56 protein-coding genes, 1 tRNA gene and 1 pseudogene (2 of these 58 only partly in view) are annotated in these 57671 nt (G+C 47.5%); 34 read left to right on the top strand and 24 right to left on the bottom strand.

The annotated features are described in order from the left end of the window. From epsF to EJN92_RS02200, 24 genes are all read left to right on the top strand, one after another. Positions 1–187, top strand: partial view of a chain length determinant protein EpsF gene (epsF, locus tag EJN92_RS02315; protein ID WP_126126349.1) — the 3' end only. 1220 nt of this gene lie to the left of the window's left edge; only the last 187 of its 1407 coding nucleotides appear in the window; its start codon lies beyond the left edge, outside the window; it ends in the stop codon at positions 185–187. Positions 188–202: 15 nt separating this feature from the next. Beyond that, on the top strand, positions 203–1105 hold the full coding sequence (epsG, locus tag EJN92_RS02310; RefSeq protein ID WP_126126348.1) for a chain length determinant protein tyrosine kinase EpsG: 903 nt from the start codon (positions 203–205) through the stop codon (positions 1103–1105). Next, the gene (gene xrtB / locus EJN92_RS02305) at positions 1105–2034 is read left to right on the top strand and encodes an exosortase B (RefSeq protein ID WP_227869667.1); all 930 of its coding nucleotides are present in this window, start codon (positions 1105–1107) and stop codon (positions 2032–2034) included. Before epsG ends, xrtB begins: the two co-directional genes overlap by 1 nt. 8 nt (positions 2035–2042) lie before the next feature. Further along, a complete protein-coding gene (gene epsI, locus EJN92_RS02300) occupies positions 2043–2729 on the top strand; it encodes an exosortase-associated protein EpsI, B-type (RefSeq protein WP_126126347.1) in 687 nt (228 codons plus the stop codon). Further along, positions 2726–4240: a lipopolysaccharide biosynthesis protein gene (locus tag EJN92_RS02295; protein WP_126126346.1), complete on the top strand. Its 1515-nt coding sequence runs from the start codon at positions 2726–2728 to the stop codon at positions 4238–4240. Before epsI ends, EJN92_RS02295 begins: the two co-directional genes overlap by 4 nt. After that, positions 4233–5678, top strand: a complete 1446-nt coding sequence (locus EJN92_RS02290; protein ID WP_126126345.1) for an O-antigen ligase family protein — start codon at positions 4233–4235, stop codon at positions 5676–5678. The genes EJN92_RS02295 and EJN92_RS02290 overlap by 8 nt, the downstream gene beginning before the upstream one ends. Continuing rightward, entirely contained in the window at positions 5678–6613 is a 936-nt protein-coding gene (locus EJN92_RS02285) for a glycosyltransferase (RefSeq protein WP_227869804.1), read from the top strand. Before EJN92_RS02290 ends, EJN92_RS02285 begins: the two co-directional genes overlap by 1 nt. Positions 6614–6683: 70 nt before the next feature. Next, positions 6684–7091 carry a serine O-acetyltransferase gene (locus EJN92_RS22055; RefSeq protein WP_126126343.1) on the top strand — a complete coding sequence of 136 codons (408 nt, stop codon included), beginning with the start codon at positions 6684–6686 and terminating at the stop codon, positions 7089–7091. Next, positions 7091–8314, top strand: coding sequence for a glycosyltransferase (locus EJN92_RS02275; RefSeq protein WP_126126342.1), 1224 nt, complete (start codon positions 7091–7093; stop codon positions 8312–8314). The genes EJN92_RS22055 and EJN92_RS02275 overlap by 1 nt, the downstream gene beginning before the upstream one ends. 386 nt (positions 8315–8700) lie before the next feature. After that, entirely contained in the window at positions 8701–9303 is a 603-nt protein-coding gene (locus EJN92_RS02270; protein WP_227869666.1) for a serine acetyltransferase, read from the top strand. Between the two features lie 87 nt (positions 9304–9390). Then, positions 9391–11508: a heparinase II/III domain-containing protein gene (locus EJN92_RS02265; protein WP_170174853.1), complete on the top strand. Its 2118-nt coding sequence runs from the start codon at positions 9391–9393 to the stop codon at positions 11506–11508. A gap of 108 nt (positions 11509–11616) precedes the next feature. After that, positions 11617–12729 (top strand): glycosyltransferase family 4 protein, encoded by a 1113-nt coding sequence (locus tag EJN92_RS02260; RefSeq protein WP_126126340.1) that lies wholly within the window; start codon positions 11617–11619, stop codon positions 12727–12729. A 236-nt stretch (positions 12730–12965) separates the two neighbouring features. After that, positions 12966–14927 carry an alginate lyase family protein gene (locus EJN92_RS02255; protein ID WP_157984299.1) on the top strand — a complete coding sequence of 654 codons (1962 nt, stop codon included), beginning with the start codon at positions 12966–12968 and terminating at the stop codon, positions 14925–14927. A gap of 109 nt (positions 14928–15036) precedes the next feature. After that, complete coding sequence (gene wecB / locus EJN92_RS02250) at positions 15037–16146, top strand: non-hydrolyzing UDP-N-acetylglucosamine 2-epimerase (protein WP_126126338.1); 1110 nt, start codon at positions 15037–15039, stop codon at positions 16144–16146. Continuing rightward, positions 16143–16907 carry a WecB/TagA/CpsF family glycosyltransferase gene (locus tag EJN92_RS02245; protein WP_227869665.1) on the top strand — a complete coding sequence of 255 codons (765 nt, stop codon included), beginning with the start codon at positions 16143–16145 and terminating at the stop codon, positions 16905–16907. The genes wecB and EJN92_RS02245 overlap by 4 nt, the downstream gene beginning before the upstream one ends. Positions 16908–17181: 274 nt before the next feature. After that, positions 17182–18462: a nucleotide sugar dehydrogenase gene (locus tag EJN92_RS02240; protein WP_126126337.1), complete on the top strand. Its 1281-nt coding sequence runs from the start codon at positions 17182–17184 to the stop codon at positions 18460–18462. Between the two features lie 70 nt (positions 18463–18532). Continuing rightward, positions 18533–19534 carry a UDP-glucose 4-epimerase GalE gene (galE, locus tag EJN92_RS02235; RefSeq protein ID WP_126126336.1) on the top strand — a complete coding sequence of 334 codons (1002 nt, stop codon included), beginning with the start codon at positions 18533–18535 and terminating at the stop codon, positions 19532–19534. Positions 19535–20461: 927 nt separating this feature from the next. Beyond that, entirely contained in the window at positions 20462–21247 is a 786-nt protein-coding gene (locus EJN92_RS02230) for a polysaccharide deacetylase family protein (protein ID WP_157984298.1), read from the top strand. A gap of 312 nt (positions 21248–21559) precedes the next feature. After that, the gene (locus EJN92_RS02225; protein WP_126126334.1) at positions 21560–22711 is read left to right on the top strand and encodes a sugar phosphate nucleotidyltransferase; all 1152 of its coding nucleotides are present in this window, start codon (positions 21560–21562) and stop codon (positions 22709–22711) included. A 28-nt stretch (positions 22712–22739) separates the two neighbouring features. Continuing rightward, on the top strand, positions 22740–24170 hold the full coding sequence (locus tag EJN92_RS02220) for a mannose-1-phosphate guanylyltransferase/mannose-6-phosphate isomerase (protein WP_126129718.1): 1431 nt from the start codon (positions 22740–22742) through the stop codon (positions 24168–24170). A gap of 557 nt (positions 24171–24727) precedes the next feature. Beyond that, complete coding sequence (locus EJN92_RS02215; protein WP_157984297.1) at positions 24728–25315, top strand: FxDxF family PEP-CTERM protein; 588 nt, start codon at positions 24728–24730, stop codon at positions 25313–25315. Positions 25316–25612: 297 nt separating this feature from the next. Next, complete coding sequence (locus EJN92_RS02210; protein WP_126126332.1) at positions 25613–26173, top strand: FxDxF family PEP-CTERM protein; 561 nt, start codon at positions 25613–25615, stop codon at positions 26171–26173. A gap of 347 nt (positions 26174–26520) precedes the next feature. Further along, positions 26521–27525 carry a tRNA dihydrouridine(20/20a) synthase DusA gene (dusA, locus tag EJN92_RS02205; protein ID WP_126126331.1) on the top strand — a complete coding sequence of 335 codons (1005 nt, stop codon included), beginning with the start codon at positions 26521–26523 and terminating at the stop codon, positions 27523–27525. 455 nt (positions 27526–27980) lie between these two features. Beyond that, a tRNA-His gene (locus EJN92_RS02200) sits at positions 27981–28056 on the top strand. Between the two features lie 88 nt (positions 28057–28144). Here the strand turns inward: EJN92_RS02200 and EJN92_RS02195 are convergent. The 11 genes from EJN92_RS02195 to EJN92_RS02150 form a co-directional block, all read right to left on the bottom strand. Next, complete coding sequence (locus EJN92_RS02195; RefSeq protein ID WP_126126330.1) at positions 28145–29302, bottom strand: site-specific integrase; 1158 nt, start codon at positions 29300–29302, stop codon at positions 28145–28147. A gap of 40 nt (positions 29303–29342) precedes the next feature. Continuing rightward, the gene (locus EJN92_RS02190; protein ID WP_126126329.1) at positions 29343–29585 is read right to left on the bottom strand and encodes a DUF4224 domain-containing protein; all 243 of its coding nucleotides are present in this window, start codon (positions 29583–29585) and stop codon (positions 29343–29345) included. A 139-nt stretch (positions 29586–29724) separates the two neighbouring features. Continuing rightward, complete coding sequence (locus EJN92_RS02185) at positions 29725–30630, bottom strand: site-specific integrase (protein WP_126126328.1); 906 nt, start codon at positions 30628–30630, stop codon at positions 29725–29727. Beyond that, positions 30630–30920 carry a hypothetical protein gene (locus tag EJN92_RS02180; RefSeq protein WP_126126327.1) on the bottom strand — a complete coding sequence of 97 codons (291 nt, stop codon included), beginning with the start codon at positions 30918–30920 and terminating at the stop codon, positions 30630–30632. Before EJN92_RS02180 ends, EJN92_RS02185 begins: the two co-directional genes overlap by 1 nt. A gap of 686 nt (positions 30921–31606) precedes the next feature. Beyond that, positions 31607–31936, bottom strand: coding sequence for a hypothetical protein (locus EJN92_RS21530; protein ID WP_126126326.1), 330 nt, complete (start codon positions 31934–31936; stop codon positions 31607–31609). Between the two features lie 114 nt (positions 31937–32050). Continuing rightward, positions 32051–32254, bottom strand: a complete 204-nt coding sequence (locus tag EJN92_RS02170) for a YqaE/Pmp3 family membrane protein (RefSeq protein ID WP_126126325.1) — start codon at positions 32252–32254, stop codon at positions 32051–32053. A gap of 187 nt (positions 32255–32441) precedes the next feature. Further along, entirely contained in the window at positions 32442–32948 is a 507-nt protein-coding gene (locus tag EJN92_RS02165; protein WP_126126324.1) for a hypothetical protein, read from the bottom strand. Between the two features lie 219 nt (positions 32949–33167). Continuing rightward, positions 33168–33473: an EexN family lipoprotein gene (locus EJN92_RS02160; RefSeq protein WP_126126323.1), complete on the bottom strand. Its 306-nt coding sequence runs from the start codon at positions 33471–33473 to the stop codon at positions 33168–33170. 51 nt (positions 33474–33524) lie between these two features. Beyond that, complete coding sequence (locus tag EJN92_RS21395) at positions 33525–33881, bottom strand: helix-turn-helix domain-containing protein (protein WP_157984296.1); 357 nt, start codon at positions 33879–33881, stop codon at positions 33525–33527. A gap of 22 nt (positions 33882–33903) precedes the next feature. Continuing rightward, positions 33904–35583: a hypothetical protein gene (locus EJN92_RS21390; RefSeq protein WP_157984295.1), complete on the bottom strand. Its 1680-nt coding sequence runs from the start codon at positions 35581–35583 to the stop codon at positions 33904–33906. A 606-nt stretch (positions 35584–36189) separates the two neighbouring features. Continuing rightward, positions 36190–36531 carry a hypothetical protein gene (locus EJN92_RS02150; protein WP_126126321.1) on the bottom strand — a complete coding sequence of 114 codons (342 nt, stop codon included), beginning with the start codon at positions 36529–36531 and terminating at the stop codon, positions 36190–36192. A 240-nt stretch (positions 36532–36771) separates the two neighbouring features. Here EJN92_RS02150 and EJN92_RS02145 point away from each other — a divergent pair, with 240 nt between their 5' ends. Together EJN92_RS02145 and EJN92_RS02140 are read left to right on the top strand one after the other, a co-directional pair. Continuing rightward, positions 36772–36990 (top strand): hypothetical protein, encoded by a 219-nt coding sequence (locus EJN92_RS02145; RefSeq protein ID WP_126126320.1) that lies wholly within the window; start codon positions 36772–36774, stop codon positions 36988–36990. A 42-nt stretch (positions 36991–37032) separates the two neighbouring features. Beyond that, positions 37033–37275: a hypothetical protein gene (locus EJN92_RS02140; RefSeq protein WP_126126319.1), complete on the top strand. Its 243-nt coding sequence runs from the start codon at positions 37033–37035 to the stop codon at positions 37273–37275. 351 nt (positions 37276–37626) lie between these two features. Here EJN92_RS02140 and EJN92_RS02135 read toward each other — a convergent pair whose 3' ends face one another. The 8 genes from EJN92_RS02135 to EJN92_RS21385 form a co-directional block, all read right to left on the bottom strand. After that, the gene (locus EJN92_RS02135; RefSeq protein WP_126126318.1) at positions 37627–38439 is read right to left on the bottom strand and encodes a LytR/AlgR family response regulator transcription factor; all 813 of its coding nucleotides are present in this window, start codon (positions 38437–38439) and stop codon (positions 37627–37629) included. Next, positions 38436–39497, bottom strand: coding sequence for a sensor histidine kinase (locus EJN92_RS02130; protein WP_126126317.1), 1062 nt, complete (start codon positions 39495–39497; stop codon positions 38436–38438). The genes EJN92_RS02135 and EJN92_RS02130 overlap by 4 nt, the downstream gene beginning before the upstream one ends. Positions 39498–39544: 47 nt before the next feature. Continuing rightward, entirely contained in the window at positions 39545–40627 is a 1083-nt protein-coding gene (locus EJN92_RS02125) for a flavin-containing monooxygenase (protein WP_126126316.1), read from the bottom strand. A gap of 25 nt (positions 40628–40652) precedes the next feature. Continuing rightward, positions 40653–42122 carry a putative bifunctional diguanylate cyclase/phosphodiesterase gene (locus EJN92_RS02120; RefSeq protein ID WP_126126315.1) on the bottom strand — a complete coding sequence of 490 codons (1470 nt, stop codon included), beginning with the start codon at positions 42120–42122 and terminating at the stop codon, positions 40653–40655. 79 nt (positions 42123–42201) lie between these two features. Further along, positions 42202–42630 (bottom strand): hypothetical protein, encoded by a 429-nt coding sequence (locus EJN92_RS02115; RefSeq protein ID WP_194074955.1) that lies wholly within the window; start codon positions 42628–42630, stop codon positions 42202–42204. A gap of 82 nt (positions 42631–42712) precedes the next feature. Further along, positions 42713–43966, bottom strand: a complete 1254-nt coding sequence (locus EJN92_RS02110) for a cytochrome-c peroxidase (protein WP_227869663.1) — start codon at positions 43964–43966, stop codon at positions 42713–42715. Next, positions 43963–44496, bottom strand: a complete 534-nt coding sequence (locus tag EJN92_RS02105; protein ID WP_227869662.1) for a FixH family protein — start codon at positions 44494–44496, stop codon at positions 43963–43965. Before EJN92_RS02105 ends, EJN92_RS02110 begins: the two co-directional genes overlap by 4 nt. Positions 44497–44569: 73 nt before the next feature. Then, entirely contained in the window at positions 44570–44734 is a 165-nt protein-coding gene (locus EJN92_RS21385) for a hypothetical protein (protein ID WP_157984294.1), read from the bottom strand. Between the two features lie 414 nt (positions 44735–45148). Here EJN92_RS21385 and EJN92_RS02100 point away from each other — a divergent pair, with 414 nt between their 5' ends. Further along, positions 45149–46348 (top strand): MFS transporter, encoded by a 1200-nt coding sequence (locus EJN92_RS02100; protein ID WP_126126314.1) that lies wholly within the window; start codon positions 45149–45151, stop codon positions 46346–46348. Positions 46349–46819: 471 nt separating this feature from the next. Here EJN92_RS02100 and EJN92_RS02095 read toward each other — a convergent pair whose 3' ends face one another. From EJN92_RS02095 to EJN92_RS02080, 4 genes are all read right to left on the bottom strand, one after another. Next, on the bottom strand, positions 46820–47722 hold the full coding sequence (locus tag EJN92_RS02095; RefSeq protein ID WP_126126313.1) for an alpha/beta fold hydrolase: 903 nt from the start codon (positions 47720–47722) through the stop codon (positions 46820–46822). A 147-nt stretch (positions 47723–47869) separates the two neighbouring features. Beyond that, a complete protein-coding gene (locus EJN92_RS02090) occupies positions 47870–48301 on the bottom strand; it encodes a MarR family winged helix-turn-helix transcriptional regulator (protein ID WP_126126312.1) in 432 nt (143 codons plus the stop codon). After that, positions 48298–48690 (bottom strand): GIY-YIG nuclease family protein, encoded by a 393-nt coding sequence (locus EJN92_RS02085; RefSeq protein ID WP_227869661.1) that lies wholly within the window; start codon positions 48688–48690, stop codon positions 48298–48300. The genes EJN92_RS02090 and EJN92_RS02085 overlap by 4 nt, the downstream gene beginning before the upstream one ends. Further along, positions 48687–49325: a DUF2239 family protein gene (locus EJN92_RS02080; protein WP_126126311.1), complete on the bottom strand. Its 639-nt coding sequence runs from the start codon at positions 49323–49325 to the stop codon at positions 48687–48689. The genes EJN92_RS02085 and EJN92_RS02080 overlap by 4 nt, the downstream gene beginning before the upstream one ends. A gap of 453 nt (positions 49326–49778) precedes the next feature. Between EJN92_RS02080 and EJN92_RS02075 the strand changes: the two genes are divergently transcribed. Then, complete coding sequence (locus EJN92_RS02075) at positions 49779–50204, top strand: CPBP family intramembrane glutamic endopeptidase (protein WP_126126310.1); 426 nt, start codon at positions 49779–49781, stop codon at positions 50202–50204. Positions 50205–50421: 217 nt separating this feature from the next. On the opposite strand, the pseudogene EJN92_RS02065 reads toward EJN92_RS02075, so the two are convergent. After that, positions 50422–50559: pseudogene (locus tag EJN92_RS02065) on the bottom strand (IS6 family transposase); the annotation flags it as partial. A 136-nt stretch (positions 50560–50695) separates the two neighbouring features. Between EJN92_RS02065 and EJN92_RS02060 the strand changes: the two are divergent. From EJN92_RS02060 to EJN92_RS02035, 6 genes are all read left to right on the top strand, one after another. Then, positions 50696–51757, top strand: coding sequence for an alpha/beta hydrolase family protein (locus tag EJN92_RS02060; protein ID WP_126126308.1), 1062 nt, complete (start codon positions 50696–50698; stop codon positions 51755–51757). A gap of 866 nt (positions 51758–52623) precedes the next feature. After that, a complete protein-coding gene (locus EJN92_RS21735) occupies positions 52624–52974 on the top strand; it encodes a DUF2306 domain-containing protein (RefSeq protein WP_126126307.1) in 351 nt (116 codons plus the stop codon). 76 nt (positions 52975–53050) lie between these two features. Continuing rightward, a complete protein-coding gene (locus EJN92_RS02050) occupies positions 53051–53488 on the top strand; it encodes a hypothetical protein (protein WP_126126306.1) in 438 nt (145 codons plus the stop codon). Positions 53489–53901: 413 nt separating this feature from the next. Then, the gene (locus tag EJN92_RS02045) at positions 53902–54117 is read left to right on the top strand and encodes a hypothetical protein (protein ID WP_126126305.1); all 216 of its coding nucleotides are present in this window, start codon (positions 53902–53904) and stop codon (positions 54115–54117) included. Positions 54118–54624: 507 nt separating this feature from the next. Further along, the gene (locus tag EJN92_RS02040) at positions 54625–56196 is read left to right on the top strand and encodes a methyl-accepting chemotaxis protein (RefSeq protein ID WP_126126304.1); all 1572 of its coding nucleotides are present in this window, start codon (positions 54625–54627) and stop codon (positions 56194–56196) included. Between the two features lie 424 nt (positions 56197–56620). Further along, positions 56621–57671: the 5' end (the start) of a LuxR C-terminal-related transcriptional regulator gene (locus EJN92_RS02035; RefSeq protein ID WP_126126303.1), read on the top strand. The gene runs 1562 nt beyond the window's last position; the window shows 1051 of its 2613 coding nt (coding positions 1–1051); the start codon lies at positions 56621–56623; the stop codon falls past the right edge of the window.

Raw genomic sequence — 57671 nt, 5'->3', positions numbered from 1 at the left:
GGGCACGATGCTCGGTCTAGGTTTTGCGATGTTGGCAGAGCTGATGAACCGCCGCGTCCGTTCTGCCGATGATCTGGTTGAAGCCTTAAAAGTTCCAGTACTGGGCGTGGTGCAATGGACGGCACCAAAGCCTCGGAGTCGTGGTTTATTTAACCGGGCTTTAAAAAACAATTTAAGTACTAATTGAGTCATGGACCAGCAAATGAACCCGCAAAATCAAGTCAATCCAATTAGCCCGGCGGCAGTAGTACGCCCGCTTAATCCTGCTAACGCCGTGCGTGAATCAAGCATGGGCCGTATCTTGCTCGATATGGGTAAGATCAAGCCCGAAGATGCCGAGCGCATCTTGCGTCAGCAAAAAGAAAAAAACATGCGCTTTGGTGAGGCAGCACTTAGCCTTGGCTTAATTACCGAAGTTGATATTCAACAGGTATTAGCGCGCCAATTTGATTACCCGTATTTGCCAGCAGGGCAAGGTAATTTTGCGCCGGAACTGGTCGCCGCTTACCAGCCATTTAGCCCGCAGGTTGAAACCTTGCGCGCCATCCGTAGCCAGTTAATGTTGCGTTGGTTTGCCAATGGCCATAAATCACTGGCGATCGCCAGCGTTAATCCGGGTGAGGGTGCTAGTCTGTTTGCCGCTAACCTGGCGGTAGTGTTCTCGCAATTGGGCGAGCATACCTTGCTGATCGACGCCAACCTGCGACAACCGCGCCAACATCAGATTTTTAATCTGAGTGGCAAGCAAGGCTTGTCTGATGTGCTGGTTGGCCGTGCTGATCTGAACGCGATTTCTAAGGTTAATTCCTTTGTCGATCTGTCTGTCTTGCCAGCAGGTACGCTGCCACCCAACCCACAAGAATTGGTGAGTCGTAGCTCTTTTAATGCACTGAGTGTCAACGTCGAAAGCCAATTTGATGTCGTTATCTATGATGTCTGCGCCTTCTCTTCTGGTGCTGATGCGCTGGCAATTGCAGCACGCGCCGGTGGTGTATTGCTGGTGGCGCGTAAGAACACCACCAGTCTGGCAGACATTAGCGCGGTCGCTGAGCAGTTGGCACGTATTGGCGCTGAAGTCGTTGGCTCGGTGCTGGTCGAATACTAATGGATCAAGTTATGGCAGCGAGCGCCACCAAAACCAGTAACCTAGCCAATAGCATCGTGTGGAAACAGCAGATCTTCGCCTGGTGGCCTATCTTAATTGGTATGCTGCTGCTCTATGTGCCTAGCTTCTATGATCTAGGCAGAGGTTTGTGGAGCACCGAAGGCTATGCGCATGGTCCGATCATTCTGCTCTTATCGCTTTGGCTGATTATTAAGCAATGGCCGCTGATGTTGCAAGCCGCCGCGGATAAACGTGGCGCGGCGCTAGGCTGGCCGATCGCTGTGATTGCGCTGCTGCTGTATATTATCGGGCGCTCGCAAAGCATACAGATGTTTGAGATTGCCTCTTTTATCGGCTTATTGCTTGCTCTGATACTGATCGTCTATGGTAGCCGCGCGCTAAAAGTACAGTGGTTTCCTTTCTTTTTCATGTTGTTCATGATCCCTCTACCGGGGGCGCTGGTGAGTGCTCTCACTATGCCCATGAAAATGGCCGTGTCGTATGTCACTGAGAATATTTTGTTCTGGGCTGCTTACCCGATTGCCCGCACTGGCGTGATTCTGCAAATCGGCCAATACCAATTGCTGGTGGCCGATGCCTGTGCAGGTTTGCAAACTTTGCTTACCTTAGAGGCGCTGGGTCTGTTTTACCTCAACATCGTCAAACATACCTCGGCTTTTCGGAATGTCGCCTTAGCGATATTGATTATCCCTATCTCCTTCACTGCCAACGTGATCCGCGTCATCAGCTTGACCTTGATTACGTATTATTTTGGTGATGCTGCAGGGCAGGGCTTCTTGCATGGTTTTGCGGGTATGGTTTTGTTCATTACTGCCTTGTTGCTGATTATCTCGGTTGATTCGGGCTTGCAACTGATCGCTAAGGCACGCAGCACTAAGACCCCAGCAAATAAAGGTGTAGCAGCATGAAGCCAAGCATGAAGCCAACAATGATCGCCAGCCTGATCTTAGGCAGCCTGATGGCCATGTCTGCCGCTGCCACCAAACTCATAACACCGACCAACTATTTGTGGCAAAGCCTGCCAGCTTTAGAATTGGCGCAAATAATTCCAAGTCAGTTTGGCGAGTGGACGGAAGAGAAAAATCTCAGTTCTGCAGTCATTAATCCACAGACCGAAGCGAGCTTACAAAAAATTTATACGCAAACGCTGTCGCGTACCTATGTCAACCAGGCGGGCGAGCGCATCATGCTCTCTATCGCCTATGGTAAAGATCAAAGCGACGCGGTGCAGGTGCATTACCCAGAGGTCTGTTATCCGGCGCAAGGGTTTCAAGTGACATCAAATCGCTTAGGCGTGTTGGCAACCGCTAGCGGTAGCATTCCGGTAAAACGTCTAGAGACCAATTTATCCAATCAGCGCTATGAGCCAGTTACTTATTGGACGACAGTGGGTGATGCGGTCATCACCGATAAAACCAGTAAAAAAATTGCTGAAATGCGTTATGGGATGAAGGGGTTGATACCTGATGGTTTACTGTTCCGCGTTTCTTCGATCGATACAGATAGTACGCATGCATTTAAAACCCAAGAAAGCTTTGTCAGTATGCTTTCTACGGCCTTAGCCTCTGATAGTAAGCACCGCATCATGGGCCTGGCGCAATGAGCTTGGCTGCAAGAACTAAGAATGCGATCAAATGGAGTGCGATCGGGACGATAGCGCGTTATGGCCTTCAGTTAGGCGCACAGATCGTCTTGGCGCGCTTGTTGGGCGCGGATAGCTACGGTCTGTTCGCGATGGGCATGATCGTTATGACGTTCAGTAATTTTTTGGCTGATTTTGGGTTTGCCTGGGGTCTGGTGCAAAATCAAAATCTTCGCGAGGAAGATATTCGTTTCGCCTTTACCTGGCAATTGATCTTTGGTTCTGTCGTTGCCGTTGGTGTTTATCTGCTTGCGCCTACAGTTGCCGCTTATTTCAATGAGCCGCGCCTTGAGCTTATCGTTCGCTGGCTTAGTTTGGCGTGCGTGATTAACGCAGTATCGACGCCATCGACTAATTTACTCAGACGTAATCTGGATTTTAGGACGATTAACATCATACAAGTGAGTAGCTACACAATTGGGTATCTCTTGATTGGCGTCCCTTTAGCCTTTAGCGGTGCCGGTGTCTGGTCCTTGGTTGCTGCCTGGTTGTCGCAGGCTGTATGTGGTTTGGTCTTTACGCTGGTGCGCAGGCCGCATTCTGTCAGGCCTTTGTTTTGGTATGACGGGGCTTCGGCTTTATCCGGTATCGGTTTTACCGTATTTGTGACGAATATCTTAAATTGGTTTCTGAATAATATCGATCGCGTTCTGTTAGGCCGCTTTCTCAATGCGCAAGCAGTCGGTCTGTATAGCGTTGGCTATAACCTCGCGATTACTCCAAATGCTTTTTTTCTTGGCGCTTTGCAGCCTGCTTTTTTGTCTGCCGGTGCTAAGTTACAGACTGAACCCGGGCGTTTGCGCGCGGCTTATTTATCGGTGATCGGCCTTGTGTGGGTCTTGATAACGCCTATGTTCGTCATGTTTGCAATGCTTGCGGATGATTTAGTCGCACTCTTGTATGGACCAAAATGGGTATTTTCAGGCCAGGTACTGTTCACCCTCGCGCTGGCCATGCCTGCCTATATTACCTGGGGCATGTCGACCCCAATTTTGTGGAATACCAACCGCAAGCATTTTGAAAGTTTGCTGCAACTACCTATTTTATTGCTTGCAGGGGCAGCGTTTTATGCGCTTGCCAGTCAGGGTGTCGCAATGGTCGCGCTGATTGCCGCTGCCAGCTTATGGGCCAGGGCTATCGTAATTATGTCTGCGGCATGTTTTCAATTAAAATTTGGAATATCAGATCTATTGCCGTTCGCGCTACGTGGCTTGCTCATGAGCCTGGTCGCAGTTGTTGGCACTTACGCAGGGCTTGCTCTCTCTCATGCAGTAGGCGCTAACCACTTACTAACACTGACACTAACAGGACTTTTTGGTAGCGGTTTATTGATCGCTGTCGTTGTGGCTTGCCCAGATATTTTGGGACGAGCTGTGCTCGATATGCTGATGCGTTTTAGCCCAGCGCAATTTCGACCAATTATCAGTAAACTCACTCCAAAATTCAGGCAAGGGGCAATGAAGGATGCTTGAATTTATATCTGTTTTTGTCTATGGCTTAGTTGCTTTTTTACTGCCAATTGCGATGGTCGTCACTCTGGCAGCCGCGCTACATTGGGGGCAGCGCCGTGAAAATGGCTTGATGCCCTATTTATTTTATCCTGTGTTACTGATTGTTGCCGTCACCATTCTGCTATCCGGCAGAAATCTATATTTGATGTCTGATTTGGCATTGGTCGTCACAGTTAAACATCCAATTGCATCTTGGATCTCTAGGCTTACGTCCGTCATCATGTTAGTTGTCGCAGGTGAACGCATACTAAGACGTTTTTTTATATTGGTGCCGTCGGAGAATGCATTAAAACCCTTAGTCTTTGCATTTTGCTTTTACTGTTTTACGAACGTCTTCACGAGTGCGCTGTTGGCCGAGCACACTTCCTTTTCTCATGACTATTTTTATATGGCGATAGCGGGTGGGGCGGTGTTATTTGCAAGTAAGCGTGATGGCGATGTCGCTATTATTAGCGCTCGCAACGCCTTATTCTGTTTATTAGTATTAAGCGCGCTATGCATCCTGGTAAAGCCAGAACTCGTACTTAGTCGTGATTACCAGGGATATATACCGGGCTTACGCTATCGTTATGCAGGCCTAAGTAATCATGCCAACGCATTTGGCCCATTGGTGGTGGTGTTTTTGATGTGCCTGTGGATACAGCCGTTTAAACGCGCCTGGTTGACTAACTTTAGTTGGATGCTTGGTGCATTTAGTTTGTTGCTAGCCCAGTCCAAAACGAGTTGGATTGCTTTCATACTTTGTTTTATTTGCTTAGCTTATTTTGGGCACCGTGAATTTCTGAAGCAACGTTTGTTCGACTTTAGACGTCCAAATTTCTTGATAGGTATTTTGCTTTTGCTTATGGTCGTGGCGATGGCTCTGTTCATACTCATTATGTTTGGTAGTGTTGGAGATAAATTAAACTCTTACCTAGTTAGTCGCGCTGGAAATGATCTTGTGAGTATGACGGGGCGTAATCAAATCTGGGATGTCGCTATTCAAGAGTGGAAAAAATACCCAATTTTTGGATATGGCTTAACGATATGGAATGACGATTTTCGTGCTCAAATTGGCTTGCCCGCGGCCTTTCACGCACATAATCAATTTTTTCAAACGTTGGCTAGTGCCGGTCTAGTTGGGGTGGGCGGTTTGATTACCTATGCAGTGATGTTATTTCGCTATACCTTGAAAACAGCAGAGTCTAGCAAGGGCCTGTCCGTTGCGTTGTTTGTCATGATCTTTATCCGTTCGATTAGTGAGGTGCCTTTGGCTATGAATAGTTTTGGTCCTGAGCAAATGGTACATTTATTGATGCTAATGGTGATTGTTGCAAATATTAAGCGAGAGAGCCCGATCTTGAAGATGAATACTGCTCCCCTGCACACTTCGCTAACACCAGTCAGGAGTTTTAATTGATGCTGTGTTCAGTCATTATCCCACTCTACAACAAGGCAGCGTTTATTGAGAGCACACTGCTATCTGTGCTTAATCAGACCTACCAAAACTTCGAGATCATCGTTGTTGATGATGGATCAAAAGATGATGGTGCGGCACGTGTGTCGGCGATTGATGATAGTCGGATTCGGCTAATTAGCCAGAAAAATGCCGGTGTCTCCGCAGCCCGAAATGCAGGAATAGCGCACGCTAAAGGCGAGATCGTTTATTTTTTAGATGGCGACGATTATTATCACGCCAGTTACTTGCAGACTGTGATTTCTATGGCCAGTCGTTATCCAGAAATGACTTATTTTGCGACGGCCTATCGACGTGTAAGCGGCACTGGTGACGAGACTAAAGTCTGGAGTGTTGGTGATGTGAATGACTGCCTGCTCGTGAACGATTTTTTTGATCATTGGCGGCGTTATGGGGCATTCTTATTCACAGGATCCGTGGCGATACGCCGTTCTTCCTTAATTGAGTTGCAGCCCTGTTTCCCGGTTGGGGAGTCTATGGGCGAGGATCACGATCTTTGGTTTAAATTGGCAGAGCGATATAGTTTGGTTTATTGCCCGGCACCCTTGGTTGCCTATCGCATAGACGTTGCTGGCAGTTTATGTGCCAGCAATCAGGTCAGTGGACTGTGGCCTTCATATGCGAGACTAGAACAGCGTGCCCTGGGTAAGCAGTTGCCGAATCGAATAAGAACATCCGCGTTGCGATTGGTTACCGAATCGAGAGTAAGCATGGCTCGTACCAGTTTGATTGCCGGACGACGCAAGGACGCACTCGCTCAATTGTTGGATGCCTGGCGCGGCGTCGGTCTAAAACGGTGGTGGCTTACTTTAGGGATGAGTGTTGTGTGCAGCGCTAACATGGTTAGCCGTTGGGAGAAATGGAGACGAACATGTTAGATAAATTTTTTGTTCGTATCCTTTTTTCCAATGTAGATGAATGTAAATAAATAGTTAATCAAGGTAATAAATGGTCCTTTTTATACAGAAAATTTCACACAAGCTTTGGCGATTAGGTATCCCCGTGTTGCCTCGAGTTTTGTACGCCTTAAATCGCGTCTTATTTGCTGCTGCAATTCCGCCATCGGTACAGATTGGAACAAATGTTTTATTGGGTTACTCAGGCCTTGGTATCGTTATTCATGCGAATGCGGTAATCGGGAATAATGTGAAAATTAGTCAAAATGTCACTATTGGTGGTCGTTCTGGATTTGTTAATGTTCCTGTGCTTGAAGATGGGGTTCAGATTGGCGCCGGAGCCTGTATTCTCGGGCCTATTCGTATTTGTAAAAATGCGCTTGTTGGTGCAAACGCCGTAGTACTTTGCGATGTCCCCGAGGGTAAAACGGTGGTAGGTGTGCCAGCAAGGATAATTTAATGGGCGTCAATAAAATTACTATCTTGATGGTAATGAGAGATACTTTACCTCCGAAACGCCCTGATGTTCTTAGTCTATTTGGTCCAAACATCGTTAAATCGGGCATTAACACTTTGCTTGTCGGACAATTCTCAGACCCTAAAGAAATCTTGCCTTGGTGTGGAGGTGAGACCTATGGGCTTGGTCGATCAAAGGGAATGCTGATGGGATTTTTCATCCCATTTTTTGATTTTTTTTCCATTGTTAAAGCGTTTCGTAAAAACACTATTACCTTTTTACAGGTTAGAGACAAAATCGCATCAGGCATAGTCGGCTGTGTAGTTGCGAAAATTGCGAAAGTGCCCTTCATTTATTGGATGTCATTTCCGATTGTTGAAGGCTATGAATCCAGAACCGAGTCTGTTGGACGGAAAAAAGGGCTAGTAATTTGGGGCGCAAATAAAATTAGAGCTTTATTGTCGAGATTTTTTTTCTACCGCATAGTTCTGCCGTTCGCGGACCATATTTTTGTTCAAAGTGAGGCGATGCGCGATTGGTTAACAAAAAAAGGGGTACCGAACGAACGTATGACTGCCGTGCCTATGGGAGTAGACACCAGTTTATTGCAACGAAAACTTATTGTTCCTAGTACTGATGTTCGACTTGATGGTCGGCGTGTGATTACCTACGTGGGCGTTCTTGCGAAAGCCCGAAATTCGGAATTTTTACTTGATTTGGTTTTGGCTTTGAAAGAAAGCGAGCCAACAATTTTGCTCGTTCTAGCTGGTGACGCCGCTTCGGGTGATGAGCGGCAATGGATACGAGAGGAAATTGCGCAAAGACAACTCGAGTCGCATGTCTTGTTGACTGGTTGGCTTAGTCAAGACAAAGCACTTCAATATGCGGTACGTGCTGAAGTCGGCATATCCCCGATCCCAAGAGGTGAATTGTTTGATGTCTCATCACCGACAAAATTGGTGGAATATTTAGCACTGGGTTTGCCTGGCGTGGCCAACGATATTCCTGATCAAAAATTGGTGATAGAACGGAGTGGAGCGGGGCTTTGCGTTCCCATGGAAATTAATGCTTTTCGCGATGCAGTGCTACGGTTGCTACGCGATCCTGAACTACATAAACAATGTGCAGAGCTAGGTCCAGGATTCGTGCTAGCAGAGCGCTCTTATGAAACCTTGGCGAAAAATGTTTCAGAAACTTACAAGTCCGTATTGGCTCAAAAAAAGTGAAAATAATCAATTTCACTTTGCTCTCTGAAAAGGGCAGAGTTTCTGGTGAATTAATTCTTGCGAACAGCGTGTTGGTATTACAGCTTTATCGCAAAGTGCGGAGATAATTTTTACAAAATTGTCTTTGCATAATCCGTCCACGGTAAATTCGACGGTGCATACATCTAAATTGGAATTTTTTTTCGTGATATTGAGTGATGGCTAGGTTGAATTTATGATCAAAGTACTTAGTGCGAATTTTGATGTGCGAGCGATTAAAACATAGCTAATGTTTGATTTGATTTGATTTGAGGTGAGTGTGGTAGACCTTTACGCGTGCGTCTATTTTTTTGAGTTTGATCACCGTCTAACTTAGTAAAGCATGGATTTATTGTTGATTGAATGGGATGAAAAAGATGCTTGATCGTTATAAATCTTTCTTTTCGTTGAGGTGCGATGCTTTTCGACTGACCGGGAAGTTTTCACTTCGTAGTTTGTTGCGAAACGCCTTATTGAACAGGACGTTTCGACCTGTAGTTACAATGCGCCTTTGTCAAAATGCGTCTCAATCGGCCAGCTTGGTTCGATTGCTTTTGCCGCTCTTTAAGTTATTCCATAAATTTTCTACACATAACGCATGTATGGATTTTCCTTGGCAAACAAAGATTGGCGCTGGTTTATGCATTACGCATGGATGGGGACTTGTTGTAAGCCAAGGTGCAATAATCGGTAAAAATGTCACGTTGTTTCATGGCGTAACTTTGGGGCGTAGCGATAAAATTTCGGTTAATGGTGATCGTGCAAGTGGATACCCAATAATTGAAGATGATGTATGGATAGGGCCGCATGCAATTATTGTCGGACCCATTACGATAGGTCGTGGAAGTCGAATTGCAGGAGGTACTTTCGTCACTAAAAATGTTGAACCATATTCTCTTGTGGGTGGTAACCCCTCTACCATATTAAAAAGTGATTGTGTCCCCGATGTTATGAACGCATCGCCGTGTTAATTAGGTATGAACCTATTGCCCCTACCTTGCGCTTTTTTTTACAAATTCGATAAATTTAATTTCGCTGGGTTCGGGTTGTATCAGCGTATGGTTATCGAATTTGCTGATACCAATCATATTGGTAAAGGATTCGAAGAAAAGAAATTTAAATCTTCAATAGGATCGTACTGGCGTATTTGCTCTGAGTACTTAATGTCTAAAAATCTTTCTCTTCTTTCCTTTGTTCGTGTATTGATTTCTATATTTTTTTTAGGAAGCGGATTCCCTGCGCACGCCACACAAGTAGCGGTTTTTGCGAAATTTGAATGGGCGCAGGCTAAGCTAAAAGCAAAAAAACTACCTCATCCACGTTCATTTCCAGTTGGTGACGAAACGAGTCGAGTGTTTAATACCTTACTTCAAGGCGAGCGGCGTGTAGGCTTTGCCGCATTATCGCAACGTGTAGATTTAAATTTGGCAAGCTCTTCGCTGTCGAGTTTGCCAAAGGCAATTACAGATGCAAGGACACCAGATCAGATTGCGCAACTCCCAGTTGTAATTAAAAATTTTACTTATAAAGAAGTGCGATCAAGTCAAGATGCTGGTTTCGTCGCATTAGTGAGCGGCAATGAGCGATATCGCAAAGATGCCATGGCTAGAATGCTCGCTTTGGCTGCACTGGATCCCGCAGGTGAGACTGGCGTGGTGCGAGAGGATCTTTCAGCGATGTTGGTTGCAAGAACTTTGGCCCTAGGGCTAGATTGGTTTTATACCTATTGGACGCCGTTGGAACGTAAGCAATTACTCCAGGCAATTAGTGTCAGGATGGAGGATTTTTCAGCGAAATTGATTCATGGCCCACGCGCCATTGAAAAATTTCCGCTCGACTCACACAATAATGAGGTGTTGGGTGCTTTGGCCGAAATATCTGTCTTGCTACTGGGTGAAATCGCTCTGGCTGATAAATGGTTTGATGAGTTCACCCCCTTGTACGCAAAGATTTTGACACCTTTTGGTGGGGATGATGGCGGCTATGCTAACGGTACTGCCTACGGTGGTTGGGATGTCGGCGAGTTTTCATTGCGTCATTGGGATACGTTAAAGCGCGTTATCGGTTTGGATTTGACACAGAAAACGTGGGCGAAAAATTTTGGTCGTTTCTTGGTGTATTTTGTGCCACCGGGTACGCCGGTTGGTTTGTTCGGCAATGCCGCTGAGGTGGCAATGCCCGAGACATGGGCGCGCTATGCAAAGGCCTATTCGTATCGGGTAGATGCACCTTTGTATCGGTGGTATGCAAGACAGTGGTTTCAGGAAGATCCGACGCAGCTGGAGTTGCTTACTGCACCAGTGCCTGCGGGTGGTGATGTTTCTTATCCTGTTGGCACTGCAAATTCGGCGGTATTTCAATCGATAGGATGGGCTGCATTGCATAGCGATCTGCAGGATAGAGCGCGCACTTCATTTTATTTTAAGAGCAGCCCCTATGGGAGCGTGAGTCATAGTCATGCGGATCAAAATAGTTTCGTGTTGAATGTGGCTGGACGTCAGCTTTTGATTGACAGTGGTTATTATGATTATTACGGATCTAAGCATCATTACGGTTGGTCCACTCATACCCTCGCGCACAATGCGATTACTTTCGATGGTGGACAGGGACAGGAGAATCTGGAAAAACCTTGGGGTGATGCATCTGCTAAGGGCGATATTCTTCAGTTCTCAACTAGCGAGGATGTAGATATGGTGCTCGGTGATGCCAGCGCTGCGTACCACGGTAAGTTAAAGCAGGCGAGCAGAGGAATAGTTTATCTCCGTCCGAATATGTTTGTTATCTTCGATAAGGTCGTGTCAGCGCTGCCACATTACTGGGAGTGGAACCTTCATGCTCTAAATCGATTCGACGATAGCGATACAAAGAACTTAATCGTACGCAATGCCGATAAGAGTGCTTGCATCAATTTTTACTCAAGCGCGCCCGTGAAATTTAAGCAGACTGATTCTTTTACTGTGCCACCGCTACGTACGAGCAGTGAGCGTAGGCCTGACCAATGGCACGGTCAATACAAAACCAATAACCAGATATCTGATTTTTGGTCCATAACTGTTATCCGTGTCGATTGCAGCGCAGTGTCAGTGCGGGCAGACTTTAATGCTGCTAACGCGAAAATTAAAATCGGCTCGCGTGAATTTGAATTCGATGGGCAGACGCTTGTAAAGCGGAAGTGATATTGGAATGACTGGATTTAATCTGTTTTTTAGGAATGACATGCGTGTTTTTGTAGGATTTGAATATCAAATCGTCCGCGGCACTTTGCCTGGTGAGGGGCGACAGTGATGGTGAAGTCTATTTGGATGATTGCAACCTCTCCCTCTGGTAAAGGGGGGATCGCATCCGTTATCGAGCAATATCAAACAGCGGGTGTTTTTGATGACGATATCGTTCATTTTGAGCCTAGTCATCATGGCCGAAATGCCTTGGGCAGGATTTTGCCATTTTTAAAATGCGCCGCAAAATTATGGACAGCGATGCTTTTTGGTCGTGTGCAATTAATTCACATTCATACATCCTATGGATTGAGTTTTTGGCGCAAATTATTGTTGGTGTCGCCTGCGCTGATGACAGGGATACCTGTGCTTACGCATTTGCATGCAGGGAGTTTTAACGAGTGGTATGCGAAAGGGAGTCTATGGCGCAAATACTGGCTGCGATTCCTGCTGAAAAAATCATATCGTGTCATTGCCTTATCGGAAGAGTGGAAAACATGGGTGCTCGGTGTTGAACCAAGTGCGCGTGTGCTTGTGTTACCTAATTCCTTAGTCCGAGATACAGGTCTTAATCGCACTACGGCGATGAGTAGCAATCCCACCGTTTTATACCTTGGGAAAATTGGTGATCAAAAGGGCAGCTTTGATCTGCTAAAAGCCTTTGTTGCCGTGAAGTCTGCTGCGCCAGATGCACGTTTGGTCGTTGGCGGAAATGGTGAGGTAGATCGTTTTCTGGCAGAAGCAAAGAAGTTGAAAATCAGCGATTCGGTTGAGTTTGTTGGGTGGGCTGATGAGGCAACAAAAACGCGCTTAATGCATGAGTCATGGGTGTTCGTATTACCTTCGTATAAAGAAGGCTTGCCGATGGCGATACTTGAAGCAATGGCATTTTCTAAGGCAATCGTATCTTGTCCAGTTGGTGGAATACCGCAAGCACTGACGAATGGTGAGACTGGGTTGTTGGTTGCTCCTGGTGACATTGGCGCATTGTCGGATAGTTTGATTAGTTGTTTAACGGATTCTGGATTGAATGCGCGATTGGGCGTTGCTGCTCGTGCCACTTTTGATGCCAAATTTTCGCATGACGCTAATTTGCCAGAACTGTTCTCTATTTATAAGGATTCTGGGGTATTGCGAGCTCCTGTATTTAGAAAGAAATCTAAGCATGTGCCTGATTTTTAATGTGCTTAATGATTGTCCAAAATTGGATACTGCGAGGATAAAGTGTATGAGTAATTCAGTTGCAAACAGAAAGATAACTTGCCTATTGAACCGACTTATTGGCATGTGCACTGACTTTCAAGTGTTAGAACAGTTGAGTGTGATTTATAGCGAATTGGGTGCTGTTCCAGTAAAAGGGAACTGCCTTGCGTAATTTATTGCTTAAACTTTCTTGGTTCTGGAATCGTCTTCGGTGTATGTCGATTCCTGAGTTGGCTTACCGTGCTCAACAAGCTGGTGGCGCATGGTGTGACCGCATCGGTTTGACGGGTGCCCGTAAGGTTCCGGTGGCGAATGATTTATCTCGTCTGCATTATGAATTTGATGTTGGAGATAGGCTTGATACGGCTGCGTATTGCCTTGCTGCGGATCAGTTATTGCTCGGTAAGGTCAATGTCTTTGCTCTACATCCGGCCGACATAGGATCTCCACCGGTCTGGAATCGTGATCCATTGACTGGTGTCAATGCGCCTCTGCTGTTTGGTCAGCACATGGCGATTACCGATAAACCGCTGGTGGGCGATATTAAATATTTATGGGAACCGAATCGGCATTTACATCTAGTTACTTTAGCGCAGGCTTATCATCTGAGCGGTGAGCAGCGCTATCTGGATGGCGTCGCCTTACATATTTCGACGTGGTTAGCGCAATGCCCGTATTTGATGGGCGTGAATTGGTCTAGCTCGCTCGAGCCCGCGATACGTCTGATTAACTGGAGTTTGACCTGGAAATTAATCGGTGGCGCTAATTCGCCCTTGTTTAACGGGCCTCAAGGTGAGCAGCTTAAGCAAGCATGGTTAGCTTCGGTGTACCAACACTGTCATTTCGTCAGTAGTCATTTATCGGCGCATTCATCGGCGAACAATCATTTAATCGGTGAGCTTGTGGGCTTGTATCTTGGTGCCAGTACCTGGCCAGCCTGGGCAGAATCTGCCAAATGGCAAGCTAAGGCTAAACAGCAGTTAGTCATGCAGATGCAACTGCAAAATAGCGGTGACGGTGTCAATCTGGAGCAGGCTATCGCCTACCAGCAATTTGTATTGGATTTCTTTTTGCTGTGTGGCTTGGCTGCAAAACAATCCGGCGACGATTTCCCTCCCGCCTATTGGCAGCGTATGGAAAGCATGATGTCGTTTCTGTCATCGATCATGGACCTTGCTGGGCATGTGCCGGCCTTTGGCGATGCGGATGACGGTTTTGCGGTAAGACTGCATACTGATCCCAGTTTTTCTCCTTATCAATCGCTACTGGCGACTGGTGCGGTGCTATTTAATCGCGCTGATTTTGCTGCGAAAGGTCAGCACTTTGACGAGAAGTCTTTGTGGTTGCTTGGGCAGCAAGGAGCACAAGTTTTCGATCAGCTTAGCGCGCAAGTTCTCAATGCCCCTATCCATCTACAGCCTACCCGTTTGGATTTTCCAGCTGGTGGTTATCACATCATGGGGGATGCGTTTGGAACTGAGAATGAAATCCGTCTGGTCGTCGATTGTGCTCCCCTTGGTTTTCTGGGTATCGCTGCGCATGGGCATGCCGATGCCTTGTCATTGGTACTTTCGTTCGGCGGTCAGGAACTGTTGATTGATCCTGGTACGTATGCCTACCATGCCGCGCAGCCGTGGCGGGATTATTTCCGCGGCACCTCGGCGCATAACACTGTGCGTATCGATGAGCTAGACCAATCTGTCTCTGGCGGTCGCTTCATGTGGTTGCTTAAAGCACGCGCGCTTTGTTCGCAGATGAGCCGCTCTGCGCTTGAGTCGGTATTTGTAGGCTCGCATGATGGCTATCAAAGATTAGATGATCCGGTTAGCCATCAAAGAAAAATCCACTTTGATGTGGCGACAAAAAAAATTCTCGTCACAGATGATCTGAGCTGTTCCGGGCAGCATCTGGTCGAGATCTTTTGGCATTTTTCTGCCGATTCCGATGTCAGCATTGTGGATGACGTAGTGTTAGTCCGTCAGTCCGGCAAACAACTGCGCTTGTGTATGCCATCAGGAAAATTGACGCCATCTTTATTTAAAGGCTCAGAGCAGCCGATTTTAGGCTGGAGTTCGCCGTCCTATGACGTGAAATATCCCTCGTGCACGCTGCGTTGGAAAGGCGTCATCAAAGGGTCAATAACATTCGATACAGTGCTGGAATTATCTAGCCTGTAAAAAACGAGTTTAGGTTTGCTGGTATTTATTTTTAACTTGCTGACGGATTTTTGAATCCTTGCAAGTTATTTGAATTAGTAATGCGTTTTGAAAATTGAAAGAAGAAAAAATGAAAACAATTTATTTAGTCGCCGGTGCGCGACCTAACTTTATGAAGATCGCACCTATCGTGCGTGCTTTGCAAGCGCATGGTGGTTTGGGCTTTAAAATTATTCATACGGGTCAACACTATGACCGTGAAATGAACGATGTATTTTTTGAAGAATTGGGCATCCCAGAACCGGATATTTTTATGGCCGCCGGTGGCGGTAGCCATGCAGAGCAAACAGCCAAGATCATGGTTGCGTTTGAGACTTTGTGCCAGGCCGAACGGCCGGATGCGGTCTTGGTGGTGGGTGATGTTAATTCGACTTTAGCTTGTTCTATCGTCGCTAAAAAATTAAACATCCCAGTCGCACACGTAGAGGCCGGTTTGCGTAGCGGTGACATGAGCATGCCAGAAGAGATTAACCGTCTGGTAACCGACAGTATCTCTGACTGGTTTTTTGTCACTGAGCCGAGTGCGGTGACACATTTGCAGCGTGAAGGTAAGGCGGAATCGGCGATCCATTATGTCGGCCATGTGATGGTCGACAATGCTTTATATCAAGGTGAGAAATTGACCAATGCTGATACCTCAGAATACGAGACCAGCGCGTTTAAGGCGGCGCACACGCAAAACGGCGCGCGCTATGGCGTGGTGACTTTGCACCGCCCAAGCAATGTCGATGATGCAGCCATGATGACGCGTATCGCAGGAGCCTTGAAGCAGATCGCTACCGAATTGCCGTTGATATTCCCGGTACATCCGCGTACCAGAGGCAACCTAGATAAGTTCGGCATCGACCTTGGTCCCAACATCACTTTAGTTGGGCCACAGGCGTATATGGCTTTTCTTAATCTGTGGAAAGACGCTGCGGTTGTGCTGACCGATAGCGGTGGCTTGCAGGAAGAGACCACAGCACTCGGCGTGCCATGCATCACGATACGCGAGAATACCGAGCGCCCGGTCACTGTGGATGAGGGTTCGAATGTCTTGGTTGGTACCGACCCGGTGCGCATTGTCGCTGAGGCGAGCAAAGTCTTGCGTGGCGAAGGTAAGCAAGGACGCAGGCCGCACCTGTGGGATGGTAAAGCGGCGGTACGCATCGTTGAGATTTTAGCGAAGGAATTAGCATGAGCCAGGGCAATGCAGGCAGCCAGGTGAATCAGCGCATAGAGATGATGGGCTGCCAGATCGACAATTTGTCTATGGAAGAAACCCTGGTTAAAGTGGAAGGATTCATTAAATCTGGCCTGCCGCATCAGCATGTTGTCGTCAACGTGGATAAATTGGTGAAGGCAAATCACGATCCTGAGCTGCGTCGTATTATTAACGAATGTGCCTTGATCAATGTGGATGGCATGCCAGTCGTGTGGGCCTCGCGTTTGTTAGGAAAACGTTTAAAAGAGCGCGTTGCCGGCGTGGATCTGTTTGAAGCGCTGATGCAGCGTTCTGCCAGCAAAGGATGGCGTGTTTATCTGTTGGGCGCGCGCGAGGAAGTTGTTTCCGGCGTCAAGCAAGTATATGAAAAGAAATATCCTGGTTTAACTATTGCTGGCTACCGTAACGGCTATTGGAAGCCGGAAGAAGAGGCTGGTGTGGTTGAACAAATCAAAGAAGCCAAGGCAGATTTGTTATTTGTAGCGATTAGTTCCCCGAAGAAGGAGCATTTCTTGGGCCAATATCAGGCGCAGATGAAGATCCCTTTTGCCATGGGTGTCGGCGGTACTTTTGATGTGGCGGTTGGACGCGTTAAGCGTGCGCCAGTGTGGATGCAAAAGTCCGGACTAGAGTGGTTCTACCGGTTTTTACAAGAGCCACGCCGCATGTTTAGACGCTATTTTATCGAGGATATGGGCTTCTTCTGGCTACTTTTAAAAGAAGTAAGACGTCGTTAAATTTGTTTAAACGAATAGCCTTTTTTAGTAACTGTTCAGCTCGCTATACAAAGCCCTTCTCCCGCTAGCGGGAGAAGGGTTGGGATGAGGGTAGTTCAAATTTGCACAATGTTTGATTTTTCATAGCGCTAAGCGCATCAGCTATTTGAAGGCAAGCGTTGCTCAATCACCCTCACCCCGGCCCTCTCCCGCTAGCGGGCGAGGGAGTTTTCATCGCTGGCTGAACAATTACTTTTTTACCGAGCAATTTACCCTTTTTGTTTGAAAGTTTTTCATGACTACTATTGCAGTTCTCGGCCTCGGTTATGTAGGCCTCCCACTGGTTGTTGAGTTCGGCAAACATACCCGTACCATCGGTTTTGATATCGCAGTCCATAAGGTGGAGTCTTGCCAGCGCGGGGTTGACCCTTCGCGTGAATTAACGGATGAGCAGTTACTGGCCTCCGTGCATGCTGAGTACACTTACGACCCGACTATGTTAGGTCAGGCTGATATCATCATTGTGGCAGTGCCGACGCCGGTGCGTGAGGCGAATATTCCCGATTTCTCGCCTTTGATCGGTGCCAGCAGTTTTGTTGCCAAGCACATGAAAAAGGGCGCAACCGTGGTGTATGAATCTACCGTGTATCCTGGCGCGACTGAGGAAGTTTGTATCCCTGTATTGGAGCGTGAATCCGGCTTGAAATGGAAAGAAGATTTTTTCGTCGGTTATTCGCCAGAGCGCATCAACCCGGGTGATCGTGAACACACGCTGACCACCATCGTCAAGGTCGTTTCAGGCGACACGCCAGAGACCTTGGAGAAGGTCGCCAGCATGTATGAATTGATCGTCAAACCTGGCGTGCATCGCTGCTCTAGCATCATGGCGGCTGAGGCTTGCAAGGTGATCGAGAATACTCAGCGCGATCTGAATATCGCCTTGATGAATGAATTGGCGATCATCTTCGATAAGATAGGCATTGATACTTCTGAGGTATTGAAGGCGGCCGGTACTAAGTGGAACTTCCTTAAGTTTAGCCCTGGTTTGGTGGGCGGACATTGCATTGGTATTGATCCGTATTATTTGACGCATAAAGCGCAGATGCTGGGCTATCATCCTCAGGTGATTTTGGCTGGCCGCCGCATCAATGACGGCATGGCAAAATACATCGCCGAACAAACCGTCAAAAACATGATCGCTGCCGGTAGCTATATTAAGGATGCCAGAGTGATTGTGCTGGGGCTGACTTTTAAAGAAAACTGCGCCGATCTGCGTAATTCTAAAGTGGCCGATGTGATCGCCGAGCTTAAGACTTACGGGGTTGAGGTATTCACGCATGATCCGCATGCCGATGCAGAAGAAGCGATGCACGAATATGGCGTAAAGCTGTACGCGTGGGATGATTTGCCACGTGCCGATGCGATTGTGGCGGCGGTACCGCACCGTGATTTGCTGGCTTTGCAGGGCGAAGATTTCCAGAAAAAACTGATCAAGGGCGGTTGCTTTATCGATGTTAAAGCTTGTTTTAATACCGAAGGTCTGGCGCAGGCTGGGGTTAAAATCTGGCGCTTGTAATTGATCCATAAACTGCTTGTGGGTGTGCGTTGCCTAGCTTGGTCATATTTAGTTATATAAGGTGAATAAGATGAAAATATTAGTAACTGGCGGTGCTGGCTACATAGGCTCGCACACTTGTATCGAACTAGTCAGCGCCGGGCATGAGGTGGTGATTGTTGATAACCTTAGCAATAGCAAACTCTCGGTGCTGCGCCGCATTGAGAAAATCGCCGGTAAGGCTTTCGCCTTTGCGCAGGTCGATGTGCGCGATCAAGAGAATCTTGAGACAGTATTTGCCGAGCACCAGCCGGATGCGGTGATCCATTTCGCAGGTTTAAAAGCGGTGGGTGAATCGGTGCAGCAGCCAATGCAGTATTACGATAATAATGTCACCGGTAGTCTGGTGCTGTTTCGTGTTATGGCTAAATTTGGCGTGAAGACGCTGGTGTTTAGCTCGTCGGCCACGGTGTATGGCGATCCGGCTACTGTGCCTATTCTAGAGAGCTTTCCTTTGTCGGCGACCAATCCGTATGGCCGCAGCAAGCTGATGGTAGAAGAGATGCTGCGTGATGTGGCGCTAGCCGATCCTAGTTGGCGCATCGCCTTGCTGCGCTACTTTAATCCGGTTGGTGCGCATGAGAGCGGCTTGATCGGTGAAGAGCCTAATGGTATCCCGAATAATCTGTTGCCGTATGTGGCGCAAGTGGCGGGCGGTCTGCGCGAATTTTTGTCCGTGTATGGCGACGATTATCCAACCGCAGATGGCACCGGCATGCGCGACTACATCCATGTGGTGGATCTGGCGATAGGTCATGTGAAGACCCTGGCGAAATTGACGCAGCAGCCTGGTGTGCTGACCTACAACCTGGGCACCGGACGCGGCAATAGCGTACTGGAGATGGTACGCGCCTTTGAGAAGGCCAGTGGCAAAGCGGTGCCATATAAAATCGTGGCCCGTCGCCCTGGCGACATCGCTGCTTGCTACGCTAATCCGGCTTTGGCCGAGCAAGAGTTAGGCTGGCGCGCTGAGAAAAACCTGGAACAAATGTGCGTGGACACCTGGCGCTGGCAGTCGTCGGCGAAAGAGTGATCGTCGATAATCGTCATTTGCATTGATAAGAAAATATTTTCTGTATTTTGGCGAGCAGCGTATATGCCCGCTTGCGCATTATCCATGCGCATCTTCCGATAGGATGCTCCGAGACGCAGCATCCATGCGCTTGCTGGCGGTGCATGCCCTGAAACCCGCACGGTGATTGCGTAAGCGCTGCGGTCATCGTGACATTGCGGGCAAGATATTGCTTGATTGTTACTGCGCTGTCTTTTCTTAAATATGCCCTAACATCAGCTCAAAGTTGTTGGCACTGACAACTTATCCCTTAAGGTTTTCGCCTTTTTAATCTCTGGAATTAATTCGCATTTAGGGTTCGCGCCTTAATTATTGGTGTTAACGCAACTTAATAAAGATATATTTTTATTATATCAGTTACAATTACTTACATTTTCCACTATCTGCTGTTCTAATTTTGTGTGGGGGGGGCTTAGTTTTATCTCTTTGTCATTAAGTCGTAGTAACTGTCAGATAAATTATCAATATTAAGCTCGCCCTCTTAATTCCAGTTTTTTTATTAAGACTGCAATGCAGGAATACCGTTTTTGAGATCTATTTCTTTTGCCTTCGCAGCCGAACAGGAGTTGTTAAAGTGCTGAGAAGTATGTTTTTTTCGCCAACTAAACGCGAATGACTAGCCGTAATTCCCTGGTTCGTTTGGCGTTCGCTAAGGCAAATTCTAGGTACTGCAGATCGGCGGCTTAACAAAACAGCTAGTCTTTTTTTAGAGAACCCGTGCAAAAAAATTTGCTTCAGCTTACTCGCTGGGACGGTGTCATATCAATTCGAATTAATAGGTTTTAGATGAAAAAAGTTAGGTATTTGCTAGGCGAAACTCTTGGTTACGCTTTGATTTATAGTGGGATTGCACGTCTTTTTTTTAATGCACGTTTGGCTCGCGGAGAAATGACCGCTTTTTACTTTCATAATCCTTCTGCCGCATTGTTTGAAAAACTAATGTCGCGGGCGAGTCATTGGGGGTTTGAATTTGTTGATGCGAATACAGTGTTGCATCAACTAAGTAGCGGAGTAGCCCCGAAGAAACCGATGTTGTTTATTTCTGTCGATGACGGCTGGCAAGGGAATTTAGCCAATATGGCTGTACATGCTGAGAAAGTAAAAATCCCAGTCTGCTACTTTATCTCGACTAAGCCCTTAGACACCGGGGAATTTTGGTGGTGCAGGGTAAAAAATAGCGACTTAATGAAGCAACTTAAAGCCGCATCCAACGCCGATAGAACGGAATGGATAGATACTCTTTCCCCTCACCCGGTCCGGGTAGCGATGACACGTGATGAGCTTAGAGAGTTATCCTTATTGCGACATGCAAGCATAGGCAATCACACCCATACGCATCCTATTTTGCCTTCTTGTACACTACCAGAGATAGAATTGGAGCTTGCAAAAGCACATCAACGTTTGGTCGATGTTGTAGGTAAAAAGCCAACGGTGTTTGCGTACCCGAATGGCGATTATGATGGGCGCGAGCGGGACGTGTTAATTGAACTTGGGTATTCTATGGCTTTTACCACCGAGCCGCGTGGCATTGTGCCAGGCGAACCAGATCTGTATCAATTGCCAAGGTTTGCGGCCAATGAGCATGCCGGTTTTGCGGAAAATTTTTGTCGTCTTATCGGCCTATGGCAAACGCTGTATCTGCGCTTCGGCATGACGCGACGCATCAGTAATTGAGTTTGATGCCTTGCGGTGTAAAACAATGGAAGCGGCCAGACTGCAATTGCAGGGTAAAATGTAATAGTTGCAACTTGTATTGGTAATGTGATGGTTTTAATGTATTTTGTCTGGCTAGACTAGCCGTAGGCGCATAGTCCATGCGCCTGTGCAGGTGGCATGCCCGGAGACGTAGTATCCATGCGGCTGCTGGTGGCATATGGCCTGCAAGCCGCATGGCTATTGCGCAAGCGGCCGACAGGTATTTAAGTTTATTTGAATTTATTGGCAGATCTCACGCCAGTAAAGCAGTATTCGATTTTAAGGATGATGATGAAAGCAATGATTTTAGCGGCGGGTAAGGGTACTCGCGTTCGGCCCCTGACCTACGATCTGCCTAAGCCTATGATTCCGATTTTGGGTAAGCCGGTGATGGCGTATCTGATCGAGCATCTGGCCAAATACGGCGTGCGCGACATCATGGTTAATGTCAGCTATCTGCACCAGAAAATAGAAGAGTATTTTGCTGACGGCCACCAGTTTGGGGTGCAGATCGGCTACTCGTTTGAGGGCTATACCAATGATGTGGGCGAGGTGGTACCTGAGCCTTTAGGTTCCGCTGGCGGCATGAAGAAGATTCAGGAGTTTGGTGGCTTCTTTGATGAGACTACGATCGTCATGTGTGGCGATGCGGTGATTGATCTGGATATCCAGTCGGCCTTGTTCGAACATAAGCGCAAGGGCGCATTGGCTAGCATTATCACGAAGGAAGTGCCTTGGGATAAGGTCTCGGATTACGGTGTGGTGGTGACCGATAAAGATGGCCGTATCCAGGCTTTCCAGGAAAAACCGCAACAGGATCAGGCGCTATCTAACCATGCTAGTACTGGTATCTATATTTTTGAACCTGCCGTACTCGATCTGATTCCGGTCGATACGGTGTTTGATATAGGCTCGCAACTTTTCCCTTTGCTGGTAGAAAAAGGCATACCGTTTTTTGCCCAAAATCGCACGTTTAACTGGATAGATATCGGTAGCGTGAAAGATTTTTGGTCGGTCTCGCAAAGCATGATGAGCGGCGGTTTGGCGAATATGACTATCCCCGGCGTACAAATTGACGATGGTATTTGGGTTGGTCTGAATACCCGCATCGATTGGGAAGGCACTGTCATCGAAGGCCCGGTCTACATCGGTGCGGGCACACATATCGAGGCCGGTTGCAAGATCGTCGGCCCGACCTGGATAGGGCATGGTAGTCATATCTGTTCTGGTGCGCAGATCGTGCGCAGTGTCTTGTTTGAATACACGCGCATCTCGGACAATGCCCATTTGGATGAAAAAATTGTCTTTAAAGAATACAGCGTAGACCGCAGCGGCACCATGGTGCATCTGTCGGAGTTGGTGAATAAAAAGTGGGGCAATGCGCGCGATCGCCGCCTTATCCCACGCACCGAAACAGCCGATGAGCTAGCGAAAGCAAATTAATTAAGACGAAAAAATAAGGTTTATGAACATGAAGATCTATCCGGTAATCCTTTCTGGCGGTTCTGGTACCCGCTTATGGCCTTTGTCGCGCGCAGCCATGCCTAAACAATTGCTGGCCCTGGTAGGCGAGCAGACCATGTTGCAAGAGACTGCGCTGCGACTGGCGGATGCGGCGAGCGTAGGCTTGCAGGTGATGCCGCCGCTGATGGTTTGCGGTAACGAGCATCGCTTCATGATCGCCGAGCAAATGCGAGAAATCGGCATCGCACCTATGGGCATCATGTTAGAGCCAGAAGGGCGCAATACCGCCCCGGCGGTGGCCGCTGCCGCGCATTATTTACTGGCAATAGATCCGCAGGCGGTGATGTTGGTGCTGCCAGCTGATCATGTGATTACTGATGTGCCTGCCTTTTATGCGTCGATTGCACGCGCCGCTGGGGCTGTCGAGACTGGTGCGCTGGCTACTTTTGGTATCGTGCCATCTGGCCCTGAGACTGGCTACGGCTACATCCGCCGTGGCGAGGCACTGACTAGCGCAGAAGGCTGTTTTAAGGTAGCGCGCTTCGTTGAAAAACCTGATCTGGCGACGGCGCAATCGTTTATCGCTGACGGCAGTTATCTGTGGAATAGCGGCATGTTTTTATTCAGCGCTGCGCGTTATCTGGATGAGTTGGGCAGCTTGCGCCCGGATATCGCAGCTTGCTCGAAAAAAGCGGTTGAAGACGGATACCGGGATCTGGATTTTTGTCGTTTGCACGAAGCCTCGTTTGCTGCCTGCCCTTCCGAGTCTATCGATTACGCGGTGATGGAGCATACCAAGCATGCGGTCGTGGTGCCTGCCGACATAGGCTGGAGCGATGTAGGCTCATGGGCGGCCTTGTGGGAAGTGCAGGCCGCCGACGCCCAAGGCAATGTACTGCGCGGCGACGTCTATCTGGACGATGTCAGCAATTCTCTGGTGCGTGCCGAAAGTCGTATGGTGGCAGTGATAGGCCTGAGTGATCTGGTGGTGGTCGAGACCAAGGATGCGGTCTTGGTGGCGCATAAGGATGATGTGCAAAAGGTCAAGCAGATCGTCGATCATTTGAAGAAAAACAAACGTAGCGAACATATTAACCATACCAAGGTGTACCGACCTTGGGGCTGTTATGAAGGCATTGATGTTGGTGACCGCTTTCAGGTAAAGCGGATCACGGTGAACCCGGGTCAAATCTTGTCGCTACAGATGCATCATCACCGTGCCGAGCATTGGGTCGTTGTCAGTGGGACCGCACGTGTTACTTGCGGTGACGTGGTGAAGTTGCTTACCGAAAACGAATCGACTTATATCCCCATCGGCCAGACCCACCGCCTGGAGAATCCGGGCAAACTCCCTTTGCATTTAATTGAGGTGCAGTCCGGTAGTTATCTCGGTGAGGATGACATCGTGCGTTTCGAGGATATTTATAAGCGCAGTTGATTTACCGCTGGAAAGTCGGGCATGCATCGTTGATGCAAGACGGATATTCATCAGAAAAACGCCTTAGCGAATAGCGGGCGTTTTTTTATGGGAAAAAGGTTTATTTGTCATCAAGCGGAAATAAACTACTCGTAAGCTAATTGCATCAACACGGACGGCAACGCGTTCCGTGGGATGTCGAGAATGAACTTAATAAATCTAGTATCGAATGAGTAGATTTATTAATTTTTGAGGATCGTTTTTGATTTTTAGTATAAAAACCCGTTTGCTTCTCTTATTTTTGTTTAACGTAAAAATTAGCTAAGTATTTGATTTAGTGGTTTAATTTTAAAAAATAGATTGCCGAACGGAATTGTTTTTCAGCAAATAGTAAAAAGCAAGGAAAATATTCAGAAAACTTATTGTTTTGGAACTAAGTTGAATTGCTTGCATGCTAGTATGCGCTTTGGTTTTTTTATGCATTGATTAATTACCAATTAATTGATTGTTCAAATTAATCTATTTGAATTCGCACCATGTGTGTGGCTCACCCTCCACCTTTTAGAAGAGATATCTCAATGTTTAAATTAATTAAATTGACGCTTTCCCTCGCGCCAAAATTTTTGGGCGCTTTGTCTCTTGTTGCCGGCTTGTCGATCTCTGCGGCTGCGAATGCTAGTGTGATTAAATTAACCGTAGCTGAAGATGATCCGAAAACTTTTGGCTTCGGTAATACTTTTACCAAACAAGCGATTTTTTTCGACACATTTAGTTTTTCTTTTGGCGGTACCAGCGACCTGTCATTTAGCCTGATCTCTTTTCCTGCAACAGCTAAGAAAGATATTTCGGGACTGTCGTTTGAGTTGTTCCATGATATCGCGGGAAAAAATTCACAATCGATGGGTTTCTTTGGTCAAGCAAATACCTTGGTAATTGGCTCTTCTTCTCCTTTGGATCACGACTTCTTGAAAGTCGCTGCTGGTAATTACCATGTCGACATCAAAGGAAATGCATATGGCACTGGTGGTGGGACTTATGCAGGTAGCATGACTGTATCCGCAGTTCCAGAACCAGAAACCTATGCAATGATGCTGGCTGGTTTAGGTTTGATCGCGGTACTTAGCCGTCGCCGTAAAAATGTTGGACCATCTGCTTTTGCCGCTTAATAAAAGCGAAGAAAAAAATGAGGCTAAAAGAGCCTCATTTTTTTGAAAATTTTGTTATCAAATAGTTAATTTGACATAATTTGATAGGCAAAAATGGAGTGTTGCAAGAGTGGATGTTTGGTAAGGCGATGAAGTATTCATAGGCTTACATCTAGTAACACTTTATGGTTTTTTGGATAACTAAAAAGCCTAAAATAGTAGCAGTTGTACCGTGTTAGTTGTTGACTGCCTTTTTTGCTAATTTGGGCAGATGACGTTGATGACTAATTGTTGATAAAATTTTTAAGGTTGGACAATATGAATGTATTCAATACCGTAGCATCTGCTACACCAAAACTACTGGGCGCTTTGTCTCTGGTAGCGGGCTTGACTATCTCTGCAACTGCGCAAGCAGCACCAGTGATTGATCTTGGTACTTTGGCCGAAGGCACGACAACTTATAGCGCGATTCATCAGAATAAATTCTCAGATGACTTTAAATTCACTCTCGCAAACATGAGTAATTTGGGTACAAAAACGGAGAAATTGAATATCTCTTTCTTAGGTCTTTTTGACGTCACTAGTATCAAAAATCTGAAATTTTCTTTGTTTTCTGATGCTGCGCATACTCATTTGCTTGGCCTAGGTTTGAATAATTCGTTCAACTCTTTGTCAGCAGGTAATTATTTTGCGACCATCTCTGGTAAAGCGAATGGCCCATTGCTAAATTTGGGCCAGTATAAATTGTCTCTAAATGTTTCCAGCATGACGCCTCCAGTGCCAGAAGCAGAAACCTACGCAATGCTGTTGGCTGGCTTGGGCGTGATCGGTGCAATCAGCCGCCGTCGTCAACAAAAGACATCTACTTTTTTGGCATAATAGCTGATTAGTAGTTGCTTGACGTTGTTGCAATAAAAGAGCGCTGCGGCGCTCTTTTTTATGAGCCGGATTTCAGTTTTGTATTCACAAGCACAATTCTTGCGTCCCGCTCAGCCCTAGAGTTTTGGCCTTATTCAATTTACTGATAAACTGCACACCCTTACAAAGTGACGCTGATGTCGTCGCTTTCGCCAGTCGATACTCCCTATGCCCAGTCGTTAAGTCATCGCTATTGGGGGCGGTGCGCCCAGTGTCAGTAAATCAGGATTAAAGTGAAAAACCTCATATTTCCAGTAGCCAAAACAAGTGGCCCGATCAAACCGTCAAGACGAATATCTGTCGCTCCCATGATGGATTGGAGTGATAGACACTGCCGACTTTTTCATCGTCACATCAGTCGCCATACCTGGTTGTACACTGAGATGGTGACTACGGGGTCCTTGATTCATGGGGACGTCGCCCGTCAGCTTGATTTTAATCAGGAAGAGCATCCGGTTGCTCTGCAGCTCGGTGGTAGTGATCCTGCAGAATTAGCGCATAGCGCCAAGCTGGGTGAGCAGTGGGGTTACGACGAAATTAACCTGAACTGTGGTTGCCCCTCAGAGCGCGTGCAGAAAGGCTCTTTTGGTGCCTGCCTGATGTCCGAGCCAGCCTTGGTTGCCGATTGTGTCAAAGCGATGCGTGACGCTGTGAGTATTGATGTAACGGTCAAGCATCGCATTGGTATTGATGATGTGCAATCCTATGATTTCGTGCGTGATTTTGTGGGGCAAGTGGCAGACGCTGGTTGTTCTACCTTTGTGGTTCACGCTCGAAACGCTATCTTGAAGGGTTTCACTCCGAAAGAAAATCGCGAGATTCCCCCTCTTAAATACGACTATGCTTACCAGTTGAAAAAGGATTTTCCGCAACTGGAAATTCTTATCAATGGCGGGATTAAAACTACCGCTGAGATAGATCTGCACCTGCAGCATGTTGATGGTGTGATGCTGGGACGTGAGGCCTACCACAATCCATACTTGATGGCCAGTTTTGATGCCCGTTACTATGGCGACGATAGCCCTGTCAAATCGCGCGAGGAAGTAATACGTGCCATGTTGCCATACATTCGGCAGCAGTTGATCGAGCATTATCGGGAGGGGAAAGGGCTCAAGTTAAATGGCATTACCCGCCACATGTTGGGTTTGACCATGGGCATGATAGGCGCGCGCGCCTTCCGACAAACCTTGTCGGACACTAAAAAATTAGCCTTAGGAAATCCTGACATTCTATTGGATGCGTTGTTGCGTGTTGAGCAATCGGCACAGGATCATGAAATGCATTTGATCACGCATCCACCTCATCAAAAATAAAGCACTTAGAGGTAGTCGTATGAGAAAAATGACGGACTTATTCTTGTCGTAAGCAGTTTGCTGCTTTCTATCGTGCTAAATATGGAAGTGCTCGCTACTGAAGCGCGAGATCATAGAATGCTTAGAAATTAAGGTGAAGGCCAGGCGCCTAAATAGCGCTGACGGAAAAATGCAGTTTAACTTGTGCGAATGTTTCCGTTTTCGTTAATTCGTAATTAAATGTAAATGTGCTAATGATTGGCGGCGCTAGGTCATATAATGATCCTGTTTCATTGCACGACCCCTCATCTCGCTTTTGAAGTGAGTTCAGCCCACGACACGCATCGTGGGCTTTTTTTCACTGAAGAGTGAGGGGCAGTGCTCCAAAAGCAAGTAAAGTAAAAAGTGCTTGCCAAAAATCCGAGTCACTCGTATAATTTGTGTCTCAGTTGCAGCGCAATTGAGAGATTTCAGTGGTGGTCGTAGCTCAGTTGGTAGAGTCCAGGATTGTGATTCCTGTTGTCGTGGGTTCGAGCCCCATCGTCCACCCCACCGAATTCGTTGTAAATCAAAGGGTTACAAGTTTAGGCTTGTAGCCCTTTTGTTTAACTTTCCAACGAAAAATCAAACTTTCCAACGACTACTCAGTCGCACTCGCTATTTTCTCTTTCCTACGATCGTAATGTTTATGCGTTGTTGCTGGATTAGCGTGCGCTGCAAAATCGTATGCATCTGCGTTCCGATTGCGTAACTTGGTTGTGATTGCAGCCGGCCGAACATCCTGCAATGTAAAATAATCTTGATGCTCTAATAATTTTATCGATGCTTCAAATTTAGCGATTTTATTTGTCGGGTGAGGTGTATTTTCTTTTTTTGATTTGTCATAAGCGAGTTTATATGCGACTTCCCATTCGCGTTTTCGTGTGAGTTCAGCCGCGACAATTGAGTCGAATGAGGCTATCCATAGAAACATTGCGTCAGCCCAGACAGATCCCCAACCGCTGCGCGTGTATGCTCCGCCAGCTGTATTTGCAAATAAATACATCACCGCAGTGCTATGGGTTTGTTTTGCCCTGGCAACGACAGTGCGTAAGCGAGTGGACCATTCTCGTAATTTGACGACCTCAATTTCTCCCTTTTTTCGCTTGGCACTAGTCACTTTCACTCCGTCATTTTGCAGTCCATCCACACAAAATGGTCGGACTTCGGATGAACGAAAACCTGTTAAATAACAGAACATTGCCGCACATCCGACGTTTCGGATCGTTGGTGTTTGATGCAGTGACCACAAGTAAAATCTAACGATTTGGCTGCGGGATATCGCCCTAGAATTTTTATCTGTTTTATTTTGCATCATGCCCAAGAAGGGATTTGCTTCAATTGTTCCCCAGCGTACCGCGTAGTGACAAATTGTCGACATTAACGACAATTCTTTATTTGCCTTCGCCGGAGCTCCAGCCTTTGCACGGGCATCAAGAAACTGGTACCCGTGGACCGTTTTTAAAGCACTTGGCGCCATCTTTCCAAAAAATTTTATCAGATTGGCATAGGCACTTTGGCGTACTGCTAGGCCGTCTTTTGACTGGTCACGATAATGGGTTGGTGCAATATCTATTTTGAATCGTTCAATAATGTCTTCGGTTGATCCTGCAATAATTTGACCTTGATTTATATTAAGTGCTCGCCGTTTCGCTGTACGTTCAGCATCTGTAATTGACTGACGATCGCCAATGTCAGCGACAGCAAGAGTTTCTGACGTGCCGTTTGAGTATTGATAATAAAAAGAGACTTTTCTCATGCCTACACGTTTATATAGACGATCGACACCGGTCGCTTCTTTACGTGAAGGCTGAGAGGTTAGGGGTTTCCGCATATTTTTGATGTGATTTTTCCAGTGGTTTTTCGTCGCTAATTCCCATTTTGCGATCGTGATATGCTTTCGCAACTTTTGGTAAGCCAGTTTTATCAAGTTCAAATTTCCAACGTCTCGCGCTCAGCCATTCTTCCATGATTTTTCGCTGATTTACTTTGCAGTTGACGAGATCTGCAAGCTCTAATGCTGATAAATAGTTTGAATTCATATGTCACCAGAAAATTTTTTTTGAGTGATATACAGTGCCATTTTAAATACCTATTTTTTGAGATGTTTGGTCGATATATGCGATCATTCAAGCTATTTGAAGATATCTCATAAATACTCGTTTGCAAGTAGCAAAAACGCTATCTCATGTATGTAAGAGTATTGCCGGTCGAAAAATGGCCCATTTCCTGTGCGACAATTTTCAGCGAAAAATCCCAGGTGAATCCTTGGGTTTGAAGTTGCATGATTCTGTCTTGTGCATATCTGTGACGCAAACCATGCGCACCGGTTGACCATCCAAATTCACGAAATGACAATCGTGAAAACTGTTGTGAAAAACTGTGTCCGCCAATGATTGAATAGCGTTTTGTGTAATGAATTTCTCTTTGTGTTTTTCGTGTCGGAGCCGGTAGTCGATAGCTTTCCAGCTCAACAGAAAGCGGGCTCGGAATGCAAATTTTTCTTCTTAAACCACCCTTGCCGACAACGACATACTCAACATAATTCGACAGTCCAGAGAACCTTTCCGACAACCAATCTCGCTGATCCTCCATCGTTTCTGAAGCGAGTGCGATCGTATCTAATTCAACCACACGTAAACCAGCGGAGGCAGCTAGTCGAATTGAAAAACTGAGCGGTGCGGAAGCGCTTTTTTGTAGATGTTCGATTTGAAGTTGACTATACGCGCGCGGCGTCAGCAGCGAATCTACTTTGCTAACGACGTAGTCCAGCTGTAAATTAAATACTAATGAAATTGATTGGCGATATCCATCGAGTGTTTTTTGCACGCAAAAGTTGGCTTTTGACTTCAAAAATTCTTCTGCAACGTACGCTGTAACTTGAGATGTTGAAGTCGATTTCTTTGTTAGTATGCACCACTCGAAAAGGCGCTTTACGCACCCTGTGTATTTTTTCTCAGTTGCAATCGAGCAAATACTTTTCGGGCTTCCCGAATTTGATTTTTGATTATGACGCGATGTGCCGTGAGAAACATTTTTCAATGTAATGTGCTTGGCTTGCGATGCTGGTGGGCGGAAACTAGTCATTATTCGTCTCCGACTTTGCGTGTCTTTTTGTGTGGCCAAATTCCACCATTGATGCTTTTTACAAAACGATAAACTTGATCGGGACTAGTGCTTAACCCGAGTTTTTGTAAAATAAGTCGAGAGACTTTTCTTTTTGAGCTGCCGCGTGCTTTTGCCCACGCCAGTATTAGCGCAGCATGTTGCGCCAATGTTTGATTTGAAAATGACCGTGGTTTTTTGTTTAGTTTGTCTTTACTGCAAAGTTGATCGATGTCTAATTGTGCAGAAGCGTCCGGTATTCGGTGTCTCATATATCGTCCTCCAAAAATTTAGCAAATGTGAAAAAATAAAGCGTAAAAATATAAAGCGTAAGATCAACGACTAAAAAAGTCGGCGTGCAAGCATGCACGACTGGCCCCATTTTTCCTTTTCGGAAGGTGCGGACTCATCTACCTATTTTTTACTTTGTAGCTTGCTTGAGAAATTTTTGAAGTGATGTAGTTGAATGCATGAACACATTCAATATGTGAATTTTTTTTGAAGGGTGTTATTTGATTAAGTTTTTAAACAAGAAAAGAGATGTTTGAAACTTAATTTTTGTGACGAAGAAATAGATTCAAGACGACAAAGTTCGGTCGACAAGAGATTTATTTTTCAAGTTGAAGTTTTTAGATTTGCAATATTAAGGCAAACCACCTTTATTAAAAAGATGATTTTCAAATATTGACAATAAAGTCGATGCCATCATGGGCGAGCATTAAAAAATTGAGTAGTTCAATTTTTTAATGTGTTCTCTGCGCATTTTAAAAATGTCAGAGTTGTTTGTGTACAGCTGTTTATCACGCCGCTATCGGCAAACCGTATGGTTGCATAAATATTTTTTTTTGGCAATTTATTTTCTTCGATTTTATATTTTCCAGAGACCTTTTTGGGCGCAAGTCTGGGCGTCTTTTGGGTGCTTGTGTGGAGGGGCTTTATTCAAATTTTTTTGTTTTTCTCAGTCAATTAATTTTAAAAAATAAACGGAAAATAGTGTAAGTTTTCTATTTGCGTGATATTTTGTCGCGTTTTGTCGCGTTTTGTCGCGTTTTGTCGCGTTTTGTCGCGTTTTGTCGCGTTTTGTCGCGTTTTGTCGCGTTTTGTCGCGGAGTGTTTTCTTGCGGGAAATGAATCGCCAATAGGTTGTATCGGACAAAATTTTGATCGCAAGATGTCCGTGATTTGGGCGTGTGATTGGTTGGGAATTTTGGTCGTTTTTAACCAGAAAGCGAGCTGTGACAACGGTTTTGGCTCGGGTGGCGATGGTACAGAGCAGCGTTCCGCTCATATTTTATCTTCGAATTATGACTTTACTAAAGTTCTGACGGACTATCAAAAAAAATCCAACACCCCCAATACTTAAGCGACGGTGGGCTTAAATATTGGGAGCGTGTGGAGTACTTTATTTGCGCGGCGATCTCTGCTGGAGCGCCTGTTCTATTTTCTGATCTGTCTTATATTGACTCAGTGCATACACTGCCCAGATGGTGGCAGGGATCCAGCCGATCAAGGTGATCTGTAGCAGCAGGCAAATGATGCCTGCAATCGGACGGCCTATCGTAAAAAACGTTAGCCATGGCAGGAAGAGGGAGATAAGTAAACGCATGATGCAAAAGTCCTTTCAGATTACCCCAGGGCCGCGAGGTGCCGGTGTTAGCATATGCCGTACTGCAAAAACGCATTCATAAAAAATTGGATTGATGGATGGGGCTGATTCATTTAGATCTGTACTAATTGCTGCGCTAATCCGTCTTTCAAACACTCCCTTTCCGTTGGTAGTACTGGTGCGACGATTACTCCTTGTAATTGGGACCATTGGGATTCACATCGCTGGCAAGCCAAGCGTCTTCGTCACTTTGTCTTTCTTCTCGTTCTTCTTCACTCTCTGGAGAAGTACTGTTGTTGATGCATAGGAGCGTGAGGTAGGCGACTAAAATGACGAGGCCAAACATTGCCAAGGGGATTAGTACTGACAGTTGCAGAATCGATCCGGCTAAGCCGCAGGCGAAATTCATCTTTTTAAAATTGATCGCAACCAGCACTATTAAAATGACCACGGCAATCACTATCCAGACCCAAGCCCAAAATTGATCGCCATGGTGTTTGATCGCACTCTCCAGGCAGGTGCGGCCCAACAGACCCAACCCGACCGCGACCATGGTGCTGATGTATGACTCCTTGGTAAAAAGCGCGTGTCCAAATTTTTCCTGACAATGCTGGGTAAATTCGAATAACCCACCCAGCACGGTCAATACCAATAAGACTGCTACAACCACTCCACCCATTTTTAAAATGTCCATGCCGATCTCCTTGTGAATTAACGAGAATTGATTACCTATCAAAAATCTCTATAAATCATCGTCTCATGGCAAAACGGCTTCGCAAGTCGGTTTTCGCCGGCATTGAACCTCCACCTAACATTGGAGGGAGGCGGGTCTATTTTTTTTCGGGGGAAGTATGGTTTGTACTCTTTGGCGTGACGGTGTCACCTTGCGCTATGCAAGCCAAAAGCAAACCAATCACTTGGGAGCGACGAAAGGACGTTTGAATTTATTGACCGATTCCTGTAACTTCTTCTGATACTGATCCCATTGATCATTTTGGTAGGCTTCGATCGCGTTATTGCAATCTAAACCTTGCGGGGTGTTCACGTAACCAACGATTTTTTCGCGTTGAGGAACACACTTGTCGACGAGCAGTTTTGCTTCCGCTATGTGTTCCGCATAGTACTTAATCGTTTTGGGCTCATAGGGTTTAGAGCATGCGGCGATACTCGCTATCGTGAGTAACAGTAGGTGTTTGAGGATTTGCTTCGTATTTTTCATGATGTTTTCCTTAAATTGCGATTGGTTGAATTTTGTGATTGGAAATGTTGCTTATTTTTCAGATGGTGGAGAAGTAGCGTTGATCGATAGCTGGATTGTCTTGCCGGTTCTGAGGACCATCGCTATCAAGGTGTCAACGCTGTATTCCTCGGGTTGTTGATCAAGCAGATCGGCTAGACGCGAGCTGCTTATTCCCATGATTTGTGCCGCCTGAGAATGAGTGAATTGGTTTTCTACGATCCACAGTGAAATTGCTTTCAGCAGTTGATGTTTGATGGCGACTTTGTTAGCAACGCGTGGCTTCGAGTTGGTCCGTAGCGCGTCCACTTTTTGTAATGCGCTAACGGCATCAGCAACATGGTTTTTGCCAAGTGGCGTGCTGTGCTTAGTTTTGTTCTGATTACTCATGATGGATTCCTCATTTGAAGGCTTACTTGATACATTCGGGAGAGGATGCGGTCGTGGCGGCTGCCCGCATGGCATGGTCGAGCTTGCCCATGTGCTGCAATTGCTGCATGTCGCGTGCCGAGCTTGGTGCCGTGACGACGCTTTGTTGTTGGGCAAAGTCCAGTAAACGGTCGATGTTTGATCGTGCAAATCCATCGGCGGGGGCCATCGCCATCACATAGCGTTGCTCGTCTTTGCCAAATGCCACCGTCACGATGTCGGCCACCCAAAGGCGCAAGCTAGCGTCTTCTACCCGCGTCACTTGTGTGCTCGATTGCAGATGGCTTTTGAACTGATTGCCCACTTTGACCTTGGCCGATTGGAAGTGTCCTTCCGTCTCTAGCCAGATCAGGCGTGATTTGAAATACAGACGAGACAACAGCAGATGGCCGATCTGAAAGGAGTGTGCTGACGCCAGACCGACCGCCACGAGTAAGAGCAGTGCCCGCCCGCTCTCCCATTTGTCCATGCTCGCCAATTGCTGCGCCGCATGAGCTGTCATCATGGCCGTGAGTCCCGCCAGAACCATGCCCCAGATGCTCAAGGCCGACAGATAACGGGCATACTTGTTTTGCCAAACGCCGCGCCAGGACCCGCCCACGCCATCAGTCATCACACCAGACAAGACCGGCTGCGTTTCTTCCAATAATCGTCCCGCAAAACTTCCTCGTTCACCAGTGGCAGTTGCCGGTGGTAACCAGGCATAGACGCGATTGGGAATTTCATTCACCCAATTGGCCTGGCAGTCTCTTTGCATCTGCAGCCACAATTGTGCGGGAGGTCCTTGGAGCGAGAAGGTCGCTTGTTCATAGGAAACGCAGGTCTGCGTCACGTTGTCGGGTTGGGCAAATAGGGATGCCAGAAACAGGATGGATGTCACCATTGCCGCCAGCAATAACAGCAAAGGGGCTGACCATAGGACGGGTAAATCGACGACTGGCATAAAGCGAGGAAGCGCCACCGGGGCCAGGATTGCAAATACCACCAGAGCGAGCAACTTCCACGCTTGTTGCTGGCCTTCCGTATTATCGTCAGTGAGCTCCTCCACTCCAAAAGACTTGGCTACCGGCATAAGCAATGACAAGCCCGTCAATGGCAGATAGAGCCAGGACACCATGCCTTCGTAGGGCGAACCTTCAAATAACGCCAATGACATTCCCATTGATAGCAGGATTGCCAGCATCCCGACGAGCGCCTGTGCATGCCGAATCGCTGCCGTTTGCAAGGGAGGGGGAGAGGACGCAAGTGAAGGAATCAATGACATCAGCAACCCACTTATCCAAGTCTGCAGCTCCGGAAAGCAGATCGCTTGTTGGCGTAATGCCTGCATCAGCGCGTTTGAACCCAAACCTATGCCACTCTGGCCCAGTGGCACTTCGCTTGCCAGTCCTCGTGGAGAGTTGCGCCCGATCATGAAACGCAGTTGTGACAAGGCGCGCAACGCAAAACGAACTCCCAGTGCAAAACACGCTAATGCCAGGATTGCGGCCAGCGTCGCTAGTCCGTCTTGCGTTGCCTGTAAATAGGATCGTGCGCTGAGTAAGGTAGAAACACCGCCAGCAACCAGCATCAATGCTGATAGCAGCAGAAGCCAGTTCTCTATTCGGTAGGGATTGGGATAATCAGTTGCGCTGTTATCCTCAGCGTTAAAGGTATAGGTCATCAAAACTCCTTGAAGTGAATGGGTGAAATTCATTAAAACATCCGAATTTCGCCATGCAAGTCGGTTTTAGAAAGCATGTGTTGAAACCCATCGCAATAGCGTCAGGAATCGATCGTTGCGCGAGCGGTCTCTCAATCTGAATCGAAAAATTTCAGAACCGCAAAAGAAAAAAGGAACCCGTTGGGGTTCCTTTGAGAGCGGTGAGAATGTCTTTACTCTTGGTGGGCTAGTTGCAGCAAACAAGGTGGCCAATCGAGCCGGACATCATGATGATGATATTTTTTACTCATTTTTGTCTCGCTTGAGTCGACTTTCAATATACTTCACGAGCGGGTCTTTACCCAGGAGGATGAGTGCAGTCCGCACCACGGTGATCATCATTAGTAAGGTCATCAACGCGCCATACGCTGCCTGCACCGACATGTCTAGTACGACTGCGACAAGGTCAGCGAACCAGACGTGAATGAGTAGGGCAATGAATAGGGCCCCAGTGTGCAGACCCATTAAAGGAATGAATGTTTTATGAAGGGGAGGGCGCACTATTTATCTTTCTATCGGTCATGGTTATTACAAAAATCAACAACAGCTTGATCACACAATAGAAAATTACAGATCAGAGCGATGCGCCAACTTGCAGGCGTAGAGGACGCCGGCAATAAAGCCTTGTTGGTGAATGACGGATGAGATGCGATGCGCTTCGATTAAATAGTGCTTCCAACCACAAGCGAAGGCAGTGCTGGTGCGTTGATACATCGTCTGGGTGACAGCAATGAGTCGATTAGGGACGGTGCGAAACAGGAAAGTGTGATGCTTCCACGACCAGCTTGGGGTTGCCGCCAGCAGCGATAAACTGCGTTGACGTTCATTGCTGGAAAAGTCTGTGGAAAACAGCGAGGCGTTAGAGATAAGGGTGATGCTACGAACTGGGCGTTGTGTGCTGCGGATCATGATGATCTCCTTGAGTGACTACATTCAATGGGCATCCATGGGATGCAGCTCAAAAATTTCTGAACCAGGTGGGGAATTAGTACTGGTGAAGAAGCTTTGAGCTGAGACCAGCGTAACAAGGGAATTTGCTGATGCAAGTCGGAAATCCTTATGCACCTTCAAGAAACGAAGTTATTCATTGTTGGTAGCGGTAGGCAAAACTCAATCAATGTTATATTCAATTGAATAAAGGAGAAAATCATGAGAAAGACAGCGCAGCTTAAGAAACATCAAGTAAAGGCGAGTGAAGGTGTCAACACTTCATCGTCTGAATCTGAGCGCGCATTACGCTTGGCTCGGGTTGATGCTTATTTCAAGGCAACCAGAGAACAATTCGCCAAGCAAGTTGCAAGCGCAAATGCCGGCGCATCTAGCGCGCAAGTTGGCGTATTGGCGGGGCCAATTGAGCGTCGTCGTTAATTGAATTTTCTAAACATCTCGCCAATTATAAAAAGGACTCACATGCTCAATCACGATGGTTACGAATTTCGGGAAGCAAACAAAAAACAATATCGATACAAGGGATTAATTGATATCACACCAAAATCTGTTAATTGGACTGCTGACATATCGTTAAACGACGTGCAAAAAGGGGCGATAAAAGGATCGTTAATGGGTATTGGTGAAGATGAGGGCCCTGTAAGGCGAGCCGTTGATGTCGCTGTTAAAGCCGCAATTCAGTCTTACAAGCAGCTCAGTGATTAATTTGATGGCTGTATAAACGTGCGCAAATTTTACCTTCGGGCGAAGGAATAAAGCGAAGAGCATTTCGACGTTGATTTTGATGTGAAAGGCGTTCGAATCGGCGAGTCGCCGGAACGTTTATCTCAACATTAAAAATATCATCAGCAATGTCCGCTCCCAGCCTTAAATGGATGTACGTTTGTCGACGGCGAGCGGCCGTGATCGGGCGTTAGTTGCCGGTCACATTTTCGGCACGGGTTGTTAATTTTCCAGTTTCTTTGGTAATGGAGTGGTTGGTTTTATTCTTTCCCTTAGTCTCAATTTCTAAGTAGCACGCCATTTTCTCGTGAAAACATCAATGAATATATTTCATTACATAGGTCGAAACAAATGAGAGAATGCGCGGCTAACTTTTACTCCACGGTCAAGTTCTCGTAGCCGCAAAGTGAAGTGACCAAGCTCGTCGCGAGTTGCGCTGAGGATGAAGTTGTTATTTACCATAATGCTACGATGCACTTGAATGAAATCGGATGAATCAATTTTCGATACCAGTTCACGCATACTCATGCGCACAAGCGCACTACCGGTAGCGGTAATCACATTCACATATTTGTCTGTCGCCTCAAAACAGATGACATCTTTCACGGGAATCATTTTTACTGTATTACCAAGTCCTGCGCGAATAACTTTGATTCGTTCGGAAGAATTCTCTGCGGGTGCCAGAATCGACTGTACGTGATTGATGAGTGACGCCATCTCTCCCGCTGCAGGAGTTGAGGCGCGATCTGACAATCGTTGCTTTAACCGTTCAACTGTGAGCGCCAATCGGTCCATACTTGCCGGTTTAAGCACGTAATCGGCGGCGGCTCGTTCAAAGGCTTTTACCGCAAAGTCATCGAACGCAGTCACGTAAACAAAAAGCGGCATTGCTTGATTGTCGGGCCAATCATCTGCAACAGCCTCTGCAACTTCTAATCCCGTTTTTCCAGGCATTTTTATATCTAAAAACATGATGTCAGGCGTATGTTCGAGTGCTTTTTCGATCGCCGATACGCCATCGCCAACGATGTCGATGATCTCAAGTTCTGGCCACAATTGTGACAGTAAATGTGCAAGTGATTTGGCAAGGCGCGGTTCGTCTTCTGCAATGAGCGCTGTGCGACGAGGTATCGTGGTATTTTTCATTGAGGTATTTTCACTGTTGAACATACACCTTGCGGCGCATTGCGTGTTATTGAAAGTGACGCATTCGGGCCATACGTTTTCAGAAGACGCTCCCGAACGTGCAATAAGCCGTAACTGCTGCTTGAAGGTTCGCGATAATCAAAGTCTGGAGCCAAACCGAGCCCCGTATCAGAAACAGAAATCTCGATGCCTGTCTCGGTCTGCCGGGCAATTACTTCAATACTACTATGACCAATTTTGGGCTCCGCGCCATGTTTAATTGCATTTTCGATAAGTGGCTGCAGCAGCATCGACGGCACTGTTGCATATTGTAAGGAGTCGGGTAAAGTTAGTTCGAAACTTAGCCTTGGCCCCATTCGTAACGACATTATTTCAAGGTAAGCGCGCAATTGGGAAAATTCATCACACAACTTAATCAATTCTGTACGTGAAGCCGTTAATGCGCTACGCAAATAAATAATGAGTTGGTCTATCATAAGCTGCGCTTGAATTGGGTCTTCTTCTACGAGTAAACGTAAATTAGCTAAGGTGTTGAATAGCATATGCGGCTCAATTTGCGCCCGTAATAATCGCAGTTGTGACTCGGATGCCAAATGCTGCGCAACTAGTCGTGCAGACGCCTCTTTTGAAAATTGCTCACGAGACCAGAGAAAATATAATAGAAGAATTCCCGTCAACGCGGTTGCGAGGTATGGAACCATTTTGGTTGGCCCAGAGCCTGAAATATGCATGGGTTCAAACACCAATGCAGATGCAAAAATATGACCGACAAGATATCCGCCTGGAAGCGCCACAACCATCGTCAATATGAGTGCGAGTAAAGGCTTGGTTGTATGGAGCCACGGCAAGCATAGAAGTAGCGTTCTTATCATAATTATGCCGACACCAACGCATTCGGAAAACAATAGAATGTATCCAAATCCGCCGAGATCTGGGACGGCAAGCCATAAAGCAAAAGCAGCTATCGCGAACGACACCAACGCCATTTTGAGAATGCCTGACATTTCTACCCAAAACTGCGACACCTGGGGGGTAGCCATTTTCGTTTTGAAATCCATTATTTTTCTTTCTAGTGAGCAATTTGTCCGTTGTGGATATGACGAATTTAATTTTTCAGTTTCATATTTAAACAGTTAGACAGATGTTCAACAATATTCTCGGCATCTCGGCCAACGCCAAGCAGCAATGCCGAGCCACGTGACGATTGCCAACTTCTACCAATAAAGTACATACCAGTGATTGGCGAAATGCCATTTTTCTGGAGGAAAAGACCATTAGAATTTTTCGCTTTAGGGATCGCCACCCAATCGGTACGATCTCGGTACCCGGTTGCCCATACAACACAGTCAATATCTAAGTCCTGCCCCGACGAAAATATAGCTTTCATTCCGCGAGCCTCAGTCAATCTTCCCACCAATTGTATGCCTTGTTTTTTCAATGCCGACAATCTTAAATGCGTCCCTGGAAATGAATCAGTTCGTTTCATTTTTCGCCCTAAAAAACTGTCTGATGCGGCTCGAATAATGCCAAATAAATCTAGCCACCAGAAAATATCCTTTCCGAATACATTGCTAGGTAGAACTGGACGAGAATGACCTGTCGCTATTATTACTTGGCAAGTACGAGAGAGCTCAGCTGCAATTTGTCGTCCAGTCGAACCATCACCGACAACGACGACACGACCTTTAGGGACTTGCGACGGTGAGCGGTAGGTCTCGGCTGTAAATTGTATTATTTCGCTGGAGAAACCGTCTGCGACAGAAGGAACTATCGGCACTTGAAAAGCACCCGTCGCCAATACTACCGACCGAGCATAAATCGTTGCACCACATGCTGTAACAGCCTTGAAGTTTCCATCGACCGTTCTCTCCAGCGATTGAACTTCCACATTGGTCTGAACAGGCAGCTTGAAATGTTGGCTATATGTTTCCAGATATTTAGCGATATCATCTTTGCTTGGATAGGAATCGGGATTGCCATGTACTGTCAATCCAGGTAAAGCACAAAATCGACGAGACGTAAACAAAACCAAAGAGTCGTATCGATTGCGCCAGCTATCTCCAATCCTTCCATTTTGTTCGGTAAGAATGAAGGAATACTTAGTCTGTCGAAGATAGTAGCCCAATGCAAGTCCCGCTTGCCCCGCGCCAATCACTAAAACGTCGATATTTTCAGATAGCTCGTCCATCACTTTCTTTCTTGAATTAATTGGATCAAAGGACAAGGAAAGCTGTTTTGAGATTCAGATTTTTCTCAACAAACATCATTTCACTAAACAGCGTCGGTCTACACATAAGTTCGGCTATGGCCTCTGCAGACACAGGTTTCGAAATTAAATATCCTTGGACCTCATCACAGGCGAGCGCTTGTAGCAGATGTAATTGCGCCAATGTTTCAACACCTTCAGCAACGACCTTCATACCGAGTGCATGCGCCATCGTAATAATCGCGGATACTAAAGCTGCGCTTTTATCTCCATTTTCTAAATTTGCAGTAAATGCTCTATCCACCTTTAACAAATCCATCGCATAGTGTTGCAGTTGGGTTAAAGAGGAATACCCGGTGCCAAAATCGTCAAGCAACAACTTCATTCCAAGTGCTGAGAATGCCTCCAATTGCTGCTTCACTGTGACGCTGTCTTCTATGATGCATGATTCCGTCACTTCAATTTCTAACAAGGCTGGGTCGATCCCATTCTCGCTAGCGTGACGTAATATCCTCGCCATCAGATCATTACGATGGAGTTGGCGTGGTGACACATTGATCGACACCGGGCATAGGGGTAAAGCATGTTTCTTCCATATTGCAAGCTGTTGACATACGAGCTCGATAACATATTCACCGAGCTGAACTATCAACCCAGACGTCTCGGCAATCGGAATGAAATATTGTGGAGCCAACAAACCGCGTTCCGGATGATCCCATCGTACAAGCGCCTCCAATCCACGAAGTTGCCCTGTCTGACTATCAACTCGTGGCTGATAATTTAAAATGAATTCCTTTTTTTCCAGTGCGTACCGCATGTGCTGTTCGATAGTGATCTTTTCCAAGATAGCTTCTGACATGTGTAGTTGATAAAAAAAGTATGGTTCTTTTCCAGAAGCTCGCGCAGAGTACATTGCAATATCCGCATGCTTCAGAAACGTTTCGCCATCTTCGGCATCTTGGGGATACATGCTAATTCCGATCGATGCATGCATGGAATGACGCTGCTCCCCTGACAACACAAACGGCATGCTCAACGACACCGAGACTTGTTCCGCCATATGCCGAACTTCTTCGGTGTACGCTATGTCATTCAACACAAATGCGAACTCTCCATAACTGAGACGAGCTACATAATCGCCAGGTCTTAATAACGAGCTTAAACGTGAACCTACTTGATAAAGTAATTCATCACTAAAGACATGGCCAAATGTATATTTGATATTCCTGAACTCATCCAAGTCGACAAATAACATTGCCATTACCGTATTGCTACCGTATATGTTCTTGATACGTTTTTGCAAATAATTCATTAACCAAAATCGATTCGGCAACATGGTAAGTGAATCTTTACTTGCCAAGCGCAAACAAACATCTCGATATTCGTCTCTCACAGATTCGACAAGATCGCAATCTAACTGTGAACACGGTTCACGTAGGTCATTAAAACATAACAGTGAATGTGGCTGATAATCCATTAAGCTACTCCAGCATTTGCAACAAAAAAACTACCTTAAAGCGGACATTATTTATTGATGGCGAGGGCGTTATTCCCCATCAATCACGAGACAACAGGTTAGTGCTTCTCAATTTCTTTTGTGAGCCTGAATAAGTCAAGCGAATGGCCAGGTAGCCAGCGGCGACTATGTCATACGAAATACAAAAAGATCGATACCACGAAGGCACGCCCTGATTGATAATCAAATCGCCATGGAACGCATCAAATAATCCATGCATTACCAGCGCGCCCACAATTATCCAGGCATTTTTTTTGAACCCAACAATGGATACCGCTGAAAACACGAACATTACAAATAATTCAACGTACATTGTTTTCGGCGTGCCATCCAGAATGGAAAATAATACGTAGATTGAAGCGATGACAATCATTAGGAATGGATAAAACCCACGCTCACGGTCAAATCCGATGATGGTTGCAAACCCCCCGATGATGATCGCCAGAGTTACACCAATAAAAATACTCATTTCCATGCTCCAAAGTTATGTAGAAAGTGTCATTGTTGGCAAATTTAATTTGCCTTTTTTTATCATGTTGAGCCGCAAATTTTTAGTTTTCTATTCCAGCGCTTGAAAGCGTCCCAAGAAAACTCACGAGATCATCAATTTCCTGCTCTGAAAATGCGATACGCTTGCGCTCGTTGTGTCCTACAAGTGCACTCGGTGCATCGGCGTAATGGTGAATGACATCGCGCAGCGTGCTGATCTGTCCGGCGTGCATATACGGAGGACGCAATGCCACATTGCGAAGACTTGGGGTCTTAAATGCACCCACCATGTGGGGATCATCATTGGCGATAAATTCCAGCTCCTGACAATCGCGTGGTCCAGCGTCACTAAATTTGCCAAGGCAATTGAATTGGTCATTCACAACGGTTGAAATGGCAGACGACCTCCCCTGGTCAGGGTTCTTCACATCACGTGACACAACGCCTGTGTTATGAAAATGTTGATCTGTCATTAGTGCACCACCATGACAGGAAATACATTCACCTTTTCCAATAAATAACCGTAGTCCACGTTTTTCGGATGAACTTAATATTTGACCAGCGGTAGGGTCACGGTGCAACGTGCCAGCAATATAATTATCTAAGCGCGACGGTGCGTGATGAAGCGTCCTTTCATAGGCAGCGATGGCTTTTCCCATATTTGCAAAGATACCCGAAACACTTTGACGACTAGCTTCGCTCAATTTCGCCCATGTATCACGTTCTTCGGCAGTCCCATTTGGACTTGCGTTGCCAGGTAAATCTTTCAGATCCGGCATCGACCCAAACAGTTTTTCGTAGTCACTTTGATAGTGCTGTCGTATCAGGTTGGCGAAAGCGAGTCGATTGCCGCCATGTTCGTTGGCGTCTTCCATTGGTCCTAATGCTTGCGCCCATAGACTATCTTTTCGACCATCCCAAAACTGCCATGGACTGCGACCACTTTCAACGATGGACATAGTGCGGCGCTTTCCCTTGCCTATACCCTGACCCAAAGCAAGTCCGTCCTGAAACTGCTGCTGAGGGGAATGGCAACTGGCGCACGAGATTTTTTGATTTGCACTAAATCTCGCATCAAAGAACAGTCGTTTCCCCAGATCAGCTGTTGCCGGAATTCGCTCATACGCGTTGGACCGATCGACAGGTGCGGGGGGGAGCTGGTCAATATGTAACGATTGCAGGACTCTCATTTCGCTTGAGCTCCAACTACTTATATCCATATCGAATGTAAGCAGATCGCTACTCGCAACACAATATCCGACCATCATGAACGTCATGCAGAACGACCAGGCCTGTAACCAGATTGACTTTTTCATTTCGCGCTCACTGCCCCGTGAAAACTAGTAGGCGAAGAGATAACCGTATTAAAAGTGACGGCATCGTTACCCTGTTCCGATTGAATTTTCACTTTCATTTCCCACCAACCCGTCATGCTAAATTTAACGCCATCGAGACGATAGCGCCCGCCACCAAGTTCTTTTGTCACGCGGGGATGGGTTGGAAAACCATGCAGATGTTGTGGCATACCACCATCAAAATTTATTTGAGCGCCAGTGACAGGAATGCCTTTTGAAGTGGCAATGCTTATTTCCCATGAATGCATTTGATTGATCTCAACCGCGTCCACCAAAGGGTGCATCGACACGGTATAAATTCCTTGAACACTCGGACGTGTCATGCTCAGATCGAGGCCAGAGGGTGGTGTAAACATCGCACACCCATTTAACGCAATCAATATAAAAAAACTTGAAATGAATTGTTGGAGCTTGTTCATATATTTCCCTAATTTTGAATTTATCGAAAAAGTTGCCTTGAAATGAAACATGACTTCACAATCGACAAGCATGAATAGTTGCTTGCGTTCGCGATTAATTTAAAAAAACAAGTGAGCAAAAACAGTAGGGTTTCACGTTGGCTAACTAACCAACGTGAACCATACAAATCAAATTATTGTTTTGCGCAAGAACACGCAGCACCACAACGGCAATCTGATCCGCACTGACAAGTTTTTTGCGCCGTTTCCTTTGCACATCCACAAGTACAACCAGCACCTGGACAAGTTTGGCATTTGCATACTGCTTCATTGATTGAATTCATGATCATTTTCCTATTAAGATTAAAAAGTAACGTTATTTATCGAGAACAGAATGTCTTCGATGGAAACAAGTGTCGCCATTTTTCTAAAATCTCAAAAGTAATATGGGACCAATGGTTATTCGACGTGCGCGAGAGGTTTTTTCAGCCGAACGAATGGTCTATCAAGTATTTTTAGTGCGGCTGAAATGTGGGCTTCAACTCTTCTTCATCAAACATCCTTACATTAGTCCTTTACCCAAAACGATTGGAAGCGAATAACTTTCGAGGTAAATCTACCATTTAGTCGTCGTGCTATACGACTCACTCTACTTATTCTTCAATTCGTCACTTGGGGGCATTTTTATTGCTTATTTCAGTACCATGCAGGTTCAATTATTTGGATCTGAAGAAAGAAAAGCATCATGAATCTCACCTCCGTAGAAAAGCGCAATGTCTTCTTACTTGCAAGTATGCAAGCACTGTTTCAAACAGCTTCAGTCATGGTGATCACGCTTTCCGGCTTGGTTGGTTTGAATCTCGCAGCGGACAAACGTTTGGCCACCCTGCCGATTGCCATGATGATGGTAGGAGCAGCGGCCTCCATGATTCCTGCCTCAATGCTGATGCAACGTTTTAGCCGCAAGAATGGTTTTTTGTTAGGCACGTCGTTAGGTTGCCTGGCAGGGCTTACCGCAGGCGCAGCCATCTGGCTTGGTCATTTCTGGCTATTTGTCTTCGCCAACGCATTGATGGGAGGCTATCAAGCTTTTGCACAATACTATCGGTTTGCTGCAGCGGATGTGGCCAGTGCCGATTTCAAAAGCCGGGCTATCTCTTGGGTCATCGCCGGTGGAGTTGTTGCAGCGCTTGCCGGGCCGAATATCGTTAGAGTGACACAGGGAATTGGCTCGGTGCCGTTCATGTTGAGTTATTTCGCGTTATCCGCTGTGAGTTTGATAGCGTTGTTGTTGGTCACACGCCTGAGTTTGCCTACGTTTGTGATTGCTGAAAGCCACGGATCTTCACGAACTCTACTGGAAATAATGCGGCAACCGGTATTTCTGACAGCAATGGCCAGTTCATCGGTTGGATACGCCGTGATGATCATGGTCATGACAGCCACACCATTGGCGATGCAAATTTGTGGTCAGCCTTTGGGCGCTGCAGCCACAGTAATTCAGTGGCACGTGCTAGGCATGTTCGTTCCCTCTTTTTTTACCGGCAATCTGATTCGTCGATTTGGTGTACTGCCAATCATGATGCTGGGCATTGCCTTGTTAAGTGGGCACGTAGCCATTGCATTGACTGGCATTGAATTTCTGCATTTCCTTTCCGGCTTGACCCTGTTGGGTGTGGGGTGGAATTTTTTGTTCATTGGTGGTACCACGCTGCTAACCGAAGCCTACCGCCCAGCCGAACGAGCAAAAATTCAAGCTACGCATGACTTCCTGATGTTCGGGGCGGTAAGCCTTGCCTCTCTTTCTGCAGGAGGGCTGCTAAATAATTGGGGTTGGCGTTCGCTGAACCTGGCGACGCTTCCGTTCCTTGCACTCGTATTGCTGATGGTCTTAGGACTTGGTGCATTACGTCGAAAAGATCGGCTTGTCATTTCAGCTTATTGAATCACCTCTTGACAGCACTCAGTCTGGATTTGCCTGTAATTAATGGATGCGTAAAAACGCGAAAATACGGCGTACTTTCAACGTCGATATTTTAAATATTGCCTTGAAGAGATAATCGTGCGATGCACAATGATTATGTGCTCAACCATATATTTGGTAGTGATCACAAACGCAGTGACGCGGAATTACAGGATTCGATTCGGATGGAGCAGTAGGGTGTTAAGTGGCATTGACATTTTTCCGATGGCCGACCACACGGCCAGAAGCAGTCGTTGACCGAGCCATCATGAACGGTGTCAGATGCTTAGCTCGAATAATTTGCGCATACAGGAATTTTGGTATTGTTGCTTCCATTTTCTATTTGGTCCTTTTAGGCCCTAATTCACGACAATTTCAGAATCCTCGAGTTTCTCAGTGCCTCGGCGGCTGATGACCGTCTTGGCGAAGCGCGCCGTCGGGGCCAATATGCATTTAAAAGGTCTGGCGCGCGCGGCGTGCGTTATCTGCGATAACTCCGGCCAAAAATCTAAATAGCGAGGGTGGAAAATCGTGGCCCATCCCCTCGACGATGCGTAGTTCAGCGCCTTGGATATTGGCCGCAGTGTCCTTCCCAGCCTCCGGCGGAACCAGTGGGTCGTCTGACCCATGCAACACAAGCGTTGGAGCAGTTATGTTAGCTAGTCGTAACCTTAAATCACCGGTCGCGGCGATGGCGGCGATATGCCGCCAAAACCCGCTTGGGTTGTAGGCTCGTTTGACTTCGGCTAAGGCTTGATCTCGTTGAGTGGATTCGTCAAAAGGATAGCCTCGCCCGGCTATCACTTGAGAAAAGTCAACGCAATGGGCGAGATAGCCCTGTTCGTCTTTCAATGGATGTGGCGCGGGCGATGTCATCGCCGCCATCACTGCAGGGCTGGCCTGCGGCAGATCACGATTGCCGGTACTCGACATAATGGAAACCAGAGATAGAACGCGTTCAGCATGCTCGCTGGCCAACAATTGTGCAATCATGCCGCCCATTGATCTGCCAACCACGTGCGCTCGTTTGATCATCAACGAATCGAGAAGTCCTATAGCGTCGTTCGCCATATCGAACAGCGTATAAGACACATTGGGCGTTTCGTTGCGAGAGACTGCATCGGCAATTGCAGCGAGGTCTGGAATCGACCCGCTATTGAAGTGAGTTGAAAGGCCTGCGTCGCGATTGTCAAAACGAATCACGCGGTAACCTTGTTCTGCCAATATCTGGCAAAACGTTTCGCTCCAGCGAGTCATCTGCGTACCCAGACCGGAAATTAGCAGAACAGCTTCCGCGTCGGTATTGCCAAAACAATCGTATTCAATTTCAATTCCGTTCGCTTTAATTTTAGGCATGGTAAGTGGTCCTTAAATGTTCTTGAGTCGCGCGCCTTTTGGGTGCGCTCCGATATTTCGTTTGGCCGGCTTCAATACAGCGCCACGGATGCACCGCCAAGCTGTGCAAGTGGCTGCGTAACCAGCAAATCGTCGCGATAGCGTTGCTCATGAAAGTGCTAAGGTTGGGGTGCGTGCAAGCGTTGCCAGTACTGCGGAAATCATCTCAACCGCTGCTGGGGCGATTGATTCGACGGCTTCAGTGCAAATGCTATCGGCAGTCTCGCGTGCGGCGTTCACCCGCGCACGCCCGGCTGGGCGAAGCACAGCCTGGCGAAATCCATTCACACCTTCGCGCACCACAAGGCCAATCTTTTCGAGCACGATCAATTGACGCAGCACCGATGATTGGGGTTGACCAAGCGGGCGCACGAGTTCCGGAATGCTTACCCGACCACCGTCCGCTTGCGCGAGCAAATTCAGTAGCGCGAAATCATCGAAACTGATTCCATGGTGTATGCCCAACTCGTCGTCAAGTTTGAGTTGCAGGCTCGTGTGGGCACGATGTAACGTCAAACAGAAGTCGAGATTCGTGTTCATCGCGCATCCCTCCTGGTTTCGTCGTAACCGAGTTCGTCTTGACAAGGAATTTCTTGACGCCACAGGCTAACTAGCATTTCCAATTCTTGTGCAACATTGAACGCTGGATCTTCGCTGGGTTTGACCAAGTCGAGTATTTCGAATTGAAAGTTGCTCTCTCCGTGCTCGCGCCAGTCGCGCGCCAGCATCGCATTGCGGTGGTGGCCACACCGCAGTTCAAATTGATGTCGGTTGAGTGCGCTCTGGACGTTCGTACTTCCCGCCACCAAGGCCCGACCCGTGATCTGGTTACGGATCGCATAGACGCCCGCTCGGTTTTTTGTTTCCAGATACTCTCGTTTAAGTGTTTTGTTGTTTGTCATCATCCATCCTTTTTTTAACTGAGTCATGGTGCCTGCGACAGCACTTCTGTCAGCGGTAATTCATAAGCCAGGTACCTGACGTAATCGCGAACGTCGGCCGGCCAAGCTTCGGTCAGTTGGCGGAACTTTGCTGCGTCATTGGCGAACAGCGCACGCGAGGCCTCTTCAAAGCCAGCCATATCACCAGCCATGGCGGACATAAAGTGGTAAGCAGATTCATTCGCCCGACGTTGCCGGGCTCGGTCCACGTTAGTACGGCGTGCCTCATCAACTAGTTTGCGCAAAGTTACTGATGCACCGCCTGGTTGTTCAGCTAGCCAATCCCAGTGGCGCGGCAGTAACGTGACTTCTCGTGCGACCACCCCAAGCTTCGGCCGGCCACGACCACGTGGCGCACCAGATTCTTCGGACTCGATCAGTGCCGATTGGTTTGTTTCATGCAGACCATCTTCTGGAGGCAGGCGTGCCAACATCTCGGCATCGCTTCCTCGAAGATCGAGATCAACGACTTGACCAGTCTGGTCGCAAAAGGTCAGCAGCGGATTGGGTACGTCGGAAGCTAGAGCGTGTTTTACAGCCAATGCATTGACCGTCAAGCGGCCAGATGCGATTCGCTTGCGACCGTTGAAGCTGGTATAGGAATGAGTAGTGATATGAATCATGGCAACATCGAGGTTGAATCGGATAAGTAAATAATACCCGGGTTAAATTCATGTGTCAATATTACCCGGGTTAAATTTTGGATGTAGCAGTTATGTTACTGAAAAAAATTATTTTTCTTTTTGAATGTGCGCTTCGTAGTATCTCGAACTTCCGCTTTGAGGCGCTGATGATTAAAGACAATTTTGTAACGGTCGTACAATCGACCAGTAGCGGCCAATCAGAGGTTCTTTTCAAAGGGTCATTTGCGCCACGCAACCATGCGTTGATTAAATAAAAGATAATTTACGTCTACACTGTGCCTGATCTGGAACGATCTGCCTTTCACGTTTATTGATTTGACGTGTCACTCCGGGAAAATGAGGGAAGCGTAAGGAAGCGGTGAAAACCAATTTCTTTCGCGGTTGGCGCGTGCGTGTCTTGATGCCTTCGGCATTGGTAGTACTCTTTGTACGATGATGGCTACTGGCGCGTTCCAGATTGTCGGTGTTAGTCACTGGAGTACACTGTTGTCGCCATTTTCCGAAATGCTCCTAGTCGCGTTTTTTGAAGAGATCCTGTTCCGGGGAATTATTTTTCGGATCGTCGAAAAGTCACTAGGTACTATTGCGTCACTGTTCATTTCGGCAATACTATTTGCGTTGGCGCATTTGCCTAACGCGGGCATTTCTTTGTTGGGTATCGAAGTCAAAGCGGTAGCTTGTTTAATGTTTTGTGCGGCGTACATGGACACTCGGCGCTTGTGGCTGGCTGTCGGCATCCACTTCGCATGGAATTTCATGTCCGATGCTGTGTTTTCTCTGCCAATTTCTGGCCACCAGGCAAAGGGTTTCTTGCAAGGTCGACTATCACGCCCAGAATGGCTGAGTGGTGATGCTTAAGGGATCGAGGCATCGTTGGTTACACTGGTTGTGCTCAGTATTGTGACGCTGTGGTTGTTAAAAATCACAAATTGGCACGAACAAACTATTCCACGTCGGTCGACTGTATGACAAGATCACTCGGGACACAATTGCGCCACCTGATCGATTTGCTGGACGGGGCCGTCGGTGACGCCTACGAAGAAGCAGGGCTAGTTTATCGGCCACGTTACACGCCCTTTACTGCGCGATGGTCCTGTTCGACGATGTTGTTGAGGTATTTCACCTGGCGAATGAGTATCTTTACTTCCATCGCATCATTGATTTCATCGATCGCTGATTTATTTGCTGCGCTCTTGTCCATCGTCACTCTTTCTAGAATGTCGTGAGCCTGTCACGAGTTTCTGCAAGAACCGTACTTTGGTACGGTGACACGGCGAGGCACGGAAGTTATAGTGTCTGTCAGGCATTCGACAATGGGTTGACGCCACCGGAACGACTGGGAGTACCACATGACCCACCTTCTTCGCCGCATCTTGGCCTCGCTGACCACCCTGCTAGTCGTAACACACGCGCACGCCTATGAGGCCGGCTGGATGCAGATCCAGGTGGCTGGCACGACACCGGAGGCACCAACGACGACGGTCGCTCTGTACTACCCGACGATGGCCACGCCCCGAGTCATCGCCATGGGACCGTTCACGCTAGACGTCGCCATCGGCGGCAAACCCATCGATAAAGTCAAAGCTCTGATTCTGCTGAGTCACGGCAACGCCGGCAGCGAGACCGGGCACAGCGCCCTCGCGCAAGCCCTCGCCCGGAACGGGTATCTGGTCGCCGCACTCCGTCATCCAGGCGACAATTGGCAGGATCGGTCGCTGATCGAGAAGGGCGCCGAGCGCTACTTTGATGAGCGGCCGCGGCAAGCTTCTCGGGTCATTGACGCGATCTTGATCAATCCCGAGTGGAAGGATCGGATTGCGACCGACAGCCAGGGCCCTCGCGTGGGTGCAATGGGACACTCGGCCGGCGGCTACACGGTGCTGGCGTTGGCGGGAGCCAGTCCGAATTTGTCGCGGATGAGGAAGCACTGCCTGACCGAAGCATCCGAAGACCCGATCTTCTGCAGCATGGGCCGCTCCGGTGAATCGACACCGCCGTTGCCTACGGTTAAGCCCTCGCTCAAGGACGAGCGCGTTAGAGCGATCGTCGCGCTCGCCCCGGCGGGTGTGCTGCTTACCGCCGAGTCGCTCGCTGCGGTTCGGCCAGCGACCATGATTTACGAGGCAGAACTCGATCGCTTCCTAGTGCCGAGATTCCATGCCGAGTGGGTCGCCAGCAATCTTCCCGCGCCTAACCTGCATCGGGTGCCCAATGCCTGGCACTACGCCTTCATGGATACGCCCAGCATGCCCATCCCTAGCTTGGACGGCGACTTGGCGGCGAACCCGCCGGGTTTCGATCGTAATGCGTTCCTGAAGCAGCTCGCCGTCGAAGTCACGGCCTTCTTCGACAAGACATTTCTTGCAGCAGTATCTGTTTCCAATGACCCCATACGCAGCGCTACTCTTTAGCCTTGTCTCTGGTGCTGTTGCCATATTCCAATTGGCGCTTGTGCTGGGCGCTCCATGGGGTGAACTCACAATGGGCGAAAGGTGGCGCGGACGCCTCCCACCCAAGGTCCGTCTCATTGCGGGTTTTTCAATGTTACTGTTGTGTTGCTTCAGTATCATTATTTTCACCCGTTCGAACTATGGCGTACCGCTATTTGAGTCGCATGCTCGCCAACTTGCCTGGGTCGTGGTTGGTTACTGTGCAATAGGGAGCCTTGCTAACATTTTTACTCCGAGCAAGCGCGAACGCCAGTTGTGGTTGCCAGTCCTACTTGTCATGTTGGCATCGAGCTCGGTCGTGGCGACCTCATGATTTAGGTAAATCGTGCAAGCATACGATGCTGCAAAAGAAACTGGTTATCTATCTTGAACTGAATCCGTGAATTGTACGTAGCTAGGATTTCGAAGCGGATCCGCCACTCAAGGGCCGATCGTCTGAGGCGCTCACACTCGAAAAGCAACTCTGTGTAGAGTCGGCTACGAGATGCGTTCTGCTCCTTGGGCAAGTCCCCCGAGTCGGACCCAAATCGAAGTCATGACGTTGATTTTCAAGGATCTTTCAAGCTAGGAAATCAGACAGAAACTCCTCGTTTTCTTCATCACGGTGAAGTTGGATAACCAGAGTAGCTTTGACAAAGTTGACATGCAAAAGCGTACAGAAGCCAAGTTGCGGGCACACGAACTCTACTTGTTCCGAGCCGGCGAGAATGTTCTGCAAGAACCGTACTTTAGTGCGGTGACATGATGAGGCCGGGCCGTGATACTCCCTGCTAGGCGTTCAACATTGATTTGGCGCCACAGCCAACCACAGCTTTTTCTCATTCACCATGTCAAATTTATCAAATCTCTCCAGGAAACTGCCGACGTCCCTGTGTGATTCGGCGGGTGGTGGTGCGGTCATTCCTGATAATGCGCGTTTCATTACCAGTCCCGAACCCTTTGTCTTACACATCGTGTGTTCGATTCTGTTTTGCATGCCAGGGACATTTCAGCTCGGTTCAGCCCTTCGTCAGCGTTTTCCTCGCTTGCATCGCAGTATCAAGCAACACAAAGCCTGGATAGTCCGTGCCTATGCGCTGGTTCTGGGTGCCGGTACCCAGGTACTCATCATGTTGCCGATGACATCGGTTGCTGGCGCGTCGCCTTTCTTCTTCTATGTCCTCATGGCTTGGGCCTAGGGACTGAACACCGTCGTCACCGAATGACAAATTCCCAGCCATTTTCCATCCGTTTAATTTTACTAAGAAAGACTCTATGAACCGCTCATTCCTCCCACACGCTTCCATCCTTCTGAGCGCCTTGCTCTGCTCCTGCGGATTCATGACGCCCGCTCAACAGTATGAGGGCGAGCGGAAAAACTCGTCCGAGATTGCATTGATTCAAACGTACCTCGGTAGTCCCTTTGGGGACGAGTACCACGCCACGATTTCAGCATATTCCAGCAAACCTGAAACGGGCACGCCGATAGTCAAGCGATTTGGTTTGCCAGGCTTCACTGACTATCCGCGCGAGATTCAGTTAAATCCAGGAAGCTATTCACTTGAGGTGTATTGCTTTAAGTCGCTGACCAAGGCCACCTACAGGCCCCCCCTTGATCTGTCGGTGAAGGCGGGTTACGCCTACACGGTGAAATGTGACGCTTCTGCGGGCAAGGCCTCCGTCTTCGTAAGCCAAGAGGCGCGCGTGCTCTGATCGTCGCTATAGACAAGGCTTGTTGGTGCGGGCGCCGATAACAAGCCGCTTTGACAAAGTCGACATGCATAGGCGTACAGAAACCATGGTGCGGGTACACGAACTCTACTTGTTCTGAGTCTGCCACAAGGTTCTGCAAGAACCGTACTTTAGTATGGTGACACGGTAGGGCAGGGCCGTGACACTGCTTGTCAGGCGTTCGACATTGGGTTGGCGCCACGGTCGACCACTGCTCCTGCCCATTCACCATGTCAAATTTATCTAATCTTTCCTGGAAGCTGCCGACGTCCCAGTTGCTGCTGAGTCCACTGCCCGTGACCGGTAGCGTCAGCGGCGCCATGTGGCTTGTTCGCGGCGGTGAAAGGCTTGCGTATGCCATTCCTTAGGAACAACAGGGCGACCAGATGTACGTGGTGCGGTTGGTAGTTTGGCCTTCCATGACGCAGGTCATCGTCCTGTCGGTGCAGTCGGTGATGCAAGGGCGCATCAATCAATACAAAGCCTGGATGATCCGTGCCTATTCGCTGGGGCACGGTGCTGGTTCCCAAGTACTCATCATGTTGCCGATGACATTGATTGCCAGCGCACCGACTTTTTTCTTCCGCGATGTCCTCATAACTTCGGCCTAGGGACTGAACGCGGTCATCGCCGAATGTCTAATTTTCCGCCATTTGTCATCCGCCTAATTTCACAAAGCAAGACCCTATGAACCGTTTCTTCCTTCCTCACGCTGCCATCCTTCTGAGAGCCTTGCTCTGTTCCTTCGGATTCATGACGCCCGCTCAACAGTATTCGGGCGAGCGAAAAAACTCGTCCGAGATTGCAGTGATTCAAACGTACCTTGGCAGTCATTTTGCGGACGAGTACCACGCCACGATTTCAGCATATTCAAACAAATCCGAAACGGGTACGCGGATAGTCAAGCGATTTGGCTTGCCACGCAGGACAATTGCATGAAGCAAATTTCATGAAAAACCTGACAGAGTTAAATATTCCCTTGGGGAAATTAATTGCGTGATCTAAATCAAGAAGGAAATACTGCCGACTCATATTTTTCATAATTAATTAACATTGTTAATTTAATTCACTTCACTTCTTTAGCGCATCCATTAGCAAGCAATTGAAAAGGCACCAGTATGCGTATCAACACACCCGTGACCCAGATTGAATACATCTTCAAGGATGGCGAATCTATTGTCTCCACCACGGACCTTAATGGCAATATCAATTACGCCAACCCCTATTTCATTGAAGCGAGCGGATTTCAAGAACATGAACTGCTAGGGGCACCGCAAAACATCTTGCGTCATCCCGATATGCCAGCGGAAGCATTCACCGATATGTGGGCGACCATCAAGAGCGGCGTGCCGTGGTCAGGCATGGTTAAGAATCGACGCAAAAACGGTGACTATTACTGGGTGCTAGCCAACGTCACACCGGTCATCGAAAACGGCATGCCCAGCGGCTACATGTCGGTTCGTACCAAACCAGACCGGGAACAAATCAAGCGAGCTGAGGCGATTTACCAAGAACTGCGCAGCGGCAATGCAAATCAGCTGCGTATACGTCACGGTCAGGTGGTGCGCAGCGGTATAGGCAGTAAGCTGGCCGCATTGAAAAATATGTCGTTAGGCACCCGCATCAAACTCAATTTAGGTTTTACCGCTATCAGCACCTTAATGCTGGCACTCAGCGCATTATTGCCAGAGTTTGTCATACGCTATCAACTGCAATCCTGGCTCTGCACACTTGGACTTAGCTCAACAGCCGTCTCGCTATTATTCTGGCACTTTCTGTATGTCGCCATCGTCCATCCTGTTACAACAGCAATCAAAATCAGCAGAACCATGGCAGGCGGCGATCTGACCAGCATGATAGAGAGTGAGCGGGAAGATGAGATCGGCCATTTATTGCGCTCATTACGTCAGCTTAATATTAATCTCTACTCTATCATTGGAGACGTTCGCAAAAATTTTTACGAGATCAGCATTGCGACCCAGGAAATCGCGGACGGCAACATGGATTTATCCGGGCGCACCGAATCGCAGGCATCGGCACTGGAGCAGACGGCTTCCAGCATGGAGCAACTGGCAGCTACCGTCGACCAAAACACTGACAATGCGATACATGCTCACAAAATGGCCAGCAACGCCGCCTCCGTCGCGCAAAACGGCGGCAAAATTGTCGCTGAAGTGATCGGCACTATTAGCGAAATCAGCACTTCCTCGAAAAAAATTGTCGACATCATCAGCATAATCGACGGCATAGCGTTTCAGACCAACATCCTGGCATTGAACGCAGCAGTGGAAGCGGCGCGCGCCGGCGAACAAGGGCGCGGCTTTGCCGTAGTAGCATCAGAAGTACGTAACCTAGCCCAACGCAGCGCTGCAGCGGCCAAAGAAATCAGCATACTGATCAAGCTTTCAGTGGAAAAAGTCGATGCCGGCACCGTACTGGCAGAGCGCTCCGGCAGCGCCATGACGGAAATTATTACATCTGTTAAACGCGTTACCGACACCATGAGCGAGATTGCCTCCGCCTCTACCGAACAACGTGACGGCATTTCGCAAGTCAACGATGCCGTAACGCAAATGGATGAAGTCACGCAGCAAAACGCCGCACTGGTAGAGCAAGCCGCTGCAGCGGCAGCCAGTCTCAACGAACAAACCTTCCGGCTCACCAAGGCGATGGAAGTCTTTAAATTGTAAAATAAGCTAAAAAATATGCCGCAAGATAAGTTGCTGAATATGCGGCCACCTCAGTCGGTGAAGGCGGGCTACGCCTACATTGTTAAATGTGACGCTTCCGCGGGTAAGGCTTCCGTCCTCGTGAGCCAAGAGACGCGCTCTCTCTGACTACCAGCCCGTATTGGCAGAAACCGTATAGACCAACGGTTGATGGAGTAGTGATGACAAAGGCCTCTCGCCCTACCGTCATTTGTTCAATCTGTCGATAACTTATTGCGAACGTAGCATATCAATGAATACAAACAAAATCACTCTTATTGGAAAACGCAACCGTTTAGTCTTTGCATTTCAACTTACCAGTTTCAAAACGCCAAAATCTACACCAGTGCTATGGAGGCTTCCGTTAATGCGACAGAACTTTTTTACTTTGTGCTAGGATAGTCGAATGATCTTGACAACCTTGCTGGCCACCAAATTCTTTGCACCGCTGCCGCCGGCCCACGCCGTCTCTCGTCCTTTATTGATCAAGCGGCTGCATGATGGCGTAACACGTAAGTTGACGCTGGTATGTGCGTCTGCAGGCTTTGGAAAATCCACTCTGATCAGCGAGTGGGCTAACGATTGCCCTTATCCAAGCGCTTGGTTATCGCTTGATGAAGATGACCGCGACCTGAGCCTATTTTTGGAGTATTTGGTCGCCTCATTACAAACGATCTCGCAGACTGTTGGTGATGGTATTTCGGCGATGTTGCGCGCCTCCCCGCCTGCCACGGCAGAGATAGTTCTGACATCATTGTTAAACCAACTTTCGATAATTCCTGGCAAGCTGGTACTTATTCTGGACGACTACCATCTTTCTGCCAGTATTCCTGTTAATGAAGCCCTGACATTTTTGATAGCCCATATGCCGGCACAGTTGCATTTGGTCATCGCCAGCCGCGAAGAGCCAGAAATATTGCTGGGGCGACTGAGATTGGAGGATCAAATAACAGAGATTCGTCAGGAGGACTTGCGCTTTGCCTTGGACGAAGCAGCCGAGTTTTTCAATCAAGGCCTAAATCTTGGTCTATCTTCGCCCCAGGTGCGCGCGCTTGAAGCACGCACGGAGGGCTGGATTGCGGGGTTAAAGTTGGCTGCCATCTCGCTGCATCGGCACAAAAATCCAGAAACGTTTATTGCATCTTTTACAGGTAGCCACCGCTTCGTACAAGACTACCTGATAGAGGAGGTTTTGAACCAACAGTCCCCAGCGGTCCAGTCCTTTCTGCTTCGCACTTCGGTACTTGATCGCTTGTGCGGCCCCTTGTGCGATGCCGTTTTACAAAGCCACAGCGGGCAACAAATCCTTAATCAGCTTGACGATGCCAATCTCTTTATCGTGCCATTAGATGCAGAAAGACAATGGTATCGGTATCACCATTTATTTTCCGAGCTATTGCGTCAACGCCTGGGGCAAAACGAGCCAGTTGAGCCACTTCACTTACGTGCCAGCCAGT

The sequence above is a fragment of the Undibacterium parvum genome (assembly GCF_003955735.1).
Classification (GTDB): Bacteria; Pseudomonadota; Gammaproteobacteria; order Burkholderiales; family Burkholderiaceae_D; genus Undibacterium; species Undibacterium parvum.
The sequence above is the reverse complement of the archived record's forward strand: the minus strand, read 5'-3'. Positions and strand labels throughout refer to the sequence as shown.

What these genes read in the sequence shown, in the direction of transcription:
- EJN92_RS02105 (WP_227869662.1), bottom strand. Translation starts at nt 44,496, where the DNA reads ATGCTTGTCGATTGTGAAGTCATGTTTCATTTCAAGGCAACTTTTTCG.
- EJN92_RS02170 (WP_126126325.1), bottom strand. Translation starts at nt 32,254, where the DNA reads ATGCGTTTACTTATCTCCCTCTTCCTGCCATGGCTAACGTTTTTTACG.
- EJN92_RS02075 (WP_126126310.1), top strand. Translation starts at nt 49,779, where the DNA reads ATGATGGCTACTGGCGCGTTCCAGATTGTCGGTGTTAGTCACTGGAGT.
- EJN92_RS02265 (WP_170174853.1), top strand. Translation starts at nt 9,391, where the DNA reads ATGGTTATCGAATTTGCTGATACCAATCATATTGGTAAAGGATTCGAA.
- EJN92_RS02260 (WP_126126340.1), top strand. Translation starts at nt 11,617, where the DNA reads ATGGTGAAGTCTATTTGGATGATTGCAACCTCTCCCTCTGGTAAAGGG.
- EJN92_RS02230 (WP_157984298.1), top strand. Translation starts at nt 20,462, where the DNA reads ATGACCGCTTTTTACTTTCATAATCCTTCTGCCGCATTGTTTGAAAAA.
- EJN92_RS02040 (WP_126126304.1), top strand. Translation starts at nt 54,625, where the DNA reads ATGCGTATCAACACACCCGTGACCCAGATTGAATACATCTTCAAGGAT.
- EJN92_RS02275 (WP_126126342.1), top strand. Translation starts at nt 7,091, where the DNA reads ATGGGCGTCAATAAAATTACTATCTTGATGGTAATGAGAGATACTTTA.
- EJN92_RS02085 (WP_227869661.1), bottom strand. Translation starts at nt 48,690, where the DNA reads ATGACTCAGTTAAAAAAAGGATGGATGATGACAAACAACAAAACACTT.
- EJN92_RS02125 (WP_126126316.1), bottom strand. Translation starts at nt 40,627, where the DNA reads ATGGACGAGCTATCTGAAAATATCGACGTTTTAGTGATTGGCGCGGGG.
- EJN92_RS02185 (WP_126126328.1), bottom strand. Translation starts at nt 30,630, where the DNA reads ATGACTAGTTTCCGCCCACCAGCATCGCAAGCCAAGCACATTACATTG.
- EJN92_RS02150 (WP_126126321.1), bottom strand. Translation starts at nt 36,531, where the DNA reads ATGATCCGCAGCACACAACGCCCAGTTCGTAGCATCACCCTTATCTCT.
- EJN92_RS02145 (WP_126126320.1), top strand. Translation starts at nt 36,772, where the DNA reads ATGAGAAAGACAGCGCAGCTTAAGAAACATCAAGTAAAGGCGAGTGAA.
- EJN92_RS21530 (WP_126126326.1), bottom strand. Translation starts at nt 31,936, where the DNA reads ATGAGCGGAACGCTGCTCTGTACCATCGCCACCCGAGCCAAAACCGTT.
- EJN92_RS02090 (WP_126126312.1), bottom strand. Translation starts at nt 48,301, where the DNA reads ATGAACACGAATCTCGACTTCTGTTTGACGTTACATCGTGCCCACACG.
- EJN92_RS21735 (WP_126126307.1), top strand. Translation starts at nt 52,624, where the DNA reads ATGTCAAATTTATCAAATCTCTCCAGGAAACTGCCGACGTCCCTGTGT.
- EJN92_RS02165 (WP_126126324.1), bottom strand. Translation starts at nt 32,948, where the DNA reads ATGGACATTTTAAAAATGGGTGGAGTGGTTGTAGCAGTCTTATTGGTA.
- EJN92_RS21395 (WP_157984296.1), bottom strand. Translation starts at nt 33,881, where the DNA reads ATGAGTAATCAGAACAAAACTAAGCACAGCACGCCACTTGGCAAAAAC.
- epsI (WP_126126347.1), top strand. Translation starts at nt 2,043, where the DNA reads ATGAAGCCAACAATGATCGCCAGCCTGATCTTAGGCAGCCTGATGGCC.
- EJN92_RS02220 (WP_126129718.1), top strand. Translation starts at nt 22,740, where the DNA reads ATGAAGATCTATCCGGTAATCCTTTCTGGCGGTTCTGGTACCCGCTTA.
- EJN92_RS02215 (WP_157984297.1), top strand. Translation starts at nt 24,728, where the DNA reads ATGTTTAAATTAATTAAATTGACGCTTTCCCTCGCGCCAAAATTTTTG.
- EJN92_RS02240 (WP_126126337.1), top strand. Translation starts at nt 17,182, where the DNA reads ATGACTACTATTGCAGTTCTCGGCCTCGGTTATGTAGGCCTCCCACTG.
- EJN92_RS02180 (WP_126126327.1), bottom strand. Translation starts at nt 30,920, where the DNA reads ATGAGACACCGAATACCGGACGCTTCTGCACAATTAGACATCGATCAA.
- EJN92_RS02295 (WP_126126346.1), top strand. Translation starts at nt 2,726, where the DNA reads ATGAGCTTGGCTGCAAGAACTAAGAATGCGATCAAATGGAGTGCGATC.
- EJN92_RS02245 (WP_227869665.1), top strand. Translation starts at nt 16,143, where the DNA reads ATGAGCCAGGGCAATGCAGGCAGCCAGGTGAATCAGCGCATAGAGATG.
- EJN92_RS02050 (WP_126126306.1), top strand. Translation starts at nt 53,051, where the DNA reads ATGAACCGCTCATTCCTCCCACACGCTTCCATCCTTCTGAGCGCCTTG.
- EJN92_RS02110 (WP_227869663.1), bottom strand. Translation starts at nt 43,966, where the DNA reads ATGAAAAAGTCAATCTGGTTACAGGCCTGGTCGTTCTGCATGACGTTC.
- EJN92_RS02100 (WP_126126314.1), top strand. Translation starts at nt 45,149, where the DNA reads ATGAATCTCACCTCCGTAGAAAAGCGCAATGTCTTCTTACTTGCAAGT.
- epsG (WP_126126348.1), top strand. Translation starts at nt 203, where the DNA reads ATGAACCCGCAAAATCAAGTCAATCCAATTAGCCCGGCGGCAGTAGTA.
- EJN92_RS21385 (WP_157984294.1), bottom strand. Translation starts at nt 44,734, where the DNA reads ATGAAGCAGTATGCAAATGCCAAACTTGTCCAGGTGCTGGTTGTACTT.
- EJN92_RS02190 (WP_126126329.1), bottom strand. Translation starts at nt 29,585, where the DNA reads ATGAATTCAAACTATTTATCAGCATTAGAGCTTGCAGATCTCGTCAAC.
- EJN92_RS02060 (WP_126126308.1), top strand. Translation starts at nt 50,696, where the DNA reads ATGACCCACCTTCTTCGCCGCATCTTGGCCTCGCTGACCACCCTGCTA.
- galE (WP_126126336.1), top strand. Translation starts at nt 18,533, where the DNA reads ATGAAAATATTAGTAACTGGCGGTGCTGGCTACATAGGCTCGCACACT.
- EJN92_RS02080 (WP_126126311.1), bottom strand. Translation starts at nt 49,325, where the DNA reads ATGATTCATATCACTACTCATTCCTATACCAGCTTCAACGGTCGCAAG.
- EJN92_RS21390 (WP_157984295.1), bottom strand. Translation starts at nt 35,583, where the DNA reads ATGACCTATACCTTTAACGCTGAGGATAACAGCGCAACTGATTATCCC.
- EJN92_RS02225 (WP_126126334.1), top strand. Translation starts at nt 21,560, where the DNA reads ATGAAAGCAATGATTTTAGCGGCGGGTAAGGGTACTCGCGTTCGGCCC.
- EJN92_RS02135 (WP_126126318.1), bottom strand. Translation starts at nt 38,439, where the DNA reads ATGAAAAATACCACGATACCTCGTCGCACAGCGCTCATTGCAGAAGAC.
- EJN92_RS02140 (WP_126126319.1), top strand. Translation starts at nt 37,033, where the DNA reads ATGCTCAATCACGATGGTTACGAATTTCGGGAAGCAAACAAAAAACAA.
- EJN92_RS02115 (WP_194074955.1), bottom strand. Translation starts at nt 42,630, where the DNA reads ATGAGTATTTTTATTGGTGTAACTCTGGCGATCATCATCGGGGGGTTT.
- EJN92_RS02160 (WP_126126323.1), bottom strand. Translation starts at nt 33,473, where the DNA reads ATGAAAAATACGAAGCAAATCCTCAAACACCTACTGTTACTCACGATA.
- EJN92_RS02290 (WP_126126345.1), top strand. Translation starts at nt 4,233, where the DNA reads ATGCTTGAATTTATATCTGTTTTTGTCTATGGCTTAGTTGCTTTTTTA.
- EJN92_RS02210 (WP_126126332.1), top strand. Translation starts at nt 25,613, where the DNA reads ATGAATGTATTCAATACCGTAGCATCTGCTACACCAAAACTACTGGGC.
- EJN92_RS02270 (WP_227869666.1), top strand. Translation starts at nt 8,701, where the DNA reads ATGAAAAAGATGCTTGATCGTTATAAATCTTTCTTTTCGTTGAGGTGC.
- xrtB (WP_227869667.1), top strand. Translation starts at nt 1,105, where the DNA reads ATGGATCAAGTTATGGCAGCGAGCGCCACCAAAACCAGTAACCTAGCC.
- EJN92_RS02095 (WP_126126313.1), bottom strand. Translation starts at nt 47,722, where the DNA reads ATGCCTAAAATTAAAGCGAACGGAATTGAAATTGAATACGATTGTTTT.
- EJN92_RS02195 (WP_126126330.1), bottom strand. Translation starts at nt 29,302, where the DNA reads ATGAGAAAAGTCTCTTTTTATTATCAATACTCAAACGGCACGTCAGAA.
- EJN92_RS22055 (WP_126126343.1), top strand. Translation starts at nt 6,684, where the DNA reads ATGGTCCTTTTTATACAGAAAATTTCACACAAGCTTTGGCGATTAGGT.
- EJN92_RS02255 (WP_157984299.1), top strand. Translation starts at nt 12,966, where the DNA reads ATGTCGATTCCTGAGTTGGCTTACCGTGCTCAACAAGCTGGTGGCGCA.
- dusA (WP_126126331.1), top strand. Translation starts at nt 26,521, where the DNA reads ATGATGGATTGGAGTGATAGACACTGCCGACTTTTTCATCGTCACATC.
- EJN92_RS02130 (WP_126126317.1), bottom strand. Translation starts at nt 39,497, where the DNA reads ATGGATTTCAAAACGAAAATGGCTACCCCCCAGGTGTCGCAGTTTTGG.
- wecB (WP_126126338.1), top strand. Translation starts at nt 15,037, where the DNA reads ATGAAAACAATTTATTTAGTCGCCGGTGCGCGACCTAACTTTATGAAG.
- EJN92_RS02120 (WP_126126315.1), bottom strand. Translation starts at nt 42,122, where the DNA reads ATGGATTATCAGCCACATTCACTGTTATGTTTTAATGACCTACGTGAA.
- EJN92_RS02285 (WP_227869804.1), top strand. Translation starts at nt 5,678, where the DNA reads ATGCTGTGTTCAGTCATTATCCCACTCTACAACAAGGCAGCGTTTATT.